Annotated in this window: 59 protein-coding genes, 1 tRNA gene and 1 pseudogene (2 of these 61 cut by a window edge); 34 read left to right on the forward strand and 27 right to left on the reverse strand. The window is 59.7% G+C overall.

What is annotated here, in order from left to right; genetic code table 11:
* The 6 genes in view from LC298_RS16215 to LC298_RS16240 are tightly spaced (at most 2 nt apart) and all read left to right on the forward strand, a layout consistent with a single transcriptional unit that may run on beyond the window.
* Positions 1-593 carry the 3' portion of a branched-chain amino acid ABC transporter permease gene (locus LC298_RS16215; protein WP_131570859.1) on the forward strand. Its footprint begins 325 nt before the window's first position, so the window shows 593 of its 918 coding nt (coding positions 326-918); the start codon falls outside the window, past its left edge; its stop codon occupies positions 591-593.
* Positions 593-1,576, forward strand: coding sequence for a branched-chain amino acid ABC transporter permease (locus LC298_RS16220; protein ID WP_131570857.1), 984 nt, complete (start codon positions 593-595; stop codon positions 1,574-1,576). Before LC298_RS16215 ends, LC298_RS16220 begins: the two co-directional genes overlap by 1 nt.
* Positions 1,569-2,324: an ABC transporter ATP-binding protein gene (locus tag LC298_RS16225; protein WP_131570855.1), complete on the forward strand. Its 756-nt coding sequence runs from the start codon at positions 1,569-1,571 to the stop codon at positions 2,322-2,324. Before LC298_RS16220 ends, LC298_RS16225 begins: the two co-directional genes overlap by 8 nt.
* Positions 2,321-3,010 carry an ABC transporter ATP-binding protein gene (locus LC298_RS16230; RefSeq protein ID WP_131570853.1) on the forward strand — a complete coding sequence of 230 codons (690 nt, stop codon included), beginning with the start codon at positions 2,321-2,323 and terminating at the stop codon, positions 3,008-3,010. The genes LC298_RS16225 and LC298_RS16230 overlap by 4 nt, the downstream gene beginning before the upstream one ends.
* Positions 3,011-3,012: 2 nt before the next feature.
* Positions 3,013-3,417: an acyl-CoA thioesterase gene (locus LC298_RS16235; RefSeq protein WP_131570850.1), complete on the forward strand. Its 405-nt coding sequence runs from the start codon at positions 3,013-3,015 to the stop codon at positions 3,415-3,417.
* A complete protein-coding gene (locus tag LC298_RS16240) occupies positions 3,417-3,824 on the forward strand; it encodes a RidA family protein (protein ID WP_131570848.1) in 408 nt (135 codons plus the stop codon). Before LC298_RS16235 ends, LC298_RS16240 begins: the two co-directional genes overlap by 1 nt.
* Positions 3,825-3,946: 122 nt before the next feature.
* Here LC298_RS16240 and LC298_RS16245 read toward each other — a convergent pair whose 3' ends face one another.
* Genes LC298_RS16245 through iolD form a run of 4 tightly spaced genes read right to left on the reverse strand, consistent with a single transcriptional unit; the run spans position 3,947 to position 8,524 of the window.
* Positions 3,947-4,786 (reverse strand): class II fructose-bisphosphate aldolase, encoded by an 840-nt coding sequence (locus tag LC298_RS16245; protein ID WP_131570846.1) that lies wholly within the window; start codon positions 4,784-4,786, stop codon positions 3,947-3,949.
* Complete coding sequence (locus LC298_RS16250) at positions 4,783-5,625, reverse strand: 5-deoxy-glucuronate isomerase (RefSeq protein ID WP_131570844.1); 843 nt, start codon at positions 5,623-5,625, stop codon at positions 4,783-4,785. The genes LC298_RS16245 and LC298_RS16250 overlap by 4 nt, the downstream gene beginning before the upstream one ends.
* A complete protein-coding gene (gene iolC, locus LC298_RS16255; RefSeq protein WP_131570842.1) occupies positions 5,606-6,628 on the reverse strand; it encodes a 5-dehydro-2-deoxygluconokinase in 1,023 nt (340 codons plus the stop codon). Before iolC ends, LC298_RS16250 begins: the two co-directional genes overlap by 20 nt.
* A gap of 24 nt (positions 6,629-6,652) precedes the next feature.
* A complete protein-coding gene (iolD, locus tag LC298_RS16260; RefSeq protein ID WP_131570840.1) occupies positions 6,653-8,524 on the reverse strand; it encodes a 3D-(3,5/4)-trihydroxycyclohexane-1,2-dione acylhydrolase (decyclizing) in 1,872 nt (623 codons plus the stop codon).
* Between the two features lie 117 nt (positions 8,525-8,641).
* Here iolD and LC298_RS16265 point away from each other — a divergent pair, with 117 nt between their 5' ends.
* Genes LC298_RS16265 through LC298_RS16275 form a run of 3 tightly spaced genes read left to right on the forward strand, consistent with a single transcriptional unit; the run spans position 8,642 to position 11,825 of the window.
* Positions 8,642-9,745, forward strand: coding sequence for a Gfo/Idh/MocA family protein (locus LC298_RS16265; protein ID WP_131570838.1), 1,104 nt, complete (start codon positions 8,642-8,644; stop codon positions 9,743-9,745).
* 18 nt (positions 9,746-9,763) lie between these two features.
* Positions 9,764-10,657 carry a sugar phosphate isomerase/epimerase family protein gene (locus tag LC298_RS16270; RefSeq protein WP_131570836.1) on the forward strand — a complete coding sequence of 298 codons (894 nt, stop codon included), beginning with the start codon at positions 9,764-9,766 and terminating at the stop codon, positions 10,655-10,657.
* A gap of 10 nt (positions 10,658-10,667) precedes the next feature.
* The gene (locus LC298_RS16275; RefSeq protein ID WP_131570834.1) at positions 10,668-11,825 is read left to right on the forward strand and encodes a Gfo/Idh/MocA family protein; all 1,158 of its coding nucleotides are present in this window, start codon (positions 10,668-10,670) and stop codon (positions 11,823-11,825) included.
* Here LC298_RS16275 and LC298_RS16280 read toward each other — a convergent pair.
* Positions 11,822-12,826: a LacI family DNA-binding transcriptional regulator gene (locus LC298_RS16280; protein ID WP_131570832.1), complete on the reverse strand. Its 1,005-nt coding sequence runs from the start codon at positions 12,824-12,826 to the stop codon at positions 11,822-11,824. The genes LC298_RS16275 and LC298_RS16280 overlap by 4 nt on opposite strands.
* A gap of 172 nt (positions 12,827-12,998) precedes the next feature.
* On the opposite strand from LC298_RS16280, the gene LC298_RS16285 reads away from it, so the two are divergent.
* The 10 genes from LC298_RS16285 (at position 12,999) to LC298_RS16330 (ending at position 24,159) form a co-directional block, all read left to right on the forward strand.
* Positions 12,999-13,940: a sugar ABC transporter substrate-binding protein gene (locus tag LC298_RS16285; protein ID WP_131570830.1), complete on the forward strand. Its 942-nt coding sequence runs from the start codon at positions 12,999-13,001 to the stop codon at positions 13,938-13,940.
* A 76-nt stretch (positions 13,941-14,016) separates the two neighbouring features.
* Positions 14,017-15,141 carry an ABC transporter permease gene (locus LC298_RS16290; RefSeq protein ID WP_131570828.1) on the forward strand — a complete coding sequence of 375 codons (1,125 nt, stop codon included), beginning with the start codon at positions 14,017-14,019 and terminating at the stop codon, positions 15,139-15,141.
* A 1-nt stretch (position 15,142) separates the two neighbouring features.
* On the forward strand, positions 15,143-15,937 hold the full coding sequence (locus tag LC298_RS16295; RefSeq protein WP_131570826.1) for an ATP-binding cassette domain-containing protein: 795 nt from the start codon (positions 15,143-15,145) through the stop codon (positions 15,935-15,937).
* Positions 15,938-16,100: 163 nt separating this feature from the next.
* On the forward strand, positions 16,101-17,255 hold the full coding sequence (locus LC298_RS16300; protein ID WP_131570824.1) for an MHYT domain-containing protein: 1,155 nt from the start codon (positions 16,101-16,103) through the stop codon (positions 17,253-17,255).
* A 152-nt stretch (positions 17,256-17,407) separates the two neighbouring features.
* Complete coding sequence (locus LC298_RS16305; protein ID WP_131570822.1) at positions 17,408-18,262, forward strand: FAD binding domain-containing protein; 855 nt, start codon at positions 17,408-17,410, stop codon at positions 18,260-18,262.
* Between the two features lie 12 nt (positions 18,263-18,274).
* Positions 18,275-18,766 (forward strand): (2Fe-2S)-binding protein, encoded by a 492-nt coding sequence (locus LC298_RS16310; RefSeq protein WP_131570820.1) that lies wholly within the window; start codon positions 18,275-18,277, stop codon positions 18,764-18,766.
* Positions 18,763-21,183, forward strand: a complete 2,421-nt coding sequence (locus LC298_RS16315; protein WP_131570818.1) for an aerobic carbon-monoxide dehydrogenase large subunit — start codon at positions 18,763-18,765, stop codon at positions 21,181-21,183. The genes LC298_RS16310 and LC298_RS16315 overlap by 4 nt, the downstream gene beginning before the upstream one ends.
* 58 nt (positions 21,184-21,241) lie before the next feature.
* Positions 21,242-22,117: an AAA family ATPase gene (locus tag LC298_RS16320; protein ID WP_131570816.1), complete on the forward strand. Its 876-nt coding sequence runs from the start codon at positions 21,242-21,244 to the stop codon at positions 22,115-22,117.
* On the forward strand, positions 22,117-23,301 hold the full coding sequence (locus tag LC298_RS16325; protein ID WP_131570814.1) for a vWA domain-containing protein: 1,185 nt from the start codon (positions 22,117-22,119) through the stop codon (positions 23,299-23,301). The genes LC298_RS16320 and LC298_RS16325 overlap by 1 nt, the downstream gene beginning before the upstream one ends.
* Before the next feature lie 12 nt (positions 23,302-23,313).
* Positions 23,314-24,159, forward strand: a complete 846-nt coding sequence (locus LC298_RS16330) for an XdhC family protein (RefSeq protein ID WP_131570812.1) — start codon at positions 23,314-23,316, stop codon at positions 24,157-24,159.
* A 149-nt stretch (positions 24,160-24,308) separates the two neighbouring features.
* On the opposite strand, the gene LC298_RS16335 is transcribed toward LC298_RS16330, so the two are convergent.
* Positions 24,309-24,974, reverse strand: a complete 666-nt coding sequence (locus tag LC298_RS16335) for an ArsR/SmtB family transcription factor (RefSeq protein WP_131570810.1) — start codon at positions 24,972-24,974, stop codon at positions 24,309-24,311.
* A 213-nt stretch (positions 24,975-25,187) separates the two neighbouring features.
* Between LC298_RS16335 and LC298_RS16340 the strand changes: the two genes are divergently transcribed.
* From LC298_RS16340 to LC298_RS16350, 3 genes and pseudogenes are all read left to right on the forward strand, one after another.
* Entirely contained in the window at positions 25,188-26,489 is a 1,302-nt protein-coding gene (locus tag LC298_RS16340; RefSeq protein WP_131570808.1) for an MFS transporter, read from the forward strand.
* Positions 26,490-26,824: 335 nt separating this feature from the next.
* A complete protein-coding gene (gene dusA / locus LC298_RS16345; protein WP_244596603.1) occupies positions 26,825-27,784 on the forward strand; it encodes a tRNA dihydrouridine(20/20a) synthase DusA in 960 nt (319 codons plus the stop codon).
* A gap of 141 nt (positions 27,785-27,925) precedes the next feature.
* Positions 27,926-28,018: pseudogene (locus tag LC298_RS16350) on the forward strand (sulfite exporter TauE/SafE family protein); the annotation flags it as partial.
* 38 nt (positions 28,019-28,056) lie between these two features.
* Here the strand turns inward: LC298_RS16350 and LC298_RS16355 are convergent.
* From LC298_RS16355 to LC298_RS16365, 3 genes are read right to left on the reverse strand one after another with little or no spacing between them, the layout of a single operon-like run.
* Positions 28,057-28,758, reverse strand: a complete 702-nt coding sequence (locus LC298_RS16355; RefSeq protein WP_131570803.1) for a TIGR02281 family clan AA aspartic protease — start codon at positions 28,756-28,758, stop codon at positions 28,057-28,059.
* 6 nt (positions 28,759-28,764) lie between these two features.
* Positions 28,765-29,001 (reverse strand): DUF1289 domain-containing protein, encoded by a 237-nt coding sequence (locus LC298_RS16360; protein WP_131571162.1) that lies wholly within the window; start codon positions 28,999-29,001, stop codon positions 28,765-28,767.
* A 26-nt stretch (positions 29,002-29,027) separates the two neighbouring features.
* Positions 29,028-29,834, reverse strand: a complete 807-nt coding sequence (locus LC298_RS16365; protein WP_131570801.1) for an adenosylcobinamide-GDP ribazoletransferase — start codon at positions 29,832-29,834, stop codon at positions 29,028-29,030.
* Positions 29,835-29,951: 117 nt separating this feature from the next.
* Between LC298_RS16365 and cobT the strand changes: the two genes are divergently transcribed.
* On the forward strand, positions 29,952-30,968 hold the full coding sequence (gene cobT / locus LC298_RS16370) for a nicotinate-nucleotide--dimethylbenzimidazole phosphoribosyltransferase (protein ID WP_131570799.1): 1,017 nt from the start codon (positions 29,952-29,954) through the stop codon (positions 30,966-30,968).
* Between the two features lie 14 nt (positions 30,969-30,982).
* Here cobT and LC298_RS16375 read toward each other — a convergent pair whose 3' ends face one another.
* Entirely contained in the window at positions 30,983-32,539 is a 1,557-nt protein-coding gene (locus LC298_RS16375) for a sensor histidine kinase (RefSeq protein WP_131570796.1), read from the reverse strand.
* Between the two features lie 251 nt (positions 32,540-32,790).
* On the opposite strand from LC298_RS16375, the gene LC298_RS16380 reads away from it, so the two are divergent.
* The 4 genes from LC298_RS16380 (at position 32,791) to LC298_RS16395 (ending at position 35,142) form a co-directional block, all read left to right on the forward strand.
* Complete coding sequence (locus LC298_RS16380; RefSeq protein WP_131571159.1) at positions 32,791-33,402, forward strand: glutathione S-transferase; 612 nt, start codon at positions 32,791-32,793, stop codon at positions 33,400-33,402.
* A complete protein-coding gene (locus tag LC298_RS16385; RefSeq protein WP_131570794.1) occupies positions 33,399-34,034 on the forward strand; it encodes a uracil-DNA glycosylase family protein in 636 nt (211 codons plus the stop codon). The genes LC298_RS16380 and LC298_RS16385 overlap by 4 nt, the downstream gene beginning before the upstream one ends.
* 82 nt (positions 34,035-34,116) lie before the next feature.
* On the forward strand, positions 34,117-34,590 hold the full coding sequence (locus LC298_RS16390; RefSeq protein WP_131570791.1) for an Lrp/AsnC family transcriptional regulator: 474 nt from the start codon (positions 34,117-34,119) through the stop codon (positions 34,588-34,590).
* 96 nt (positions 34,591-34,686) lie between these two features.
* Positions 34,687-35,142, forward strand: a complete 456-nt coding sequence (locus tag LC298_RS16395) for a DUF302 domain-containing protein (protein ID WP_131570789.1) — start codon at positions 34,687-34,689, stop codon at positions 35,140-35,142.
* A gap of 111 nt (positions 35,143-35,253) precedes the next feature.
* Here the strand turns inward: LC298_RS16395 and LC298_RS16400 are convergent, their stop codons facing one another.
* Together LC298_RS16400 and LC298_RS16405 are read right to left on the reverse strand one after the other, a co-directional pair.
* Positions 35,254-36,144, reverse strand: coding sequence for an NAD(P)-dependent oxidoreductase (locus LC298_RS16400; RefSeq protein ID WP_131570787.1), 891 nt, complete (start codon positions 36,142-36,144; stop codon positions 35,254-35,256).
* A 100-nt stretch (positions 36,145-36,244) separates the two neighbouring features.
* The gene (locus tag LC298_RS16405) at positions 36,245-36,487 is read right to left on the reverse strand and encodes a hypothetical protein (protein ID WP_131570785.1); all 243 of its coding nucleotides are present in this window, start codon (positions 36,485-36,487) and stop codon (positions 36,245-36,247) included.
* 98 nt (positions 36,488-36,585) lie between these two features.
* Between LC298_RS16405 and LC298_RS16410 the strand changes: the two genes are divergently transcribed.
* The gene (locus LC298_RS16410) at positions 36,586-37,467 is read left to right on the forward strand and encodes a LysR family transcriptional regulator (RefSeq protein ID WP_131570783.1); all 882 of its coding nucleotides are present in this window, start codon (positions 36,586-36,588) and stop codon (positions 37,465-37,467) included.
* Between the two features lie 6 nt (positions 37,468-37,473).
* Here the strand turns inward: LC298_RS16410 and LC298_RS16415 are convergent, their stop codons facing one another.
* The 12 genes from LC298_RS16415 to moaA form a co-directional block, all read right to left on the reverse strand.
* Positions 37,474-38,307: an ABC transporter permease gene (locus LC298_RS16415; protein WP_131570781.1), complete on the reverse strand. Its 834-nt coding sequence runs from the start codon at positions 38,305-38,307 to the stop codon at positions 37,474-37,476.
* Positions 38,304-39,017, reverse strand: a complete 714-nt coding sequence (locus LC298_RS16420) for an ABC transporter permease (RefSeq protein WP_131570779.1) — start codon at positions 39,015-39,017, stop codon at positions 38,304-38,306. Before LC298_RS16420 ends, LC298_RS16415 begins: the two co-directional genes overlap by 4 nt.
* A gap of 92 nt (positions 39,018-39,109) precedes the next feature.
* On the reverse strand, positions 39,110-39,892 hold the full coding sequence (locus LC298_RS16425; protein ID WP_131570777.1) for an ABC transporter substrate-binding protein: 783 nt from the start codon (positions 39,890-39,892) through the stop codon (positions 39,110-39,112).
* Positions 39,893-40,048: 156 nt separating this feature from the next.
* Complete coding sequence (locus LC298_RS16430; RefSeq protein WP_131570775.1) at positions 40,049-40,585, reverse strand: cytochrome b; 537 nt, start codon at positions 40,583-40,585, stop codon at positions 40,049-40,051.
* A 3-nt stretch (positions 40,586-40,588) separates the two neighbouring features.
* On the reverse strand, positions 40,589-41,869 hold the full coding sequence (locus LC298_RS16435; RefSeq protein ID WP_131570773.1) for a molybdopterin molybdotransferase MoeA: 1,281 nt from the start codon (positions 41,867-41,869) through the stop codon (positions 40,589-40,591).
* Positions 41,866-42,396, reverse strand: a complete 531-nt coding sequence (mobB, locus tag LC298_RS16440) for a molybdopterin-guanine dinucleotide biosynthesis protein B (protein WP_131570771.1) — start codon at positions 42,394-42,396, stop codon at positions 41,866-41,868. The genes LC298_RS16435 and mobB overlap by 4 nt, the downstream gene beginning before the upstream one ends.
* The gene (mobA, locus tag LC298_RS16445) at positions 42,396-43,028 is read right to left on the reverse strand and encodes a molybdenum cofactor guanylyltransferase MobA (protein ID WP_131570768.1); all 633 of its coding nucleotides are present in this window, start codon (positions 43,026-43,028) and stop codon (positions 42,396-42,398) included. Before mobA ends, mobB begins: the two co-directional genes overlap by 1 nt.
* Positions 43,021-43,884: a formate dehydrogenase accessory sulfurtransferase FdhD gene (locus LC298_RS16450; RefSeq protein WP_131570766.1), complete on the reverse strand. Its 864-nt coding sequence runs from the start codon at positions 43,882-43,884 to the stop codon at positions 43,021-43,023. The genes mobA and LC298_RS16450 overlap by 8 nt, the downstream gene beginning before the upstream one ends.
* Positions 43,885-43,974: 90 nt before the next feature.
* Positions 43,975-45,123, reverse strand: a complete 1,149-nt coding sequence (locus LC298_RS16455; protein ID WP_263289238.1) for a multidrug effflux MFS transporter — start codon at positions 45,121-45,123, stop codon at positions 43,975-43,977.
* A 642-nt stretch (positions 45,124-45,765) separates the two neighbouring features.
* Positions 45,766-46,692: a DMT family transporter gene (locus LC298_RS16460; RefSeq protein ID WP_131570762.1), complete on the reverse strand. Its 927-nt coding sequence runs from the start codon at positions 46,690-46,692 to the stop codon at positions 45,766-45,768.
* Positions 46,693-46,941: 249 nt separating this feature from the next.
* Positions 46,942-47,415, reverse strand: a complete 474-nt coding sequence (locus tag LC298_RS16465; protein ID WP_223385706.1) for a hypothetical protein — start codon at positions 47,413-47,415, stop codon at positions 46,942-46,944.
* A gap of 4 nt (positions 47,416-47,419) precedes the next feature.
* Positions 47,420-48,445 (reverse strand): GTP 3',8-cyclase MoaA, encoded by a 1,026-nt coding sequence (gene moaA, locus LC298_RS16470; RefSeq protein WP_223385707.1) that lies wholly within the window; start codon positions 48,443-48,445, stop codon positions 47,420-47,422.
* A gap of 104 nt (positions 48,446-48,549) precedes the next feature.
* Here moaA and LC298_RS16475 point away from each other — a divergent pair, with 104 nt between their 5' ends.
* On the forward strand, positions 48,550-48,909 hold the full coding sequence (locus LC298_RS16475; RefSeq protein ID WP_131570758.1) for a gamma-butyrobetaine hydroxylase family protein: 360 nt from the start codon (positions 48,550-48,552) through the stop codon (positions 48,907-48,909).
* Positions 48,906-49,526 carry a pyridoxamine 5'-phosphate oxidase family protein gene (locus LC298_RS16480; protein ID WP_131570756.1) on the forward strand — a complete coding sequence of 207 codons (621 nt, stop codon included), beginning with the start codon at positions 48,906-48,908 and terminating at the stop codon, positions 49,524-49,526. The genes LC298_RS16475 and LC298_RS16480 overlap by 4 nt, the downstream gene beginning before the upstream one ends.
* A 4-nt stretch (positions 49,527-49,530) precedes the next feature.
* On the opposite strand, the gene LC298_RS16485 is transcribed toward LC298_RS16480, so the two are convergent.
* A complete protein-coding gene (locus tag LC298_RS16485) occupies positions 49,531-51,147 on the reverse strand; it encodes a fumarate hydratase (protein ID WP_131570754.1) in 1,617 nt (538 codons plus the stop codon).
* 479 nt (positions 51,148-51,626) lie between these two features.
* Here LC298_RS16485 and LC298_RS16490 point away from each other — a divergent pair, with 479 nt between their 5' ends.
* Positions 51,627-52,514 carry a CBS domain-containing protein gene (locus LC298_RS16490; protein ID WP_158284801.1) on the forward strand — a complete coding sequence of 296 codons (888 nt, stop codon included), beginning with the start codon at positions 51,627-51,629 and terminating at the stop codon, positions 52,512-52,514.
* Between the two features lie 22 nt (positions 52,515-52,536).
* Here the strand turns inward: LC298_RS16490 and LC298_RS16495 are convergent.
* Together LC298_RS16495 and LC298_RS16500 are read right to left on the reverse strand one after the other, a co-directional pair.
* A tRNA-Val gene (locus tag LC298_RS16495) sits at positions 52,537-52,611 on the reverse strand.
* Positions 52,612-52,658: 47 nt separating this feature from the next.
* A complete protein-coding gene (locus tag LC298_RS16500; RefSeq protein WP_131570749.1) occupies positions 52,659-53,348 on the reverse strand; it encodes a phosphoglycolate phosphatase in 690 nt (229 codons plus the stop codon).
* 140 nt (positions 53,349-53,488) lie between these two features.
* Between LC298_RS16500 and rpiA the strand changes: the two genes are divergently transcribed.
* The 3 genes from rpiA to gor all read left to right on the forward strand — a co-directional run.
* On the forward strand, positions 53,489-54,190 hold the full coding sequence (gene rpiA / locus LC298_RS16505; protein WP_131570747.1) for a ribose-5-phosphate isomerase RpiA: 702 nt from the start codon (positions 53,489-53,491) through the stop codon (positions 54,188-54,190).
* Between the two features lie 57 nt (positions 54,191-54,247).
* Positions 54,248-54,823: a DUF2059 domain-containing protein gene (locus LC298_RS16510; protein ID WP_158284800.1), complete on the forward strand. Its 576-nt coding sequence runs from the start codon at positions 54,248-54,250 to the stop codon at positions 54,821-54,823.
* A gap of 115 nt (positions 54,824-54,938) precedes the next feature.
* Positions 54,939-55,694, forward strand: partial view of a glutathione-disulfide reductase gene (gene gor / locus LC298_RS16515; protein WP_131570743.1) — the 5' portion only. The gene runs 636 nt beyond the window's last position; 756 of the gene's 1,392 nt are visible here — the first part of the coding sequence; its start codon is at positions 54,939-54,941; its stop codon lies off the right edge, out of view.

Here is a 55,694-nt window from a genome sequence, read left to right on the forward strand (position 1 = left end):
AAGGAACGCGGTGGATCTTCGGTTCCTTTCCGCTCTATCTGAACATTCCACCCTACCTGAGTGGACCGATCACGCTGCCAGGTGACATCCAGTACCCGTTGTACAGATTGGTGATTATCGGTGTCGGCTTGCTGGTCGCGGCCGGCCTCTTCCTGCTGATTTCCCGAACGCGGCTTGGAATCCGCATCCGGGCCGGCGAGAGCGACAGGGAGATGATCGCCGCGCTGGGTGTCAATATCTCCGTGCTTTACACGATCGTCTTCGCGCTCGGCGCGGCGCTGGCAGGGCTCGCAGGAGCGCTCGTAGGGGCGATCCAGTCGGTACAGGTCGGCATGGGTGAACCGGTGCTCATCCTCGCCTTTGTCGTCATCGTCATCGGCGGCATCGGCTCCATCACAGGTGCGCTCGTCGGCTCTCTACTGGTTGGTTTGACCGACACGCTGGGCCGCACGCTTTTGCCAGTTCTGTTCGGAACATTCATGGAGGCATCTGCGGCGACGACCGTCGGCGCGGCCATCGCATCGATGCTGATCTATATCCTCATGGCGGTTGTTCTCATCTTCCGTCCCACCGGACTTTATGGCGCGAGATGATGAGGCGTGAACAAATCCTCAACGGCGCCGTACTTCTCGGGCTCATAGCCGTGCCGCTGTGGGCATGGTCAAGTGGCGAACCGTTCATCATCACGCTGGCAACGAAGGTGGCCGTCCTGGGGCTGGCCGGCGTCGGTCTGAACATCGCGCTTGGCACAGGAGGACTCGTCAGCCTGGGACATGCCGCGTTTTTCGGGATCGGCGGTTATGCGATGGGCATACTTGCCAGCCACGCGCAGCAATATGTTCCGCTATTTGAGTGGCCGCTGCTGGTGGAAGGCACGAAGTCGATGCCGGTCATCTGGCTTGTTGCGATCGTCTTCTCAGGGCTTGCCGCGCTCCTGATCGGTGCGCTCAGCCTGCGTACGTCGGGTGTCTACTTTATCATGATCACCCTGGCCTTTGCGCAGATGCTCTATTATTTCGCGATCAGTTGGCCCGCTTATGGCGGTGAGGACGGGATGGCGATTTACGTGCGCAACTCGTTTCCAGGTCTCAACACGCTCGACCCGATCCAGTTTTTCGCGATCACCTTCGTCATCTTGTGCATGACACTGTGGTTCAATGCCCGGTTGGTGCGCTCCCCCTTTGGCACCGCGCTTGCCGCAGCGCGCCAAAATGCGGAGCGCGTCGAAGCGGTTGGCATCGATCCCTACAAGCTGAGGCTCGCGGCCTTCGTGATTTCCGGCATGATCACCGGACTTGCGGGTGCGCTGTTTGCGGACCTCAACCGTTTCGTCAGTCCAACCATGTTTGGTTGGCATTTGAGCGGTGAACTGATCGTTTTCGTAATTCTTGGCGGCACCGGGCGTTTGCTTGGTCCTGTCGTCGGCGCCGCGATCTTCATCACTCTGGAGCATGTGCTCGGGGGAATCAGCGAGTATTGGCAGATCTTCCTCGGCGTGTTGCTGCTGGGGGTGGTGCTGGTCGCGCGGGGCGGGGTCATTGCCGTTATTGCCGGAAAAGGGGTCGCCCATGACTGATGTGGTCCTCTCCTGTACGAAGATCAGCAAGGCGTTTGGCGCGCTTCAGGCGAGCAAGGACGTGTCGCTGGATCTTCAGGCGGGCGAGATCCATGCCCTGATCGGACCAAACGGCGCCGGAAAATCGACGCTCATCCGCCAGATAAGCGGGGCGATGAAGCCGGATCGTGGGACAGTTCACTTTCTCGGCCACGATGTCACCAGGCTCTCGGCCATCGAGAGGGCCCGGCTGGGACTTGGCCGAAGCTTTCAAATATCATCGGTCATTCCCGACTTCACAGTGCTGCAAAATGTTGCGCTCGCTGTTCTCGGCGATGAGGGGAACTCGTTTCACTTCTTTCGTGATCTCCTGAAGGGCCGACCGACGGTCGAGCGGGCCGAAACCTGCATTGCTCGCGTCGGACTTGAGGATCGCCGGGCCGTCCGCGCTGCCGATCTCGCCCATGGCGAGCGGCGCCGACTGGAAATCGCCACGGCGCTGGCGCTCGAACCGAGGGCGTTTCTGCTGGACGAACCGATGGCCGGGATGGGCGCGGAAGGTGCGTCGGAAATGACCAGACTACTGGACACGTTGCGCCACGAGGCGCCGATACTTCTCATCGAGCACGACATGGATGCGGTCTTCGCGCTGGCCAACCGGATTAGCGTCCTCGTCTACGGCGAAATTATCGCGACGGGCACGTCGGACGAGATTCGGAGCAACGCGGAGGTGCGCCGCGCCTATTTGGGCGAGGAGGAAACCGCATGACGCTTCTTTCGCTGAGCGACGTGACCGCATCCTACGGTGCGGCCCAGGCACTCTTCGGAGTCAGCCTGACCGTGGACGAAGGGGATGTCGTCGCCCTCATGGGGCGCAACGGCATGGGCAAGACGACGACCATCCGCACAATCTGCCGGATGATGCCGGTCAAGTCGGGCGAGGTTCGTTTCCGTGGCCGGTCGATCAACCGTGTTCCTTCGCACCGCGTAGCGCGAATGGGAATCGGCCTTGTGCCGGAGGGACGGCGCTGCTTCGCGAACCTCACTGTGGAAGAGAACCTTGTTGCCGCCGCGCGCCCGGGAGACTGGAACTTTGCCTCGGTCTCCCAACTCTTTCCCCGGCTGGCAGAGCGTCATGACCAGATCGCGGCATCGCTGTCCGGTGGCGAACAGCAGATGCTGGCAATCGGCCGTGCGCTGATGACCAATCCTACGCTGCTTATCCTTGACGAGGCGACCGAGGGCCTCGCGCCGATCGTTCGCCAGGAAATCTGGAACGCCGTCCGAACCCTGAAGGCAACCAGCGCGCTCGCTATCCTGGTCGTAGACAAGTCGATCAAAGAACTGGCGAGTGTTGCGGATCACGCGGTGATTATCGAGCGCGGCAAGGATGTCTGGACGGGACCCATATCCGGTATCTCGAAAGATGTGACAGACCGGTTCCTCGGAGTTTAACGATGGCATTTACGGTCAGGCAGAAGGTGCTTTTCAGGCATTGCGATCCGGCGGGCATCGTCTTCTTTCCGCGTTATTTCGAGATGATCAACGACATTGCCGAGGCCTGGTTCAGTGAAAGTCTCAATGCACCCTGGCAGGAAATGCACCGGAACAACGGCGTTCCGACAGCTCAAATCGAGGTGGCTTTCAAGGCACCCAGCCGCCACGGCGACATGCTGGAGATCACGCTGACGCCGCAGAAGATCGGTGCAACCAGCGTTTCGCTGGAGTTCGTCGCGGCCGGCGCGGACGGCGTGCGGTTCATCGCCCGCTCAACGCTTGTCTACATCAACGCGCATGGGCGGCCGGAGCGCTGGCCCGATGAATTGCGCGAAAGAATTACCAGGGAAATCGGAGAAAGTTGATGCCGAACCGGATCATACATCCCGAGGGATGGCGTCCCGCGAAAGGCTACGCAAATGGCGTCCTTACGGAAGATGGACGGCTGTTCATAGGTGGGCAGATCGGCTGGAATGCCAACCAGGTCTTCGAGAGCCACGACTTCATCGGCCAGATGGAGCAGACGCTTCGAAATATCGTGGCGGTTGTCGAGGCAGCGTCTGGCAAGATCGAGGACATTGTGCGGCTGACCTGGTATGTTACCGACAAGAGGGAATATGTCGCGCGTCAGAAAGAGGTCGGCGCGGCTTATCGCCGGGTTCTGGGCAAGCACTTTCCGGCGATGACCATGATCGTAGTTGCGGCGCTCGTCGAGGACGAGGCGCTGGTCGAAATCGAAGCGACAGCGGTCTTGCCGAAGCCCAAGATTTGAGTTGGTGAGCGTTGCGGCTGGATGACAGCGTGACCCATCTCAAGCCATTCGCGGCTTGGGCGGCGCAAAGCGCTTCATGGGTCAAACCGCCTCGTTAAACACATTGCGCCGGAGAGCGATGGTCAGGTCTGGGGCAGTGCACCGAACGCCCGGATGACGGACCGTGCCGCGGCGAAGACCGGATCGTGGGTTTCATTCAGGATTGTCACGCGGTCAAAGCGGCTCGCATCGCGGTTGACGGCCTCGCGCAGCGCGGCGCCGAACGCCATGCGCAATTCCGTCCCGATGTTGAACTTGCAGATCTTCGTCGTTGTCGCTAGGCGCGTGCGCTGTTCGACCGGGATCCCCGATCCACCGTGGATCACAAGCGGGACATCGGTCACCGCTTCGATCGCGCGAATGCGCCCCTCGTCGAGCCCGCCCTGCTTGTCTTGCTGCAGATGCACGTTCCCGACGGATATCGCCATCGCGTCCACGCCCGTTTCCCTGGCGAATACGGCCGCTTCACCCGGATGGGTGCCGTCGGAATTCTCGCCGCCTGCGTAACCGACAAAGCCGATCTCGCCTTCGCAGGAGATGCCGGCCGCGTGCGCCATTTCGGCAATCTTCGCAGTCTCGTCGATGTTCTGACGCAGCGGCTTGCGCGATCCATCGTACATCAGCGACGTGAAACCGCTGTCGAGCGCTTCGCGGCACTCCTCCAGCGTGTAGCCGTGATCGAGATGCGCGACGACCGGAACGGAAACGCTTTCGGCAAGGTGACGAAACATTTTTCCGAGAACGGGGAGGGGCGTATGCACCCTGCAGGACGGGCCGGCCTGGAGAATGACGGGAGCGTTTTCGGCCTCGGCCGCCAGGACGAAGGCGCGCATGTCCTCCCAGCCGAGACAGACGAGCCCGCCCACCGCATATCCGCCCTTCAGCGCCGGTTGCAGCACGTCCGAAAGCGTCGCGAGAGTCATTTGAACTTGGCGACCATGTCTAGGATGCCCGGGATCGTGTGCAACTGATCTGCATGTGTCGGCTGGAAGTACTGTACCAACGAGCGCTGAGACAGCCCGCCGAGGATGGTGAAGTAGTACATCTCGTAACCGGGAAGAACGGCGCAGGGGTGATAACCCTTGTCGATGCAGATCGTCGAGCCGTCGACGATGTGATAAGCGTCGCCCGGCTCGTTGTCCTGGCGCTGCAGCATCTGCAGGCCGGAACCGTAATTGGGTCGGAAACGGAAATTGTAGGTTTCGTCGTGGCGTGTTTCGTCGGGCAGGCGGTCCGTATCGTGCTTGTGCGACGGGAACCCCGACCACCCGCCTTGGCCAACCGTGTAGAGCTCGCTGACGAGAAGTCGACCCACCTTGCCGTGTTGCTTCTGGCCAAGAATGTGCTTGATCTTGCGATGCGTCTTGGTGTCGTCCGACCCGTACTGGACGAGATCCAACTCGTCCTTGCGGACCGCGAAGGCCTCCAGCACGCAGTCAAATTTCGCGCCCGCGATGAAGATTTCAGCCGTATCGGATCTGCAAACCATTTCGGCCTTCGCGCCGGTCGGAACGTAGACGCCTTCCGGGTCGCCGTCCCAGACGTCGACGCCACGGCCTCCCAACGCTTCGGCCCGGAAGCGTTCGACGTTCACGTCGACCGTTCCCGTCGCCGGTACGATACAGGTCTCGTAGCCCGGCACCGTGTACTCGAATGCCTCGTCCTTCTTCAGCTTGACGATATTGAAGTAGTTGAGCGGCACGCGATCATGATCGACGTCGACGATCGGAGTGTTGTTGTTTTCATAGGGTGGAATGTGCATCGGGCTTCCTTTCACGTTCCCGCGGGCCCGCGTGATCCGCGAGAAAAGTGTCGAGTTCGGATCTGTCCGGCATCGCCGGGGCGCAGCCCGGTTTTCCGACGACAATCGCCGCGCAAGCTGAGCCGCGCAGGACCGATTCATGCAAAGCGAACCCGTCGGCAAGGGAAGCCATCAGCCCGGCCATGAAGCTGTCGCCCGCGCCGGTCGGCTTGAGCGCGGTAACGGGAAAAATTCCGGTGCGTGTCTCCTCGCCGCCGGCGAAGGTGATCGCGCCCTTGTCTCCCATCTTGTAGACGACGATGGTTGCCGCGGTTTCGGCAAGCTTTCGCGCATGGGCGAGGCCCTTGTCGATGCCGCCGGCCATGAAGCCGAATTCCTCGTCGTTGCCGACGATCACGTCACTCAATGCGCCGGCGCGCGACAGAACGTCGGCTGCCTCCTGCGGCGAGGGCCAGGAATAGGGTCGGTAGTCCACATCAAAGATGATCGGCAGCCCGGCCTTTCTCGCGAGATCGAAGGCGTGAAAGGCGGCGTCGCGCGAGGGCTCGGCGGCAAACACCGTTCCCGCCGTGATCAGCGCGCCGTAGGCCGGGTAATCGACGGCCTCGACATCGGCGCGCGACATCTGAAAATCGGCCGCGCCGTTGCGATAAATGACGCTTTGATGATCGTCGACGCGCGTTTCATAAACCGCCAGTGAATTGCGGAATTCCCCGCCGACGGAACGCACGGATTTGCGGTCAATGCCATAAGCGTCGAGCTGGTTCAGACAATAGCGGCCTATGGAATCGTCCGACACGCAGGTCACCAGCGCTGCCTTGCCGCCGAGCTTGACGATGCCGGCGGCGATGTTTGCGGACGAGCCGCCCATCGCGACGGTCATTTCGGCGGCGTCTTCGGTTCTCACACCGGCCGGTTGCGGCGACAGATCCATTCCGACGCGGCCGATGACGAGAAAGTCGTTCCGTGCGATACCGTCGATCACATGCGCAGATGCGGTCATGCCCGGCCCTCGGCGATCTTCATCCTACACTCCCCTGCGCTGGCGAGCGCGGGCGCTCTCAATGTCCTCGTGAGCGGCGGTCACGCTGGTACTCTCGGACACATGCGGCGTGCCGACTTCCCACCACGCGTGCCCTTCGGCGGTCCAGCCCTCATACGGATCGACCTTCATCACGATAACGAAAGTCCGGTCGCTTGCCTTGGCGCGTTTGAAGGCGTCGCCCAGTTCGGACGGATTTGACACCGTCTCGGCAATGGCGCCCATGGATGCCGCATGGGCCTCGAAGTCGACGGCGAAGGACGAGGGGACGGTCGGGCAGTCCTCGATCAGATTGTTGAAGCTCTCGTTTCCGGTGTTGTTCTGCAGCTTGTTGATCACCGCGAAGCCCCCATTGTCGAGCACGAGGACGATCAATTTTTTCTCTGTTAAAACAGATGAGTAGAGATCGGAGTTCATCAACAGGTAAGAGCCGTCACCGACCAGCACGATCGTATCCCGCTCGGGCTCGCGCTCCGACTGCGCGATGCGCGCGCCCCAGCCGCCGGCGATTTCGTAGCCCATGCACGAGAAGCCGAACTCCACATCGACCGTGCCGATGTCGAGGGTCCGCCAATTTGCGGTGACCTCTGCCGGGAGGCCGCCCGCCGCCGTGACAATACGATCACGCGGATCGCAGAGTTCGTTCACGACGCCGATCGCCTGTGCGTAGGAATTGGGGCGATTGCCCGGCGAGACGTTTCCCGCGACATACTCGTCCCATTTTTTCCGTTCGCCGCGGGCCGACGCGGTCCATTTTCCGGGCGCAACGTAACCGTCAAGCGCCTTGTTCAGTGACGCGAGGCCCAGTTTCGCGTCGCCGACCACCGTCGCGGACATATGCTTGGCGGCATCGTGCCGGGCGGCGTTCAGACCGATGATCCGGGCCGACTTGTCGAACGCCGTCCACGATCCCGTTGTGAAATCCTGCAGGCGGGTGCCGACGGCCAGAACGACATCCGCCTTTTCGGCAATCGAATTGGCGCTGTTCGATCCCGTGACGCCGATCGGGCCGATGTTGAGATCGTGGGTGGCGACCATGTTGGCGCGTCCGGCGATGGTCTCCACGACAGGGATCCCGCGGGCTTCAGCAAATGTCGTCAGTTCCTCCACCGCGCCGGAATACTGGACGCCGCCGCCGGCGATAATCATCGGCCGCTCGGCGGATTTCAGGATCGCAGCGGCTCGTGCGATTTCTTCCGTGTCGGGATGTTGACGGCGGATCCGGTGAACGCGCTCCTCGAAAAAAGCCAATGGGTAATCGAAGGTCCAGCCCTGCACGTCCTGCGGAAGGCCGATGAATGCCGGACCGCAATCGGCGGGATCAAGCATGGTGGCTATGGCCGAGGGAAGGGACTGGATGATCTGCGCCGGGTGCGTGATGCGGTCCCAAAAGCGGCTGACGGCCTTGAAGGCGTCGTTCAATCCAAGCGCCGGGTTGCCGTAATGCTCAAGTTGCTGAAGCACCGGGTCGGGCAGGCGGGTGATGAATGTGTCGCCGCACAACATCAGCATCGGCAGGCGATTGGCATGTGCGAGCGCTGCGGCCGTTAGCAGGTTGGCGGTTCCCGGGCCAGCGGATGCCGTGCAGAACATGAAGCGGCGGCGAAGGTGATACTTGGCGTAAGCGGCGGCCGCGAACCCCATGCCCTGTTCGTTCTGTCCGCGGTAAAGCGGGAAAATGTCGCGGTGCGCATAAAGCGCCTCACCGAGACATGTTACATTGCCGTGCCCGAAAATGCCGAAGCCGCCGCCGCAAAGGCGAGTCTTTTCGCCGTCGATCTCGATGTACTGGGCAGCCAGATAGCGAACGATGGCTTGCGCAACGGTCAATCTGACGGTCTCGGGTTTCGATGTCATCGGAGGCGATCCATTGTCGTTGGGGCTCGGCGTAACAATACGGCTTGACCGTTATCCAACAACAAGGATACAAATTTTGCAACCGGTTGCAAAGCGATATTCGGGAGGATTGGAAATTTGTCCGAGATTGGTGTCGGCATTGTGGGCGGCGGGTATATGGGAAAGGCGCATGCCGTCGCCATGTCGGCGGTGGGCGCCGTTTTCGGGACCGGTTTGAGGCCGCGTCTCGAGATGGTTTGCGCCAGCAGCGAGGCATCCGCGGCCCGTTACAGGGATGCGTTCGGGTTTGCGCGTTCGACCGGGGACTGGCGAACGCTGGTCGGCGACGACCGCGTCGAAGCCGTAGTGATCGCGTCGCCTCAGGAAACGCATCGTGCTATCGCGGAAGCCGCATTTGCACAGGGAAAACCGGTGTTCTGCGAGAAGCCGCTGGGCGCGTCGGTCGAGGACAGCCGCGCAATGGTCTCCAGCGCAGAGAAGGCTGGCTCGGCCAACATGGTCGGCTTCAACTACATCCGGACACCCGCCTCACAGCATGCCCGCAAGCTTGTTGCGGATGGTGCAATCGGCGACGTGACCTGGTTTCGCGGCGAACATACCGAAGACTTTTACGCCGATCCGGACATGCCTGCCTCCTGGAGGACGCGAGACGCTGCCAACGGGACGATGGGCGATCTGGCGCCGCACATGATCAATGCCGCCCTTGCCCTTCTCGGGCCGATCGAAGCGTTGGTAGCCGAGGTTGAGACGGTTCACGGGACGCGCGGCGGCGAGATGGTTACCAATGACGATCAGGGCCAATTCATGTGCCGGTTCGCCAATGGCGCGATGGGCCATCTGTTCTTCAGCCGCATCGCGACCGGACGCAAGATGGGCTACGCCTACGAAATCAACGGTACGCAAGGAGCGATCAGGTTCGATCAGGAGGATCAGAACACCCTCTGGCTGTATCAGGCGAGCGACGCCGAGCCCGAGCGCGGTTTCCGCAAGATTCTCACCGGACCGGCCCACGCAGATTACGGCGCATTTTGCGAGGGGCCGGGCCACGGTACCGGATATCAGGACCAGATCATCATCGAGGCGCGCGATTTTCTGAAGGCAATCGAAACCGGTGAGCCGGTCTGGCCGACCTTTCGGGATGGCCTTGCGGTGAATCAGGTGGTTGCCGCATCGCAAGAATCCAGCCGCTCAAAAAGCTGGGTTTCCGTCAATGATTTTTGAGTTTTCGCGAGGCACGAAGTGAGTATCCGAATTGGCAATGCACCCTGCTCGTGGGGGGTCGAATTCGCTAACGATCCGCGTAATCCGTCCTGGCGCACCGTGCTGAGCGAATGCGCGGCGGCGGGCTACAAGGGCATCGAACTGGGACCCGTCGGTTTCATGCCGGAGGATCCGGCGATCCTGGGCGAAGCGCTGGCGGACCACGATCTCGAATTGATCGGGGGTGTGGTCTTTCGGGCGTTTCATGATCCGGGAATGTGGGACGACGTCATGGATGGCGCGGTACGCACCTGCAAGGCACTGATTGCGCATGGAGCGCGTCACCTGGTGCTGATCGACTCCATCTCGCCGCGCCGCGCGCCCACGGCGGGCCGGGCGAGCCAAGCCGAGCAGATGGATGCCGACGAGTGGGCGGCATTTCGCGACCGTATCGAAACGGTCGCAAAGATGGGCGCCGAGGAATATGGTCTCACCGTCGGGATGCACGCGCATGCCGCCGGTTTCATCGACTTCGAGCCGGAACTCGAACGGCTGCTCGACGAGGTCGACGAGAAGGTTCTGAAGATCTGCTTCGATACCGGTCACCACGCCTATGCGGGGTTCGATCCCGTGGCGTTCATGAAGCGGCATATGAATCGAATTTCCTACATGCATTTCAAAGATATAGACCCGGCCGTCAAAGCTGACGTGATCGCAAGTCAGACGGGCTTCTACGAAGCTTGCGGCCAAGGCATCTTCTGCAATCTCGGACAGGGCGAAGTCGATTTTCCGGCCGTGCGGCAGGTGCTGGTCGAAGCCGGCTTCGAAGGCTGGTGCACTGTCGAACAGGATTGCGATCCAACGCTGGACGTTGATCCGCTCGGGGATGCGCGGGCCAACCGCGAACATCTTGAAACAATCGGATTCAAGTAGGAACACTCCGATGCCAAGACTAAAGTGGGGAATGATTGGTGGCGGCGAGGGCAGCCAGATTGGACCGGCCCACCGCCTCGGATCGGGCCTGGACGGCCTTTTCGAGTTCACGGCAGGCGCGCTTGACCATAGGCCGGATGCTGGCCGTGAATATGGACGCCGGATCGGATTGCCGCCCGACCGCGCTTATGGCGATTGGCATGAAATGCTTGAGGGCGAGAGCAAGCGTGCGGACAAGGTCGACCTTGTGACGGTCGCCACACCCAATGCGACACATTTCGAGATCACCAAGGGGTTTCTGCAGGCGGGCTTTAACGTGCTGTGCGAGAAACCGATGACGATGACGGTGGAAGAGGGCGAGGAGATCGTGCGCCTGGCACAGGAAACCGGGAATATATGCGCGGTCAATTATGGCTACTCCGGATATTCGCTTGTACGTCACATGAGGGCGATGGTCGCGCGCGGTGATCTCGGCAAGATCCGCCTCGTCAAGGCTGAATTCGCCCATGGACACCACGCCGATGCAGCGGATGCCGACAATCCACGCGTGCGCTGGCGCTACGATCCGAAACAGGCCGGGGTCTCCGCGCAGTTTGCCGATTGCGGCATTCACGCTCTGCACATGGCAAGCTTTGTCACCGGTCAGGAGGTCGAATCGCTGTCTGCCGACTGCGTCTCGTGTATTTCCAGCCGTGAGTTGGAAGATGATGCCATGGTGAATTTCCGGATGTCCGATGGGGCCGTCGGGCGGTTGTGGACATCATCCATAGCTATCGGACGTCAGCACGGACTGACGCTGCAGGTGTTCGGCGAAAAGGGCGGGTTGCGCTGGACGCAGGAGCAGCCAAACCAACTCTATTTCATGCCGCTCAATGAACGTCTTCAGGTGATCGAGCGTGGCGAAGCGAACCTGTCACCCGAGGCCGACAGGGCGACGCGGGTGACCATCGGGCATGCGGAGGGCATGCCGCTTGCTTTCGCCAACATCTATACCGATCTGGCTGAGGCGATCCGGGCGCGCAAGGAGCGCCGTTCCGTGGATCCGGCTGCGAACCTCTATCCGAAGGCGGAAGACGGGTTGCGATCCATGGCAGCAGTTTTCGCTGTCGCTAAATCGGGGAAGGAAGAGGGCGTGTGGGTGGATGCGCGCCCCCCGATGTTTCGCTAATTCTCAAGCCGGGGGCGGAGCGTCCCCCTCTCTACGACACGGCACGGAAACAGCCGCGCTTCGGGGTATCGATCGTGGTCGGTCAGGGATGCGTGCATTAGTTCGATCGCCGACTTTATGATCTGGCGGATCGGCTGGTGGATGGTGGTCAGGTTGATGTTCTGCCAGCCCGCCATTTCCATGTCGTTCAGGCCAATGACGCCAATGTCACCGGGAACCGAAAGGCCCGCGTCGGCAATGGCGCTGAGGGCGCCGATTGACAGAACGTCGTCACCGCAAAAATATGCTTCGCCGGACGTTTCCTGGAGCAGACGCTCCATTTCTGCGCGGCCGGCTTCGAACGAGTATTCGCGAGCATAACTGTAAGTCATTTCCATCCCGCCGATGCGGCGGACTTCTTTAGCGAATCCGTTCAAACGATCCTGGGTTGAAGTCGCCAGTTCAGGGCCGCCCATAAAGCCAACTTTCCGATACCCCCGGGCATGCAATTCGCGCGCAGCCATGCGGCCGCATTCGACATTGTCGATCCCCACAACGTGCACCTGGGGAGAGCTTGAATTCCGTCCGAAGCAGTGAACAACGGGAATGCCGGCGTCCGAAAAAGCTTTCGCAAAGCTCGGCGCCAGAGTCGATGAAGCCACGACCACGCCATCGACCGAGTATTGCCGCATCATGTGGACCGAGTTTTCAGGATTGGTTTCATCCGACAGATTCACGATCAGCGGACGGAGACCGATGTCCTGCAACCCTCTGGTGAAGAGATCGAACACCTCGAGGAAGATGGGGTTGTGGAAGTTGTTGGACACCAGTCCGATCAGCTTCGTGCGTCCCGTGGTGAGGCTGGAGGCCAAGGCATTTGGACGGTAACCCAACTCGTCGGCGGCCTTCTTCACGCGGCGCCTCGTCTTCTCGGAAACGGAGGCGCCGTCGGTGAACGTCCGCGACACCGCGGAGCGTGAGACCCCGGCGCGCTCCGCGACCTCCTTGAGTGTGACGCTCATATGATGCTCCGGTATACTCCTGCCGTCCCCATTAAACGCTGTGCTCTCGAGAATTCCAAATTGTTTTTGCAACCGGTTGCAAAAACTTGATATTCGTGTTCTTCTGCCACTTAGAGACGCGCGCGAGAGAGCTCCCGACGTCTCTAAAGGGAATCTGTTCAGGGAGGAATTTATGAAAAAGGCGCTTATCGCTGCATTTGCCGCAGCTGTTGCACTAACCGGTTTTGTGTCGGCGTCGTGGGCCGAGGGAGAACGCTACGTTCTGGTCAGCCACGCACCGGATTCCGATAGCTGGTGGAACACAATCAAAAACGGCATCGCACTCGCCGGCGAACATGTGAATGTGGAAGTGGAATATCGTAATCCGCCGACCGGAGATATCGCCGATATGGCGCGCATCATCGAGCAGGCGGCTGCTTCGGCTCCTGATGGAATCATCACGACGCTGGCGGATTTCGACGTTCTGAAGGGGCCGATTTCCGATGCGGTTGACCAAGGAATTGACGTCATCATCATGAACACGGGAACGCCCGAGCAGGCACGCGAAGTCGGCGCGCTGATGTATGTCGGCCAGCCAGAATACGATGCGGGTCTGGCCGCAGGCCGGCGGGCCAAGGACGAAGGGGTGACCAAGTTCCTCTGCGTGAACCATGCCATCCAGCAGCCAACTGTAGGAGAGCGCTGCCGCGGCTACGCCGACGGGCTGGGCATCGATCTCGGCGACGCCATGATGGACAGCGGCACCGACCCGGCTGAGATCAAGAACAAGGTCCTTGCCTATCTGTCTGCTAACCCGGATGTCGATGGCATTCTCACCCTCGGCCCGGTTTCGGCGGACCCGACGATTGCCGCGCTCAAGGAAAACGGCATGGCAGGGGATATTCATTTCGGCACATTCGACCTCGGTGCTGAAATCGTTCAGGCGATCAAGGACGGCATCATCAATTGGGGTATCGACCAGCAGCCGTTTCTGCAGGCGTACCTGCCGGTCGTCGTTCTCGCCAATTACGACCGTTACGGTGTTCTTCCCGGCAACAACATCAATTCGGGTCCTGGTTTCGTAACCGCCGACGGGCTCGAAAAGGTCGAACAGTTCGCCGGCGAGTACCGGTAACCATCCGGCGGGCGGCCTTCGAGGGGCCGCCCGTCCTTCTTGCAGACAACCGATAGCGAAAGGCCGGAGGCGGGCGATGTCCGAGACAGCGCAAGTCACAGATTTATCCGACGAACGCATCAAGGAGATGTCGGCGCTGCGGCGGGCGCTGATCCGTCCGGAGCTGGGAGGCATGGTCGGCACAGTGGCCGTCTTCACCTTCTTCCTGCTATTTGCCTATGACAGCGGCATGTTCAATGCCCAAGGCGTGCTCAACTGGTCCATTGTCTCAGCACAGTTCATGATCATCGCCGTTGGCGCCTGCCTTCTGATGATCGCCGGCGAGTTCGACCTCTCGGTCGGCTCGATGATCGGCTTTGCGGGGATGATGATTGCGATCTTCTCGGTCACTCTTGGCTGGCCGACCTGGCTGGCAATCATCCTGTCCTTCGCCATGTGCATAACCATCGGCGCCATCAACGGCTTCATTGTGATCCGGACAGGGCTGCCGAGTTTCATCGTGACGCTTGCCTCGCTGTTCATCCTTCGGGGCTTCACCATCTATTTCCCTCAGACGATCGAGCGGAAAACGATTATCGGCGGAATTCGCGATGTCGCCGAGGGCGACTGGCTTGCTCCGATTTTCGGCGGCAAGATTGGCCAGCCCGTTTTTCAATGGCTCGGGGACGTCGGGGTCATCGACACATTCGAGCGGGGGACGCGTCAGGGGCAGCCGGTGGTGGACGGCATTCCGATGTTGATTGTCTGGGCGATCGTTCTCGTGATCTTCGGGCACGTCCTGCTAACCAAGACGCGCTTCGGCAACTGGATTTTCGCGGCCGGCGGCGATGCACAGGCCGCCCGCTACGTCGGCGTGCCGGTGAATCGCGTGAAGATTCTGATGTTCATGTTCACGGCTTTCTGCGCGACCGTTTTTGCGACATGCCAGGTGATGGAGTTCGGTTCCGCTGGCGCGGATCGCGGACTGCTGAAGGAGTTCGAGGCGATCATCGCGGTGGTGATCGGCGGCGCATTGCTTACGGGCGGCTACGGCTCGGTCATTGGCGCGGCACTTGGGGCTCTCATCTTCGGTGTCGTTCAGCAGGGGCTCTTCTTTGCCGGCGTGGAAAGTTCTCTCTTCCGGGTCTTCCTGGGGGTCATCCTGCTCTTTGCGGTGATCCTCAACACATATATTCGGCGAATGATCACGGGGGAGCGCTGACATGAACACCCGCTCAACCCACGAACCGATCATCCAGATGCGGGATATCGAGAAGCATTTCGGGAGCGTCATTGCGCTTGCCGGTGTCTCGGTGGACGTTTTTCCCGGCGAATGCCACTGCCTCCTCGGCGACAACGGGGCCGGAAAGTCAACGTTTATCAAGACGATGTCGGGTGTGCACAAGCCGACCCATGGTGAGATTGTCTTTGAAGGCAAGCCGATGCATTTCGATGATCCGCGCGATGCGATCTCGGCGGGTATAGCGACGGTCTATCAGGATCTGGCGATGATCCCGCTCATGAGCGTCGCGCGGAATTTCTTCATGGGCAATGAACCCATCAAAAGAATCGCCGGGATTCCGTTCTACGACAAGGATCACGCCGATCGGGTAACGATGGATGAAATGCGCGAGATGGGAATCAACCTTCGCGGTCCCGATCAGGCTGTCGGAACGCTCTCGGGTGGTGAACGTCAAACCGTGGCGATTGCCCGGGCCGTCCATTTCGGGGCGAAGGTCTTGATCCTCGATGAGCCGACTTCGGCGCTTGGCGTGCGGCAGACCTCAAACGTGCTTGCGACGATCGACAAGGTGAGGAAGCAAAACATCGCGGTGGTGTTCATTACCCATAATGTCCGCCATGCGCTGGCTGTGGGGGACCGCTTTACGGTGCTAAACCGCGGCAAGACGCTCGGCACGGCACAGCGTGGCCAGATCACGCCGGACGAACTTCAGGACCTCATGGCCGGCGGGCAGGAACTTGCCGAACTTGAAGGTTCCTTGGGCGGAACTGTCTGACTCGTCGTCCAGCCTTAGCGCGCTCGGCTCGTCGAGCAGAATGACCAGTTGCGCATTCGAATCCCTCTGCAGCGTCTGTTGAAAGTTGCCGCGAAGGTATTTTCTGCAATAAATGAATCGGGTCTGAGAGCCGTATGAATCTCAAGGGGCCGATCGCACTCGCATGACAATGCCAACACATGACCACCTGCTGGTCATCGCATCCATTCTCGTTTCGCTGATGGCGTCCTTCACTGGATTGTCGATCACAAGCGGCATTTCCGCGCTGCCTGCGGCGCAGCGCAAGGTGCGGATCGTGATGGCGGCGACGGCTCTGGGAGGCGGGATCTGGTCGATGCATTTCGTCGCCATGCTGGCCATGCGCTTCGACCAGCCAATCAGCTACGATTCACTCTACACACTCGGTTCGGCATTGATTGCCATACTTATGGCGGGTGTGGCGCTGCTGATCATGCACTTCGCGCCCAGAACCCGGCCAAGCACGGTTATAGCTGGCGCGATTCTCGGGAACGGGATCGTCGTCATGCACTATGTCGGCATGTCCGCGATTCGCGGCGTTCTTCCGGTTTTCCATCCGATGGGCGTGGCGCTGGTGGTAGCCGGTTCAACCGCGATGGGCATCGCTGCGATCGGTGTGGCCTATTCCCACAGGGATTCCGCACACATCCTGACAAGCACCGTCATTTTTGGACTGTCGGTCGTTGTGGTGCATTTCACCGCCATGGCATGGACCGGGTTCGATCTGTCGGCGACGCAGAAGGGCTTTACCCCGATGATCGAGAACGGGACCTTGGCGCTCATCGTAATGTCGTCGGCGTTCGTGATCTGCGGGATGTTTCTGCTGTCCACTACGAGCTTCGTTTTCATGGAGCACGGTCGGTCCGGTTCGGTTGCGGCCGGCGCAGGGGGGCTCGGCGCCGCACCGCCCCCCGTCGTCGGCGCGAATCCAATTGAAACGCCATACCCTCAGCTAGCCAGCGCGCAGTCACTTCGTTTGCCGTATGAACGGGACAAGCGCAGTCATTTCATCTCCGCCGACGAGATCATCGCGCTTCGCGCCGAAGGGCACTACACCATACTTTACACCCAGCGCGACAAACTGTTTTGTCCATGGTCGATCTCCGAGGCCGAAAAACGCTTGCCCCCGTCAGTTTTCCTGCGAACGCACCGAAGTTATCTCGTCAATCTCAATCAGGTCACGGCTTTCGAGCGGCACAAGGACAAGGGCTCGTGTCATTTCGAGGGAGCTCAGTCGCTCAAGATCGCGCCTGTCAGCCGTGGCAATGTCGCGGGTGTTCGCGAGGCGCTCGGTTTATAGGCCGGGTCCAGGCTTTCGCATCTGGTGCCGCCAATTCGCATTTCGTGAAATCCACTGGATGCTCGTGCGGTGCCGCTCGCGCGGCTATCCGGCCTGTCTATGATCAATGAAACCGACATCAGCACGAGCAGGTCCGCTCTGGGAGGAGATGCATGATACCGGGTTCATTTGAATACCACCGTCCGGATTCGGTTGCGAGCGCACTCGAAATCCTCGCCGAATACGGTGATGAAGCGAGAGCGATCGCCGGCGGGCACAGCCTCATTCCGATGATGAAGCTGAGAATGGCCGATGTCGGTCATCTGGTCGACCTGCAAGCGATCGCCGATCTAAAGGGGATTACGGTTCAAGGTGACACCATCATCATCGGTGCAATGACGACACAGCAGGAACTGATCAGCAGCGCGGAACTTGCCAGTGCCGCGCCAATCCTCCGCGAGGCGTCCCTGCAAATTGCCGACCCGCAGGTCCGCTATGTCGGCACGATCGGTGGCAACGTCGCCAATGGTGATCCAGGCAATGATTTGCCAGGGCTGATGCAATGCCTTGATGCGCAATACACCCTTGCGGGGCGGGACGGGACACGGGAGGTCGCGGCGCGCGATTTCTACGAGGCGGCTTATTTCACCGCGCGCGAAGACGATGAAATTCTTGTTTCGATCAAGTTCAGGGCTACCACGGGCGGCTACGCTTACGAGAAGCAGAAGCGCAAGATTGGAGATTACGCGACAGCCGCCGCCGCCGTGTTGATCGCAAAGGACGGCGCGACCTGCTCCTTCGCTTCCATTGCGATGACTAATCTGTCCGATACGCCGGTTTGGTGCGAGGCGGCCGCCGACGCGCTGGTTGGCTCTTCCTTGGACCAGGCAGCGATTGATGCAGCCGTTGCAGCGATGCTGGAGACCATCGATCCGCAGGAGGACAATCGCGGGCCCGTCGAATTCAAGAACCATGTCGCTGGCGTGATTTTGCGCCGGGCGATCGAACGCGCCGCCTCGCGCGCCTGAGGAGGGCATTCCATGAGCAAGATGCAGATCAACATCACCGTCAACGGCAAGAAGCAGGAACTTCTGGCCGAGCCCCGCGAACTGCTGATCCACGTCCTTCGCGAGCGGCTGGGAGTCACTGGCCCACATGTCGGCTGCGATACCTCGCATTGCGGTGCCTGCACCGTCGATATGGACGGCAAGTCAGTGAAAGCCTGTACGGTGTTTGCCGCGCAGGCGAACGGCGCCGACATCACCACGATCGAGGGGCTTGGAGGTCCCGATGGACTGCACGTGCTGCAGCAGATGTTCAAGGAGCATCACGGCCTGCAATGCGGCTTCTGCACGCCGGGCATGATCACGCGGGCCTACCGGTTGCTGCAGGAAATTCCGAACCCGAGCGAGGAAGAGGTGCGGTTCGGCATGGCGGGCAATCTGTGTCGCTGCACCGGATACCAGAACATCGTCAAGGCAATACTCGCCGCCGCAGCGGAATTAAATGCCGCCAAGGAGGCCGCACAATGAACGAGATGACACCCCCGAAAACCGAACGCGCCGCCGCCCTCAAGGGGCTCGGCAGCGCACGCAAGCGCGTCGAGGATGCGCGGTTCACGCAAGGAAAAGGAAATTATGTCGACGATCTGAAGATGCCGGGCATGTTGTTCGGCGACTTCGTCCGCTCGCCATACGCCCATGCGCGGATCAAATCGATCAACGCGGACAAGGCCAAGGCCATACCCGGTGTCGTCGCTGTTCTGACTGCCGACGACCTCCGTCCGCTCAACTTGCACTGGATGCCGACGCTTGCCGGCGACAAGCAGATGGTTCTGGCCGACGGCAAGGTGTTGTTCCAAGGCCAGGAGGTCGCCTTCGTCGTTGCGGAAGACCGCTACGTCGCCGCAGATGCGGTCGAGCTCGTGGAAGTCGATTATGAGGAACTTCCGGTCGTCGTGGATCCGTTCAAGGCGCAGGCCTCCGACGCGCCTGTGTTACGCGAGGATCTGGAAGGCAATATGGAAGGTGCGCACGGTCCGCGCCGCCACCACAACCACATCTTCACCTGGGAGCAGGGCGACAAGGATGCCACCGAAGCGGTTGTCGGCTCCGCCGACGTGGTTGCCGAGGAGATGGTGTATTATCATCGCACACACCCCTGTCCGCTGGAAACCTGCGGGTGCGTCGCCTCCATGGACAAGGTCAACGGCAAGCTAACGGTATGGGGAACCTTCCAGGCGCCGCACGCGGTGCGCACTGTGGCATCGCTCATCTCCGGCATCGCAGAGCATAACATCCGCATCATTTCGCCCGATATCGGCGGTGGATTCGGCAACAAGGTCGGTGTTTATCCGGGCTATATCTGCTCGATCGTCGCATCCATCGTCACCGGGGTCCCGGTGAAGTGGGTCGAGGATCGGATGGAAAACCTGATGGCAACGGCGTTCGCGCGCGATTACTGGATGCAGGGCAAGATCGCGGCGACCAAGGACGGTCGGATTACCGGCCTCTGGTGCCATGTCACCGCCGATCACGGCGCGTTTGATGCCTGCGCCGATCCGACCAAATTTCCGGCCGGGTTCTTCAACATCTGCACGGGTTCCTATGACATCCCAACGGCCTATCTTGCGGTCGATGGTGTCTACACCAACAAGGCGCCTGGCGGGGTAGCCTACCGCTGCTCGTTCCGGGTGACGGAAGCGGCCTATTTCATCGAGCGGATGATCGAGATTCTGGCACTCAAGCTCGACATGGATCCGGCGGAATTGCGTGCGAAGAACTTTATCAGGAAGGAGCAGTTTCCCTACCAGTCCGCACTCGGCTGGGAGTATGATTCCGGCGACTACCAAACCGCGTGGGACAAGGCGCTGAAGGCGGTCGACTATGAGGGGTTGCGCAGGGAGCAGGCCGAGCGGGTAGATGCGTTCAAGCGTGGGGAAACAAGGAAGCTCATCGGCATCGGCCTGACGCATTTCACCGAGATTGTTGGCGCGGGTCCGGTGAAAAACTGCGATATTCTAGGCCTCGGCATGTTCGACAGCTGCGAAATCCGCATTCACCCGACCGGATCGGCTATCGCGCGTCTGGGAACCATCAGCCAAGGCCAGGGGCATGCGACGACGTTCGCTCAGATACTGGCGTCCGAGATCGGTATTCCTGCCGACGACATCACGGTGGAGGAGGGCGACACCGACACCGCGCCCTATGGTCTCGGCACCTACGGCTCGCGGTCCACACCTGTTGCCGGGGCGGCGACGGCAATGGCCGGCCGCAAGATCCGCGCCAAGGCGCAGATGATCGCCGCCTATCTGCTCGAAGTGCACGACGACGACGTGGAGTGGGACGTTGACCGCTTCGTGGTCAAAGGCGCCCCTCAGCGCTTCAAGACCATGAAGGAAATCGCATTCGCCTCCTACAATCAGGCGATACCCGGCGTGGAGCCGGGGCTGGAAGCGGTAAGCTACTACGACCCGCCGAATATGACCTATCCTTTCGGCGCTTATGTCTGCGTGATGGAAGTTGACGTCGACACAGGGGAGGCTGACATCCGCAAATTTTACGCGCTGGACGATTGCGGAACGCGCATCAACCCGATGATCATCGAAGGGCAGGTCCATGGCGGGCTCACCGAGGCCCTGGCGATCGCCATGGGCCAGGAGATCGCATATGATGAACTGGGCAATGTGAAGACTGGCACGCTGATGGACTTCTTCGTGCCCACGTCGTGGGAGACGCCGTACTACACGACGGATCACACGGTAACCCCAAGCCCGCACCACCCGATCGGCGCAAAGGGCGTGGGTGAAAGTCCGAATGTCGGCGGCGTTCCGGCATTCTCCAACGCGGTGCACGACGCGTTCCGGACTTTCGGCCTGACGCATACGCATATGCCGCACGATCACTGGCGGATCTGGAAGATCGCGCACGACCTTGGGCTGCACGGCTGAGCGTGTTGCAAACTCACCGGCATCCGGGAAGAAATCCCGAGTGCCGCCGGAGATGTCCATGACCTGGCAATCCCTGCAGGACGATCTGTCCGAAACCGGCTATGTCGCCTCCGACGATCTGGCGATGGCGCTCTTCCTGGCGGTGACGTTGGGCAAGCCTCTGCTGCTCGAGGGGCCGGCGGGCGTCGGCAAGACGCAAATCGCCAAGACATTGGCGGAACTGCAAGAAACCAAGCTCATTCGCCTGCAATGCTACGAAGGCCTCGACGCGTCCCACGCGATCTATGAGTGGAACTACCAGCGGCAGTTGCTTTCGATCCGGGCATCCGCCGAGGACCACAAGCCGTCGGAGGAGGTCGAGGAGCACATATTCTCCGAGAAGTTCCTTCTCGCCCGACCGCTTCTGGAGGCAATCCGGCAGGAAAAGCCCGCCGTCTTGCTGATCGACGAGGTCGACAGGGCCGACGAGGAGTTCGAAGCCTATCTGCTGGAAATCCTGTCGGATTTCCAGATTACCATTCCAGAGATCGGAACTATCACCGCTACATCGCGGCCCTATGTGGTCCTGACCTCGAACGGTGCGCGCGATCTGTCTGACGCGCTACGCCGCCGCTGCCTCTATAACCATGTCGATTATCCCGACCGGCATACCGAAATGGCGATCATCGCAAAGCGATGCCCGGCACTGGAGGACCGGCTGGCGGAGCAAATCGTCGGCTTTGTGCAAGCGTTGCGCAGGGAAGATCTCGAAAAGAGACCGGGCATCGCCGAAACGCTCGACTGGGCCGCTGCACTGGCCGGCCTAGGGGTCAACGATCTGGCAGACGATCCCGAACAGACCCAGGCGACCTTGGTCTGCCTCCTGAAAACCGAGCGCGACCGCGCTGCAGTGCCGAAGGAGGTACAGCAGCGTCTTGTCGGGAGAGCTGCCTAATGCAGGTCACACGGTTTCGCGAAGGCGCGAAGGGCCCCGCCGACCGGCTGGCTGGTTTCATGGCTCATTTGCGATACAACGGAATCCCGGCCGGTTTGAGCGAGACGGAGACGGCTCTGGAGGCGCTCGCGGCAGTGGATGCGGGGCAACCTGGTGAAGTCCGGTCCGCGCTGCGGGCAATCTGCGTCGGCGATGCCGATCAGGAGCGCCGTTTTGATGATCTGTTCGATGCCTACTGGCTGAGCCGGGGCCGCAAGCGCGTCGGCTCATCCGCTACTTCCGCCGCGCACAACATGCAGGCGCGAAGCGGCAGCACGAGCCGGCTTGTTTCGGGTGTGAGCGACGAGACCGGCGAGGCAGACATGCCGGATGACGGAGATGAGGGGGCGACGGGTCGTTCGGGTATCGGGCGGCTCGTCGCCTCCAAGGTCACCAATATTGAGAAGACCGACCTGCGCAAGCTGATGACACAGGAGGATCTGAAGCGGGCGGAACGTGTCGCCCAGCAGATTGCCCGCAGCATCAGCGACGGTCGTTCGCGTCGCCGCAAGGCGGCAATGCGTGGCGCCGTTTTCGACATGCGGAAGATTATGCGCCGAAGCGTCAGCCGGGGTGGTGAGCCGATAGAGCTTTTCCGCCGAAAAAAGCCGGACCGCCCGGTCAACGTGGTGGCGCTGCTTGATGTTTCGGGTTCGATGACCGTCTATGCGCGGGTCTTCCTGGCCTTCCTCAAAGGACTAGTATCTGCAGACCAGACGACTGACGCCTATCTTTTCCATACGCAGCTGGTCCGCATCTCCGATGCGTTGCGCGACACCGATACCCTGCGCGCCGTCAATCGGCTCTCGATCATGGCGCAGGGTTTTGGCGGGGGCACGAAAATCGGCGCGAACCTCAAATTGTTCAACGCGCAATACGCGGCGCAGTCGGTCAACCGACGTAGCGTCGTCATCATCATGTCGGACGGCTACGACACTGATCCGCCGGAACTGCTTGCAGCCGAGCTGGCGCGGTTGAGACGGCGCGGCGCTCGAATTGTCTGGCTCAACCCGCTAAAGGGCTGGGCCGGTTATGGGCCGGTTGCGCGAGGCATGGCCGCAGCGCTGCCATATCTCGATCACTTCGCGGCGGCAAACACACTTGGCGACCTTGCTGCGCTCGAACCCTGGCTGAACCGGATCTGATTGGAAACCGCGATGGGACAGAAGTCGGACATTCTCAAACAGGTGGCGGATCTGACCAGTGCAGGCGAATCCTTCGCGCTGGCAACGGTGGTGCGCACGGTTGCGGCGACGGCGGCGAAGGCTGGTGCCAAGGCGATCATCCGCGCCGACGGGACGGTGCTCGAGGGGTGGATCGGCGGCGGCTGTGCGCGCGGTGCCGTGCTTAAGGCCGCCCGGGACGCCATCGCCGACGGCCAGCCGCGCTTCGTTTCCGTGCAACCGGAGGACCTGCTGGCAGAGCAGGGCGTTTTGGCGGGAAGCGAGAAGGAAGGAGTCCGCTTTGCGCGCAACATGTGTCCGAGCAAGGGTGCGATGGATGTCTTTATCGAGCCGGTGCTTCCGGCGCCTGGGATAGTCATCATGGGGGCAAGTCCCGTCGCGATCGCCTTGGCCGAGTTCGCCCCGCGCTTCGGTTTTCATGTGACGGTCTGCGCGCCGGAACCCGAGCAGGCGGCTTTTGCATCGGCAGACATGCGCATCGACGGATACATGCTCGACACCGCGCAACCGCGTGAGATGAATGTCGTCGTGTCAACTCAGGGACGAGGCGACGAAGCCGCGCTGCGCGCAGCTCTGGCGGTGCGTTCGGATTACGTCTCCTTTGTCGGCAGCAAGGCAAAAGCCGCCGCGCTGTCGGACAGTTTTCGCGAGAGAGGTGTCTGCAAGGATCGTCTCGCGGCGCTGGTTTCGCCCGCGGGCCTGGACATCGGCGCCATCACTCCGGAGGAGATTGCACTCTCCATCCTCGCCGAAATCGTCCAGCAGCGCCGGAGACGGCAGCGAAAAATGGCGGCGTCCGCCGAACGTGCTGGCCGGTGAGAGCCGACTTCGCCAAGCATTCGCAATTGAGATGATCCTGATGGAGATCTTGCATTGCACAATTTGTTCGCATGCGCAAAAACATGGCCATGTGAGCCGCGATCTGTCTGTTCTGGTTGTCAAAGTGGGATCGGTGCCCTGTCCGAAGTTTAGCGCGCAACTGCAAGCACGGGGCGCCCGTCTGCGCGCCACTCTGGCAGGCCGCCCTCCAGTCGCCGCGCATCAAGGCCGTGTTCGCGCAGGATGGCGACCGCCTGATGTGCGTAGATGCAATACGGTCCTCGGCAATAGGCAACGATCTGCGAGCCAGTGTCGAGTTCGGGGATTGTACGCCCGATATCGGCCAAGGTCGCATTCACTGCGCCCGGGATGTGGCCGGCGGCGAACTCGTCGGCGGGGCGGACATCCAAGACAGTGACTGTACCGTCTGCGAGCCGTTCCGCCAGAGCGTCACGGCTCAGTGGCTCGGGCGCATCTTCTCCACCTGAGAGCCCCCTCAGAATGCGCTCAACCTGCGCTAGGTTTCGTTCCGCTACCACACTCAGGAGGTTCATCAGCGCCAGCGTCTTTACGTCGGTCAGTCTGTAGATCACCCCTTTGCCATCCCGGCGGCTGGTGACAAGCCCGGAGCGGCGCAACTGCTGGAGGTGCTGGGAGCAGTTGGCTATGGCGAGGCCGGTTTTCCCAGCCAGCGCTTCCACCCCGCGCTCGCCCTGCGCCAGTTGCTCGAGGATCAGGAGCCGCGCCGGCGCAGAAAGCGCGCGCGCAACCATCGCATATTCTTCAAGGAGGGTTGACTTGGCACTGCTTGACACGCGGGATGATCCGACACTAAATCATTCAAGTGATCAATTGAATGATACCACTTGTTACCTATTTGACAATCCCGGAGCCCGCCCGTTGCCCCCTGCCAACCTCGCAGTCAAATCTGCGCTGCGCCTCGTCGCCCTTCATGGCAGGTTCCAGGCTGTGCTCGTGACGTCGGTACCGTCAATCGATCTCATCTTCGGCGCCCGAGTGGCCCGCTCATGACCTATGCTCTTGGCATCCGAGAGAACCTGCGCCCCTTCCTGGAGCAACTCGTGCAAGTCTTCTTCGTGGGCCTGACGATCGGCCTGCAGCGAACAGTTCTCCCGGCGCTCGCAGAGACGGAATTTGGAGTAATACAGGGTTCGATGACCGCGATATTCGCATTCGTCGTCTCCTTCGGGCTGGTGAAGGGTGCAATGAACTTCGTCTCGGGCCGCGTCTCGGAGCGGGTGGGGCGGCGGAAGGTGCTGATCTGGGGGTGGCTCGCGGCGCTGCCGATCCCGTTCATGATCCTTTATGCACCAAGCTGGGGCTGGATCGTCGCTGCCAATGTGCTTCTGGGCGTGAATCAGGGATTCTGCTGGTCGATGACCGTGACCGCGAAGATGGACATCGTGAAAGGTACGGAACGAGGACTTGCCACCGGATTCAACGAGTTTTCAGGCTATGGAGGCGTGGCTCTGGCAGGTCTCGTCACTGGCTATCTGGCCAGCTATTTCGACCCGCGCTTGAGCCTGTTCGCCTTCGGCCTCGTAGTCGTCCTTGTGGCTCTGGTGGCCGGCCTCGTCGCGTTTACCGAGACGCTGCCTTATGCGCGGGCAGAGGCCGACCGGCACAAGTCCGGCGAGACTTCCGGGCCGCGTCCGCGCTACGTGGAGGGCCCAGATAAACCCGCGCCCGGTGAGATCTTCGCTCTCGTCACATGGCGCAATCGCACCTTCATGGCGCTGGCGCAGGCGGGTAGTGTGGAGAAATTCGTCGACGCGTTGATGTGGGCGCTCGTGCCGGTGTTCATGGTCGGGAAGGGCGCCAGTCTGATCGAGATCGGATGGGTCACTGGCACATATGGTTTCGTCTGGGGCGGGAGCCAGCTCTGGACGGGCCCTTTGTCAGATACTTTTGGGCGAAAATGGCCGATCGTTACGGGCTTCGCTCTCTGCGCGAGCGGTGTGCTCGTCTTTCCTTTTCTCGCCTCGGTTACGTCATGGGCCGTTACGGCTGCCGTGATCGGCATCGGCATGGCGCTTCTCTATCCGACTCTCATTGCTGCAATGGGGGATATCGCGTACCCCTCTTGGCGGGGCTCGGCGCTTGGCGTCTATCGCTTTTGGCGCGATCTTGGATACGCCGTAGGTGCACTTGCGATGGGGCTAATCGCCGACGCGACCGGCGTACTCGAGGCCGGGTTCCTGTTCACCGGCCTTGCCATGGGGGCCTCAGCTCTCTGGCTGATCGTTGGAATGGAGGAAACTCACCCGCAACTAAACCCTGCACCCGAATGCAAGACAACCCGTGCGTGACGCGATAGCTGTGGCGGTTGGATTGTCCGCAGCTCACTATTCGCGCCAGAAAACGTAGAAACAGTCTTTCTATTTCAGCGAAAACAGCAAACAGAACTCTGCTGAATGGGATCATGCGATGCACGCTTATTTTCAATGTTATCGACCGAAAGCGAGTTCGGCGCCATTGGTTCTCCGATTTGCTTGCGCTATTTGGCCTGAACAAACTGGCCGGCGAAGGGTGTCGCTGATATATCCGGTGCAACCAGCTGGATGCTCCATTCGGTAAAAGAGAGATCAGGACGAATATGCCCGCGGATTTGAACTACTCCGGGCCACAATTGGCCATCGCCCCTATGATGGACTGGACAGATCGTCATTGCCGCTTCTTCCATCGGCAGCTGACGCGCCGGGCGTCGCTGTATACGGAGATGGTTGTCGCCGACGCGGTGATCCATGGCGATCGTGCAAGGCTTTTGGGGTTAAACGAGATCGAACATCCCGTAGCGCTGCAACTTGGCGGCAGCGACCCGGCAAAACTCGCCGAGGCCACCAGGATTGCTGCAGATTTCGGTTATGACGAAGTCAACCTGAATGTCGGCTGCCCTTCCGACCGTGTCCAGTCCGGCGCATTCGGCGCGTGCTTGATGCGGGAGCCAATGTTGGTTGCCCGCTGTATCGAGGCGATGGCCGCTGCGGCTCCGGCCGGTCCGCCGGTGACCGTGAAGTGTCGTATTGGAGTCGACGAACAGGATCCCGAAATCGCGCTCTTTGATCTTGCCCGTCAGGTAATCGAGGGTGGGGCGGAGGCCATCTGGGTTCATGCGCGCAAGGCATGGCTCGATGGTCTGAGCCCGAAGGAAAATCGGCACATTCCGCCGCTGGACTACAAGGTGGTTTACCGGCTGAAGACGGCGCACCCGGACGTCTTCATCGGGATCAACGGCGGAATAAAGTCGCTTGAAGAGGCGGCAACTCACCTTTCCAAGGTCGACGGCGTGATGCTGGGACGTTCGGCCTATCATACACCGCGAATTCTGACAGACGCCGACATGGCGCTCTGCGGGGTCGGCGATGTGGCGCCTGATATCGAGACAGTCGTGGAAACCATGGCCCGCTACACCGATGAGCACGTCGCCGACGGAGGCAAGGCAAGCCAGGTAACCCGCCACATGGTCGGCCTGTTCCACGGCGTTGCCGGCGCCCGTTCCTGGCGTCAGATCCTTTCGCGCGATGCGGTGCTGCCCGGCGCGAACGGAGATGTGCTGCGCCGCGCCTTTGCGTCCGTCGAGAACGGACTCCGAGCGGCGGCCTGAGTTTTCCCGTTGCTTGCCACCCTACTGTCATCCATTGGACGGCCAGCGAGCGGATGCCGCAGCATTATTGATGTTCAACTGACCGAATTTGTCGCCTTGGCGGCTGCTTCGGCCACCGCGGGCGCTCCCCAATTCGGAGCAGGTGTACTGATCGGTTTCCTTTCAACGCGGATGGGCATCGGCGGCGGTGTTTTGAACGACACCTTTATGACGCTCTTCAGCCGCCCGATTTATCTGTAGCGGGACACAAGAGCTCCTGCACGCGCGATCCGTCAGTTACGTAGGGTCATTCGCTCGCGGCTGACCTCGAACGAAGACAAAGTGTCGAGAAAATTCATCCCAAGAAGATTGGTCTCGAGCGCGTTGTCACCAACTACGAGCACGACCATATTTCGCCGTTCGATATCGCCGATCGCGATATCGACTCCGTTCAAGCGCGCTGCCATGGCCATTCCGTTTGCGGTCGCCACGGGAATGTTGAAATCGAGCTCGGCGGGATCGAAGCCTGCAAGACGGGCATTGTCTTGGGTCAGAACCACAGTGGAAGCGCCGGTGTCGACAATGAACGACTGGCGCGAGCCGTTCACTCGTCCGACAGTTTCAAAGTGGCGGCCGCGGCGGTTGAGGATGACTGATAATTCGCCCTCGGCGCTTTGCGAGGAAAGCGGCTGCCCGGGAAGTAATCCCGCAGTCACGCGGCTGGCGCTCTCCTGTAGTTCAAAACGATATTCATAGCCAGTCACGAAGACGATCAGCAGGACGAGCCATACGCCGGCCTGGCGCGCCAACGTGCCAAACCGTTGTCCGGATGCAAAAAGGCCGGCAGCAAGAACTATGCCGAGAAGGCCGAGATAGATGGTGCTCGCGAACTGTTCGTCAGTGATGGGCCCGATCATGCCGGTGTTTCCATCGAACAGGAGAATCAGCAGACCTGCCCCGAGAATTCCGAATACGATGAGCGCTAGTCCGTTCATGGCTTGCTACGTTTTGCTCGGCGATGTTTTGGCGATTTTTTGCGCCACTCGCCGGCGACGGGTTTCGCGGCGCGGCCTTCGCTCGACGGTCTCAAGCCTTTCTGGCAATTTTTCCATGATCCGTTCGCGCTCCTCGGCGGAGTAGAGCGTCCAGGCGCCAATTTCGTCGCTCGTACGCCCGCATCCAAAACAATACCCTGAATTCCGGTCGATCGAGCACACGAGGGTGCAGGGCGATTCGATCATGTTCATCACGATCCTTTCATTCCTCAGGTGGGGATTGTGATGCGCGAAGCAAGCCCGGCGAGAGAAGCGATCTCAACGAGTTGCTGGCAAGCGCCGAGCGTATCCCCGGTTTGTCCCCCGATCATCTGACGGCAAAGATACTCGAACCCCCGGAAAACTGCGAATGCAAGCACCAAGGCGGTCGCCATGGCTAAAAAGCCGTTCGCAGTCGTCGCAAGGATAGCAAAGATCGAGAGGCCGACGATGCCGGCGCGACGGACCGCATCCGTGCTGGGGGTTTCCAGACTGCCCGCCAATCCATCCGGCCGTGCTGACGGCAGGTTTGCCCAAAACCAAACGATCGCGGCGCGGGAACCGGCCGCGACGGCGATCATGGTGAGGGACGCGGCGACTGCGCCGCGGTATTCCAAGATGGAGCCGACAGCTCCGACGCGCAGCAGGAGGCCACCGGTAAGGGCGAGGGCGCCGAAAGCACCAATGCGCGAATCCTTCATGATCTCCAGCCGGCGCTGCGTCGTTGACCCGCCGCCGAACCCATCGGCGACGTCTGCCAACCCATCTTCGTGAAACGCACCAGATACGGCCACCAAGGTGAGCACTGCGAAACTAGCCGAAAGATAGGGCGGCAAGCCGATCAGCGAGAGCGCCATAAGGAGAAACGCCGGCAGTAACGCGATGGCAATGCCGGCCAAGGGAAACGCAGCCGAATCTTGATGCATCGAATGCGGTTCTTCACCTTCGAGAAAGTAGCGTTGGGGCACCGGCAAGCGGCTGAGAAAGGAAATCGAGCGCATTGTCTGCCCGAAAAGGACTTTAAAGGCGTTGTTCATATCGGCCTTGGACAGAAAAAGTGGTTGTGAGCGCGTGTGCAAGGCTCGTCTTCGGCTTTGGACGTGTATAGGGCAGGGGTCAGCAAGAGGCCATAGCGTTCAGGAACGGAGCATAGAGTGACGAGCGGTCTTCCCTTTGACGATTTTCGTAACCTGCTGAGGGACTTGCCGGGTCCCGACGAAGACGCAGTCGCGGCCGTTCGGGCGCGCGATATCCAGTTGACCAAGCCCCCCGGCGCCTTGGGGCGTCTTGAGAGCATCGCCGAATGGCTCGCTGCATGGACTGGACGGCCGCCAGCTGTAACGCGCCCGCTGGTCGCCGTTTTTGCCGGGAACCACGGCGTGGTGCAACACGGCGTTGCGCCTTTTCCAGCGAGCGTCACCGCGCAGATGGTCGAGAATTTCGCTGCTGGGGGCGCTGCAATCAACCAGATATGCGTGGCGCACGATCTCGGATTGAAGGTTTTCGATCTCGCCTTGGAATATCCGACTGGCGATATCACGCAGGATTCGGCAATGGACGAGAAGACCTGCGCTGCAACGATGGCGTTTGGGATGGAGGCAATCGCCGGCGGGACCGATCTTCTTTGTCTCGGTGAGATGGGAATTGGCAATACGACGGTCGCCGCGGCTATCTTCCATGCTCTTTTCGGCGGTGAACCCGCCGACTGGGTGGGACCGGGTACGGGTTCGGCCGGCCCGGTGCTGGAGCGGAAGATCGAAGCCGTCGGTCAGGCGGTTCAATTTCATCGTGATCATATCGGCGATCCACTGGAAGTTCTGCGCCGGCTGGGAGGGCGAGAGATTGCCGCCGTAGCTGGCGCCATTCTTGCGGCTCGGATGGAGCGAATTCCGGTGATTATCGACGGGTTCGTCGTAACGGCGGCTGCCGCGGTGCTGCATGTCGCCAATCCATCGGCGCTGGACCATTGTCTGGTGGGCCACGTATCCGCCGAGCCTGCGCACGCGCGGGCGCTAAATGAACTCGGCAAGGAGCCGCTTTTGTCGCTGGGCATGCGACTCGGCGAGGGAACGGGGGCCGCTCTCGCTGCCGGCATCGTCAAGGCGGCCGCGCTTTGCCATCGCGGCATGGCGACCTTCGAACAGGCGGGCGTAAGCGAAAAAGAAAGCTGAACGGCGCGGGCCGCTCAAGAGGCCGCAACGACCGAAGAGTCACTCTTGACCGGCTTTGCCATCCTTGGCTGGCGTACGGGCTCGGCCGGAAGTTCATCCATCACGCGCGCGGCCGGGAAGATCACAATTGCTTCCGTTCCCTCGCGCAGCTTGGATTTAAGCGTGAAGGTTCCTTCGTGCATGGCCATAAGGGCCTGAACAATTGGAAGGCCCAAACCCGTCCCCTGTTCGGCGTTCTTGATCGCGATTGCACCCTGTCCGAACGCTGAGAGAACAATGGGAATTTCCTCCTCGGAGATGCCCGGACCGTTGTCTCGGACGGAGACATACTGCCCGCCTGACGAAGTCCATCCGGACTTCACGAGGATCGAGCCGCCCGCCGGCGTGAATTTCACGGCATTCGAAAGGATGTTCAGTGCCACTTGGCGGAGGGACCGCTCGTCGGCGAAAAGGCGGGGCATTTCCTCTTCGAAGACATGTTCGATTCCGATGCGCTTCTGGTCGGCTTTCATTTGCACAAGACCAATACAATCGTCGATCACCCGGACCAGATGCAAAGGCTCTTCCTGGAGTTCCTGTTTTCCCGCTTCGATCCGGCTCAGATCCAGGATCTCATTTATAAGCTTGAGAAGATGCGTACCCGATTGATTGATGTCGTGGGCATAGGAGCGGTAGCTCTCGTTCTCGATTGGCCCGAGAACCTCGTTCGCCATGACTTCGGAAAACCCGAGGATGGCATTGAGGGGCGTGCGCAGTTCGTGGCTCATCGAAGCCAGAAAACGTGATTTCGCGAGATTGGAATCTTCGGCGCGCCTTCGCGCCTCTTCAGAGATGGATCGTGCCATCTCGAGTTCGGCAATCAGCGAGTTGTTTTCGTTTCTGAAACTGAGCGAGGAGAGGCTCGCTCGTTGCAGCCGCACTGCAATGAATGCGAAAAAGAGCATGGCCAGAAGGAGCGCAGCGGCCGCAGCGGCTGAGCGTCCTGAGACAAGCGCTTCTTGCGAGATTGCGAAAACCAATACCGGGACGGAAAATTCCGCAAACACGGCTCCCCGCAGGTTGTGACTGATTGTCACCGTCGCAGCCATGGCGATGACGAGGGCCATCGCCTTAAAAAACAGGAGGTCGATCTCGTTGCAGCTGGCACAGTCGGTATAGGCGAACCACCCCCAGCCAAGTCCCAAAGCGAAATGGATGCCGCGAAACATATTTGCCCAGCGTTTCGGAGTCCGTTTTCTCACTGAAATGGAAAGGTATTTACGTGCTGCGAAACTCATGGCGACATAAACAAATGCCATCATGGCGGCCCAAAGGAAAATTGTAGCGCCGATCCCGACCGGCAGCGCGGCGGTCGCGATCATCGTCGTCAGGGCGAGCGTGGCAATCGTGCTCGCCTTGACCGCTCGGGCATTTATGGCCAGAAGTTCGCCGTCGAAGTCAGAGTCTGAAATGCCTTGTTCGGCAAGCCGGTCGCGGGTGCGCCGTACGGCCTTTCGAACATCACTGTTGCGATAAGACTTGCGCCGATCAACGATCGTCTTGTCGGGCGCGTTCGACGGTAAATGACTCATGATTCCAACAGCTTACACAACGAACGGCCGACGCAGACTGAACGAATTGGTGAACAAACAGTATTGCCGGAACGTTAAGAACTCCCTTCCAGACGATGACTGAGGCCCAAGGGCGCGTCCTGAAATAGTCGCTGACGGCGGTAGACATCGGTCTTAGCGATGTGGTCATTCGCATTTGGGGCTGCGGAGAATGTTTGCGCGGCGTACAGGAAAAGAGAGCGCATCTGATGACGACCCGCAAATTTGCAGACATTAAGCTTTATGATGGTGGGCGTGCGCCCAATCCGCGACGGGTACGGATGTTCCTGGCGGAAAAGGATATCGAGGTCGAGATCGTGCCTGTCGACATGGGGGCTCTCGGCCACAAAGAAGAAGCAGTGACCACCCGCAACCCGATGCGCAGGCTTCCTGTGATCGAACTGGGTGACGGGCGGGTGCTGAGCGAATCAATGGCGATCTGCCGGTACTTCGAGTCGCTGTCCCCCGAGCCCCCGTTGCTCGGAACGGATCCTTTCGACCAGGCGTTTGTCGAAATGTGGCAGCGGCGCATCGAACTCCATCTTCTCTTTCCGGTTGCGCAGGCTTTCCGCCATATTCATCCGGCCATGAAGGAATGGGAAGTTCCGCAGGTCGGCGAGTGGGGTGAAGCCAACAAGCCGAAGGCGCTCGACTTCATGAGCTTTCTTGACGGAGAACTCGCTGACCGGCCCTTTGCGGCCGGCAATGCTTTCACCGTCGCCGATATCACGGCAGTCATCGCCATGGATTTCTGCAAGCCGGCGCGGATCGAGATTCCCGGAAAGCTTGAAAACCTCCACCGCTGGTATGCCGCGATTCGCGAGCGGCCAAGCTATTCCGCATGAACGAGACGATCAGCCAGTTGTCGCGCAGTATCGGCGGATGTCGCATCTGCCGCGACACGCCGAGATACGGGGCGGCGCTGCCGCACGAACCCAACCCGGTTTGCGTTCCGTCGACCACGGCGAGGATTTGCATCAGCGGTCAGGCGCCGGGCACACGCGTGCACCAGTCGGGCAGACCGTTCACCGATCCCTCGGGAAACCGGCTTCGCGACTGGATGGGTATCGATGAGGACGTGTTCTACGATCCGGGTCGCGTGGCGATCGTGCCGATGGGCTTCTGTTTCCCCGGTCACGACAAGAAGGGCGGCGATCTTCCGCCGCGGCGCGAGTGCCGTGAGCACTGGCATGACGCCGTGTTTGCCGCCATGCCTCAACTCGAACTGATCCTTGCCGTTGGACGCTACGCGCAGACCTATCACATGGGCGACCAGGTAAGGCCGACGCTCACCGAGACAGTCAACAATTGGCGCGCGGTGTTCGAGGCTGCAAAATCTGACGTCATGACTCGTCCGCGCATCTTGCCCCTGCCGCATCCCTCGTGGCGCAACAACACCTGGCTCAAGAGAAACCCGTGGTTCGATACGGAGATTCTGCCAGTGTTGCGAGCGGAGGTCGCACGGCTCGCGGCGTAATTTTTGCGCATTGCAGGAATTGTTTTTTACATGTTAGGTGATATTTGGAGGAAAACGAAAAAATTTTCCAAGAGGTTGCCAAATGGACAAGCTCGATCGACGAATCCTGCGGCTGCTGCAGGAGGATTCCACTATCGCGGTCGCTGACCTGGCAAAGAAGGTCGGACTTTCCACCACGCCCTGCTGGCGGCGCATCCAGAAGCTCGAGGAAGAGGGCGTTATCCGGAAGCGGGTGGCACTGCTCGACGCGGAAAAGATCAATGCCCGGGTCACCGTATTTGTTTCGATCCGCACCAATTCGCACTCGACGGAATGGTTGAGGCGGTTTTCCGAGGTCATTGTGGAGTTTCCGGAAGTAGCCGAGTTCTACCGAATGAGCGGCGACGTTGATTACTTGCTGCGGGTCGTCGTTCCTGACATCGCTGCATATGACGCCTTCTACAAGCGGCTAATCTCGAAGATCGAAATTCGCGATGTTTCGTCTGCTTTCGCCATGGAGCAGATCAAGTACACGACCGAGTTGCCCCTTGACTACATGGTGCTCGGCAAGGCCTGATCCTTCAGCCGGAGACCGTTCCAGTTTTGATGGCGATCAATTTGCCAGGCGCCTTCGGCTGCTATGTTTGCTCCGTCTCAAACAGGGAGAAGTTCAATGACATTGAAATTTCTTGGAGCCGCCTTGGCTGGTGCGCTTTTTTGCGGCGCGGCGATCGCTGCCGAAGATGTGGAGACGAACGTCAGTACAAGTTCGTTTGAAGATGTCTCACAAGCTGTCGAGGACGCGATCGTCAATCGCGGCTACAAGATCGACTACCACGGCTTTATTGGCGACATGCTCAAGCGGACAGCCGAGGATGTGGGCGCGGAAAAGCAGATCTATACCGATGCGGAGTTTTTCACGTTTTGCTCTGCCGTGATTTCGCGCAAGGTGATGGAGGTCGAGCCTGAAGACATCGCCTACTGTCCCTACGTGGTTTTCGTTTACGAAAGAGCGGACGAGCCGGGGCAGGTGAAAGTCGGCTTTCGCCGTTTGCCCGAAGGCGGGCCGCGCGATGAGGTCAATGCGATGCTGAGCGAAATCGTCAAAGAGGGTGCCGAGGGGTTCTAGCCTTTCCTTTCCATTTGGCATTTAGCGATATCGGGCGGTCAGGTCTGATTAAGAGAGTTTCTCGCCATCACCCGTGCGGACCGCTGCCGCCCTCCGGGCTTTCGAGGTGGTTCAGGGCTTTCGGTCTCCGTCGAATTTCTGCAGGCGCGCCAGCAGGGAGGAGGTGTCCCACCGGTTGCCACCCATCGATTGGACCTCCTTGTAGAACTGGTCGATAAGGGCTGTTGCAGGAACGGCCGCGCCGATATTGTCGGCTTCCGACAGGATGATTCCCAAGTCCTTGCGCATCCAGTCGACAGCGAAGCCGTGATCGTATTTGCCGTCAATCATGGTCTTGTGACGGTTTTCCATTTGCCATGAGCCGGCCGCCCCCTTGGAAATGACGTCGATCACCTTTGCCATGTCCAAGCCCGCCTTGAGGCCAAAATTGATGCCTTCGGAAAGGCCCTGAACGAGGCCGGCAATGCAGATCTGATTGACCATCTTGGTCAATTGGCCTGCGCCGGTCGGGCCCATCAGGCCAACCATGCGCGCGAAGCTCTCGATCACCGGTTTGGCGCGCTCGAAGACTTTATCATCACCACCGCACATTACGGTGAGAACCCCGTTCACTGCGCCGGCCTCACCTCCTGAAACCGGCGCGTCTATGAAGCCGAAACCGCTATCATCAGCAGCTGCGCGCAATTCGCGTGCGACATCGGCCGAAGCCGTCGTGTTGTCGATGAAAATCGAGCCATCTTTCATTCCGGAAAAGGCGCCGTCTTCGCCAAGCGTAACCGACCTGAGGTCGTCGTCATTGCCGACGCAACAGAATACGAAATCGCAGTCTCGGGCAGCCTCCCTGGGAGTCGCCGCCATCGCTCCACCGAACTGATCGACCCATTTCTGTGCCTTGGCTTGGGTGCGGTTGTAGACAGTGACGTCGTGCCCGCCTTTTGCGGCCAAATGACCGGCCATATGATAGCCCATTACACCAAGGCCGATGAACGTTACTTTTGCCATGCCTTCGATCCTCTCCAAGAACTGTCCTTTGACATAGACGATCGCTGGAGAGGGTCAAAGACCGATCAGGCCGATTTACGAACTGCCCGGATGTGAACGCTCAAAAACTGAAAAATCGAGGTCTATGGCGTGGCAGGGCATGCCGTGGCGCCGAGGTCGCGATCTTGTAGCTCTTGCCCGCGCAGGTGAATGAGGTCGCTCTCATTTCGTTCGGTAATTTTCTGACGATTGGGCCCGAACGCCGCGCCGACCACGCAAAGCCGCGGGATTTCACGCCGCTTTCATAAGCGCCGCGATCTGCAAGCACTGCAGTTTTCAGCGTGTCGGCAAAAATGTTCAGCATCGTACCGCTCCTGGTCAGTTCTGGTGGTTCCCAATGTTGACCTTTGGCATCGGAAATGCCAGTCAGGAATAATTCAGATATGTTAGATGAGCTTTCATATGGACTGGCGGGGAATTCCATCGCTGAACAGTTTGAGGGCCTTTTCGGCAGTTGCTGACGCGCTGAGTTTTTCGCATGCTGGCCGTGCGCTCAATGTGAGTCATGCTGCCGTCAGCCAGCAAGTCAGGGCGCTCGAAAAGCATCTGGGCGCAACGTTGGTTACGCGGGACGGGCGCGGCTTGGCGTTGACCGCCGAAGGTGCGCTTCTCGCCACCCATCTGGAAGACGCCTTTCAATCCATACGTCGAGCGGTCGATCTCTTTGCCGAGGAAGAACAATCACGTCCACTCAAGGTGACGATGACGCCGACCTTTGCCGTCAGTTGGTTGATGCCGCGCATTTCGGACTTCCGGCTCGATCATCCGGATATCGAACTAATGCTGAATCCCACAGCGGAAGTTGTTGACCTGAGACCCGGCGACACTGATGTCGCGATACGCTTTGGACGCGGTGAATGGGCGGGTGTAGAAGCCGAGCAGTTGCTCGCGACGAATTTCGTCGTCGTGGCCGCGCGTTCGCTCGTGGGAGACAACGAATTCCAGGATCCTGAGTCGTTACTCCAATTTCCCTGGTTGCAGGAACTTGGCACGAACGAGGTGTCGATGTGGATGCAGAGGCAGGGCGTGATTGCAGCGCGCAAGCTGAATGTCACTCACTTGCCGGGCTACATGGTCCTGGATGGGCTGCGGCGTGGTGACGGAATTTCAGCGACCGCCCGAGCATTTGTTGAGACCGATATCCAGACGGGCCATCTGCGAGTGTTATTTGAAGATGAAAGACCCGGGTCGGGTTACTATATCGTGACCCGTCCCGGGATGATGCGGCCTCCGCTCAAGGCGTTTGTCTCATGGCTCAAGCGCCACGCGCGATTCCACGGCTAGCATCCGCTAACGGACCAGATGACGAGTAAGCCTTGCTTCCAGCGCATTCCAGATGTTGCGAAGCGCTTCAACGATGACGAAATAAAATACGGCCGCCCAGATATAGACCTGAAAATCGTATGTGCGAGAGAAGGCACGCCGCGTTTCTCCCATCAGGTCCAACACCGTCACCAGAGCGACGATAGCAGATCCCTTGATCATGAGGATGAGTTCGTTTCCGTAAGGCCGCAGCGCCACGATCAAAGCCTGCGGCAGAATGATCTTCCGGAATGTCTGCAGCCGGGATAACCCGAGCGCTTTCGCAGCCTCCCATTGACCCGTTGGAACGCTTTCTATCGCACCGCGAAGAATTTCGGCTTGGTAAGCCGCTGTGTTCAACGAAAATGCGAAAACGGCGCAGTTCCATGCATCGCGAAAGAAGACCCAGAGACCGACTGCTTCGAGTTGCGGCCGGAACGAGCCGAGGCCGTAATAGATCAGGAAAAGTTGGGCGATCAGTGGCGTGCCGCGGAACAGGTAGACATAGCCGAAAGCAAGGCGGCTGAAGACCGGGTTTTTGGACAGGCGACCGAGCGCAACCGGTACGGAAAGAATGGCGCCTGCGACGACGGAAATGCCCACCAGTGCAAGTGTCGTTTGGAGACCGGAGAAAAGTCGCGGGCCGTATCGCGCGACCTTGTCGGAATCCCAGGCAGCCGCGAGATAGAAAATCAAGCCCGCTCCAGCGGCAATCCAGAAAGCCATAATGAGGACCCCGGCGATGCGGCTGCGTGTCCATGGCCTTGGCGGGACGGGCGGTGCCGGTTCCGAGGGCGCATACGCGTCGATTACCGAAGTCATCGGGCCTGCTCGCTTCGTTTGCCATACGCCTCGATGCGGGTCAGCGCCACTGACGACAGCAAAGCAAGCGCCAGAAAAAGCAGAAATGCGAGACCGAAGAACAGAAATGCCTCCTTGGTAACGCGGGCCGCCACGCCGGTCTGGCGCAGGATGTCAGTGAGTCCGATGGCGGACACGAGAGCCGTGTCTTTGAGAAGAATCATCCAGAGATTGCCCAGGCCGGGGAGTGCGATGCGGACCAGTTGCGGAAGGATGATCAGGCGCATGACCTTGCGCGGCCGAATTCCGAGCGCATATCCGCCCTCGTATTGTCCCTTCGGGATTGCCCGGAAGGCCGACAGGAACACCTCGCTGGCGTATGAGGAAAAAACGAGGGCAAGTGCCACAACTCCCGCCGCAAACGAGTTGATTTCCACACTGGTCTGCGCGCCGATTGCGTTGAGCCCCTGCTGAAGTCCGATCTGCAGGCCGTAATAGACCAGAAACAGAGTCAGGAGCTCCGGAAGTCCACGAAAGATGGTTGTGTAGACATCGGCTGCCGTTCGCAGCGACCATTCGCTGCTCTGCTTTGCAAGCGCGATTAGAAAACCGATGAAAAGTCCGAGCGGCAGCGTCACAAGGGCTAGGGAAATGGTGATGACCACGCCCCACAAGATCTCGTCGCCCCAGCCCTCATTGCCGAAGCTGAGCAACGTCAGATATTTATCCATCCAACTCGCTTACCGTTCATTCCACCCGCAAACAACGTTTTGCCGGAGGAAGTGCCGGGCGGGCAAGTGCCGCCCGGCAAACAGACAGTCAATTAGCCGCCGTACACGTCAACGTCAAAATACTTGTCGTTGATCTCCTTGTAGGTGCCGTTGGCTATGATTGCGTCAATGGCGGCATTGAACTTCTCGCGCAGTTCGTCCTCACCCTTGCGGATTGCGATGCCCGCACCTTCGCCGTTGATCACCGGATCGGGCGTCAGCGTCCCGAGAATCTTGCAGCAGGCTCCGTCTTCGGTCGCAAGCCATTCCGAGAGGACGATGACGTCGTCGATCACCGCGTCGATGCGGCCGTTGGCTATATCGAGCTTGTATTCGTCCGGCGTCGGATAAAGCTTGATTTCTGCCGACGACAACTTCTCTTCCGCGTAGTTCGAATGCGTCGTCGCCGACTGGGCTCCAATCGTCTTGCCGGAAAGCCCGGCATCGGTCGCCTCGGTGATGTCGCTGTCCTTCGGGACGGCGATTGCCGGCGGCGAGTTGTAATACTTGTTCGTGAAGTCGACCTTTTCCTTGCGTTCCTCGGTGATGGACATGGATGCGATAATTGCGTCGAACTTGCCTGCGAGGAGGGCCGGGATGATTCCGTCCCAATCCTGCGTGACGAATTCGCAATCGGCCTTCATTTCATCGCAGAGCGCTTTGGCAATATCGATATCAAATCCGACCAACGATCCATCAGCTTCCAGGTTGTTGAAGGGCGGATAAGCGCCTTCCGTGCCAATCTTGATCTTCATGGCATGATTGTCGGCTTGTGCGCCGCCAATCGTCAGCGCAATCGCCGCAGTTGCGGCAAGAAGTCCGCTCGTCAAACGCATGTTACTTTCCTCATTGTATCAATCTTTTCGTGCAAGGCATTGTCATGCCTCAATGAAAGCCCTTCAAAATCCTCCCGGGCTTGAGGGCTGATATTCCCATTGTTTCTTCAAGAATTGCAACCGTTAAATCGCCGTCCGGTCGCCTCAAACTCGGCGTTAATGTCCGCCGCGAACGGGTTTCAACATGCGCCATATCAACGCGTCCTTGTCGATAATGGCGTGTTTTGCGGCGAACAGGATATGGAGCGCGAGGAGCGGCACGAAGGCGTAACCTGCAACGGCGTGTACCTGTTTGAAAAAAACCAGCGCGGGCGGATAGTCGATGGATGGAATCCCGAGTTCTAGCAACCCGAAGAATGTCAGTGGTTCTCCGGCTAGCGGCGGAATTAGCAGACCCGCCGCAACCCCGGCGAGAATGCTCAGGAGGAAGCCGATTTGGACGAGCCGCGCCACCAGATTGAGGAGCGCGGGCTGATCCGGGACACGCGGAAACCCCCTCCGAAACCGCCACCAGGCGTGGAATAGAAGTACTGGCGCGGCAATCAGCCCGATCCCGACGTGAATCGGGCGAACGTCATCTTGACGAAGGAGGAGAAGGGCGGTCACCAGAATTGCTGTGGTCCAATGCGCTGCGATCGAGATCAGCGAATAACCGGCGTACCGATCGCGCCTGTTAAGGGCTTCAAGTTTCAACGCTCATACAACCCCGAATTCGGCGAAAGGAATGAAATCGACCATATCGCCACGGCGCACACTCGTAACTTCTTCCCCAAGCTCGATAAGGCCGTCGGCCGCACGCAGCCCCGAAATAAGCCCCGAGCCGTCCTGCGGGTACTTTGCCACGGTCAGCGCTCCGTCGGCGGTCTTTGGCACCAAGTGGCCGCGCAGGAACTCGCGGCGGTCGCGCTTCTTCTTCGGAATGTCGAAGGCCGCCGGCAGCGGATAACGCACCGGGTCTCTATGGTCGGCGCCAGCCAAAGCATCCATTGCGGTTCGGACGTAAAGCAGGAAACAGACGAAAGCCGCGACCGGATTGCCGGGCAGACTGAGTACCACGCAGTCGCCAATCTGACCGAACATCATCGGCCGGCCCGGCTTTATGGCGATCTGCCAGAGGTGGCGCTTCCCAAGCCTGTCCAGTGCGGCGAGCATGTGGTCTTCCTCGCCGCGTGAGGCGCCACCGCTGGTAATGACGAGATCATGGCTCTTGGCGGCTTCTGCCAAGGCGCTCTCTATGCGCTCCGCACGGTCTTCGACAATACCAATATCGGTCACGAGGCCACCGAGCGATTCGACGAGCGTTCGCAACATGATCGCGTTGGAATCGAACACTTGGCCATGTCTGATGGTACCGCCCGGCGCCACAAGCTCGTTTCCGGTAGACATGACGGCTACTCGCAAGCGCGATCTGACTTGAATCTCGGCGAGGCCCATCGAGGCAAGGGCGGCAATATCCTGGGCGCGGATGATCTGTCCAGCCGGAACCACCGTCTCGCCGGTGGCGAGATCCTCGCCGCTGTGGCGGCAATTGGCGCCTGCCTTTAGTCCTTCCGGGATCAGGATCATCTCGCCCTCGATCCGGCAATCCTCCTGCATCGCTACCGTGTCGGCTCCGTCCGGCATGACGGCTCCCGTGAAGATGCGCACGCATTCCCCCTGCTTGAGATCTCGGGCTTCCGTATCGCCCGCGGCAAGGCGCCCGCCCAGAGAGAGTTTACCGGCATTTTCGGCATAATCGGCATGGTTGAAAGCGTAGCCGTCAACAGCTGAATTTTCATGCATGGGTACAGGCCGGTTAGCTACCACGTCGCGTGCGGAAATTCGGCGGTGTGCCACGGCGAGAGGAACGATCTTGACTGAGGCGACACAAGCGAGGCGTTTGCGCAAAAGGGCCATAACGTCAGCGTGGCGCATCCGGTCGGTATCGTGCAGGAAGCAATCGTCCAGCAGTTTGCGACGGCCGCCCCGGTCCGTCATGCGGCGCTCTCTTTGTTCAGGCCGGTTCGCCGCTCGATGAAGCTCGCGATGGCTTCGATCTCGGAATGATCGAAAAACGGCAGACATTCGCCGCGGCTCTTTTTCTCGTCACTGACTACGGCGACGATGTGCGAATCCGTATCCGCAAGGCGGGCCTTGGTGGTGGATTCGCGTCTGCGCATCTCGATCTTCTCATGCGTCTCGCCCTTATACCCCTCGACGAGAACAAGATCGCAGGGCGAAAGGTGTGCAAGAATGTCAGCCAGCGGAGGCTCTGGCTCTCTCTTGGCATTTTCATGCATGATCGCCCAGCGCTTGCCCGAGACGATTGCCACCTCGCGTGCGCCGGCCTGCCGGTGGTTCCAGCTGTCGGTGTTTTCGCGGTCGATATCAAAGGCGTGATGGGCATGCTTGACGGTCGACACTTTCCAGCCGCGGGCCGTAAGTTCGCGCACAAGCGCGGCCGTCATGCGGGTCTTTCCCGAGTTTTTCCAGCCGGTTACACCGAATATGCGCGGAACTGTCATTACGCCGCCTTCTGCAATATCGCCTCAGCCCTTGCAAGTTCCTCGGGTGTATTGGCGTTGAAAAACGGATCGGTGCCATCGGAAAGTAGCGCAAAGTTGCACATAATCAGCGTGTGCCGCCGTGCCCAGGCCATGACCTTGTACGTGTCGGTCGCAGCCATCCACGCCTGCAAGTCGCTCGCGAGCGCAACCGGCCAGAGCGCAAAAACCGGGTGCCGATGTCCATCCGATTCGGCCATCGCGATCGTTGTTTGGCCGGTTGCTTCCTCCGTCAGGCGCGCAGCCAGATCAGGGGGAAGGAATGGCGTGTCCGCGGCCGCGGTAAGGACGTGGGTGACACCGGTATCCAATCGATGCGCCCACAGCATTCCGGAAAGTATTCCCGCGAGCGGTCCAGCGTGCCCCTCCACCGTATCCTCGACGACCGGTTTTCCGAATTCAGCAAAACGTTTCGGATCGCCATTGGCGTTGATGGCGATCGCCTCGACTTGGGGCTCCAGTCGCGCGATCACGTGCTGAAGCATCGGGCGGCCGCCGAGATCCATCAATGGTTTATCGCCGCCGCCCATCCGCCGCGAGAGCCCCCCGGCGAGGATCACCCCGACAACGCGAACACCATGCCGGTCAACCATTGCGCGCACCTTTTCGTACGGTGGTCCGGTCTTCGTCACCAATCGTGTCAGGGTCGAGATCGAAGTCGATCCGGTCGGCCCCGGCGAGAGCGATGAAACGCTTTCCCCGCGCTCGTCCGATCAGTGTAAGCCCAGCAGATTTGGCCAGGTCCACGCCCCAAGCCGTAAACCCCGAGCGTGACACTAGAATGGGAATGCGCATCATCACCGTCTTGATCACCATCTCGGAGGTCAGACGCCCGGTCGTGTAGAAAATCTTATCTTCCGGATCGACGTTATTGACGTGCATCCAGCCAGCAATCTTGTCGACAGCGTTGTGACGTCCGACATCCTCCATGTAGACCAGCGGGCGATCTTCGTGACACAAAACGCATCCGTGGATCGCCCCGGCTTCAAGATAGAGGCTTGGCGTCGTGTTGATCGCGCGGGTGAGTGCGTAAAGCCAGGATGTCTTGAGTCGCGCCGACCTGTCCAGCTTAATACCGTCGAAACCCTCCATGACATCGCCGAAAACCGTGCCCTGCGCGCAGCCGGAGGTGCGCACTTTCTTCTGCAGTTTGTTCTCGTAATTGGTCTCGCGTTGGGTTCGAACGACAACGACACCAAGATCCTCGTCGTAATCGACGCCGATGACCGGATTTTGGGGCTCCAGCATGTGCTGATTGAGAAGATATCCGATTGCAAGCAGGTCCGGATGATCGCCAATCGTCATCATTGTAACGATTTCCTGGCGGTTCAGGTAGAGCGTAAGGGGTTTCTCGGCGACGACCCGCGTGGAGACCGGCCGCCCAGTATGGTCGATTCCCTCTACCGCGCGCGAGAGACCTTCTGCCATCGGGTCAGGCGCCACAAGCATGCCCGAGCCTCGATCTTCGGGAATATGTGCATGTCTGTTCATAGTCAGATAGTGATCAATTCGCGCTCAGGCTGCAACGGGCGTTTGGTATTAGGCCTGTCGCGTCATCCGTACTGCCTGATGCGTAAAGCCGATCGCGATCAGGCCGCAGGCGGCGAGGAACAAGCAAAGCGGGATTGGGAGGCCCGTTTTTCCCACAATAACGCCGGCGGCGACCGATGCTAATGCACCCAAACCGATCTGCAGTGCGCCGAGGAGGCCGGAGGCGGCACCGGCCGCCTCAGGGCGCAGACCGATCGCGGCTGCCGTGACGTTAGGTAACGTCATGCCGTTGCCAACGCCGACAAGCGCGAGCGGCAGAAAGAAGGATAGCGGATGTTCGAGACCGGCGGAAAACAGGACAATCGTGAGAAGCGGACCGGTGACGGAGATGAGGGCGCCGTCAAGCATCATCCGCTCGAGCCCGCGTCGTTCGGAGAAACGGCCGGAAAGAAAATTCCCCACTGAATAGCCGAAAGCGCAAAAGGCGAAATACAAGCCATAGAAAAATGGTCCCAATCCAAGATAGACGCTGGAGACAGCCGGGCCACCGCCAAGGAAACCGAAGAAAATGCCGGAAGTGAATGCGGCAACGCCCGAATAGACCCAGAAAAGTGGAAGGCGCAGAAGTGCACGATAGCTGGCGATCTGGTCACGTAATGGCGCGCCGCGAAATCGGTTTGTCTCGGGTAGAGTGAGTAGCGCAGTGCAGATTGCGATCATTCCGAATGCGCCGAGGGCTACGAATGACATGCGCCAGTTTGATATCTGGTCGATGAAGCCCCCGATCGCAGGACCTACCATCGGTGCGATGGCCATCCCCATCACGACGTAACCAATCATGCTGGCGGATTTCTCGCGCGGATAAACGTCGCGCACTATGGCGCGGGACAAGACAAGACCGCTCGCACTCGCTGCCTGGAAAACGCGCCCGGCTAGAAACATCGCAGCGTTGCTGGCGAAAACGCACATTGCCGTTCCAATCAGGAAAAGCACCATGCCGGCGTAGATCACAGGCCGGCGTCCCAACTGATCGGACAATGGTCCGATTACCAACTGCAAGGCAGCCGTCATGAGCAGGTAAAGAGACAGGCCAAGTTGCACCGTTGCGTAAGGCGCGCCCAGATCTGCTGCGATGCTTGGCATCGAGGGAACGAAGAGGTTGATTGCCAGTGGACTTACAGCGGTCAACAGAACCAATGTCAAAATCGACGGCCGCGGTCCTGTCCACTCGACATTCTGACATGGATCCGCAACAGGGATTTCCCGGCTTGCCATAAAATTTGCCTCCCCCGATCGCCGATGAGGGGACCGAAAATACCGTCGATTTGAGCTGCCTGCGATAATCAGAAAGGAACCGACGTGTCCGGAGCGCCCCGGCGTCCTTCTCATCATTTCGGCCGACAATTATCGCGAGACGATTATCGCGAAAGGACACGGGTATAGCGAAGTGTATGTTGGAGCAATCTTCCTTAAACACGATGTTGAAGCGAGGAAGGTGCCCTTCTCGTTGCCAAGTCGCGCGACTGTAGCTGAGCTCGGATCAGCGTCCGAAGACTGAGCCGAAAATATTGCGGATGGCTGCCCGTCTCTGTCGGCGTGCTTCCGCGATCAAACGATCGCTTTCACGAGGGGCGAAGGTGTGACTGTTCCGATTTTGGCCGGACATTTTCGATTTTCCTTATTTCGACGGGAGTCCAGATCGGATCCCCCGTTCTTAGCTAGACCGAAAATGTGAGTTTTACGTGTGCGAATCAACGCGTCCGCCACGCTATTAAGCGACATCAGCCATGCAATATTGCCATGGTTGCAATTCAACCCGTCGGAGCGGGTCAATCAGCTTCAGGTGCCGCGCGCGGGAGGCACCGATGCCGCGGAAATATTGGCTGATGCGGCTCTCCGCGAGACAAGCCGCTCGCGGTAGAGCGTATACAAACCTGTTGCAATGATTATCGACGCCCCGAAAGCGGTCAGTGCGTCCGGGATTTCGCCGAACACGAGGGCGCCGAGCGTGATAGCCCACAGCAGGCTGGTGTAGCGAAAGGGCGCGACCACGTGAATGTCCTCTCCGACACGCATGGCAACAACGATACCTTGATAGCCGACAAACAGAAACATCGATGCGATCGCCAGAACGCCAAACGTTTTCAGATCCATCGGCGTCCACCCACCAAGAACCTCCATTAGAACCGCTCCGCAAGCTGCCACCGCAATCGTCGTGACAAGCGAGACGGCAACGGAAGGGACCTCGACCGGCAACCTCCGTGTGGCGAGGTCTCGCGTGGCGGCGAACACAACCGTCATCATGGCGGATAAAGCGAAGATGTTGAACCCTTCCAGACCCGGCCGGATAATAACGAGAACGCCGACGAAACCGACACCGATGGCTGAAATACGTCTTATGCCGACCGGCTCGCTCAAGAATAACGCGGCGCCGAGGGTTACGGCCAAAGGTAGCGCCTGCAGAATTGCCGACACGTTCGCGATCGGCATTTTGAACAAGGCAGTTAGGAAGAATATGGTGGCAAGGGCCTCTGCCGCGACGCGTATCATCATCGGCTTCGTTCGGACCGCTCTAATGGGCATGTTTGTTCGAGATGCACGGACGAAAGCAACCAGAAACACCATCATGATAAGGCCTCGGACTAACATGACCTGTCCGGCGTTGATCGTTTCTCCGAGCGATTTCACTAAGACATCGTTGATGGTGAAGCCCGCCATCGACCCAGCCATCAGCAATGATGCGCGCGTATTCGCAGACAGGGGCATAAAGAAATTCCCGAGAAAGTGTGAGAGACGAAAATTTGGCCTCAGTCCAGCGCGGAGTCCCACCCCGCTAATGGTCTGATTTCACCATCGAATGGATCGTTGATCTCACAAATCTTCGAGCAGACCGACCCTTCTCTCAGGGTGTGCCGTTGCCCGGATACGAGTCGCCTGATCGCCACCATTTTCAAAATTCGTGCTCTGTGCGACGGGGCGGCATCGAACTCGCCCCCGGTACGTGCGATGTCTAAATCACGGGCCGTCCAGCGAGCGCGCGATTGGCCCCACAAACGGATCGTACTTGTCGCGAAACCGCACAGGATACCGCATCGTCATTGTGTGGATTACGCCGTTGGAACCAAATTCGTGGCGCTCGTAATAAATGATATTGTCGTCATAGCCCGACACAACGAGCCAGTTCTTGCCGGATGCCTTGTAGGTTGCCGGAATGCCGTTCGCCGAAGCGACATCGACAAGTTGCTTCAGCAGTGATTGCACGGTAACGCCATCGGCCTTTCTGCGTGCAAACACAATGAGTTCCGCATCGTCAGATGAAACAAAGGTCCTGCCGTCTCCATTCGATGGTGCTGGATCGATCCTGTCGAACACGTCAGCGGGGAACGAGATGCTTGTGCCAAAGCGTTCGTTTTCGTAGGTGAGCGTGTCGGCGTCAGCCGCCACGGCTCCAAGAAAGAGCATCATTCCCGCTGAGACAAGCCGTTGCACTGTCTTAGCCGCCCGTTACGCTCATGTGTCTTGATACCGAAGGGCGCCGGGTTCTGCGGTCGATAATGAAATCGTGCCCCTTCGGCTTGCGTCCGATGGCTTCGTCAATTGCGTTGGAAAGGGCCTCGTTGCCCTCGGACGCGCGAAGCGGCTCCCGCAGATCGGCGGCGTCCTCCTGGCCGAGGCACATGTACAACGTGCCGGTGCAGGTCAGGCGAACGCGATTGCAAGTCTCGCAGAAATTGTGGGTCATCGGTGTGATAAAGCCGAGCTTGCCGCCTGTCTCCTCTACCTGCACGTAGCGCGCCGGACCGCCAGTCTTGTAGGGAGTGTCGTGAAGCGTGAAATGTTCCTCCAATTGCGCGCGAAGAAGCGACAACGGCATATACTGGTCGGTGCGGTCCTCGTCGATTTCACCCATCGGCATGGTCTCGATTACGGTCATGTCCATGCCTTGGCCGTGGGCCCACCGCATCATCTCCGGGATTTCCTCGTCATTGAAGCCCTTCAGGGCGACGGCATTGATCTTGACCTTCAGACCGGCGGCGCGGGCTGCCTCAAGTCCAGTCAACACGCGCGACAGGTCACCCCAGCGGGTGATCTGCCGAAACTTATCCGGGTCGAGTGTATCGATCGAAACGTTAATGCGGCGCACGCCATGGGCGAAAAGCTCGTCGGCATAGCGAGAAAGCTGCGATCCGTTGGTCGTCAGCGTGAGTTCCTCAAGAGCGCCGGAGCGCAAGTGGCGACCGAGCTGCTGGATGAGATGCATGATGTTCTTGCGAACGAGGGGCTCTCCACCGGTTAGCCGCAGCTTGCGGACCCCCTTCTCGACGAAGGCGGTGCATAGCCTATCCAGTTCTTCGAGGGTGAGCAGGTCCTTCTTCGGCAGGAAGGTCATGTGTTCCGACATGCAGTATGTGCAGCGGAAATCACAGCGGTCGGTCACGGACACGCGCAGATAGGTGATGTCACGGCCGTACGGGTCGGTCATCGTCGGCAGGTTCGGTAGTTTGATGTGGTCCTGCATGTGCAATTCGAAGCGATGTTGTCCTTATTCAGTGTTGATGTCATAGCCCAATCCGTCAAGGGATGGGAAGGCCGACATTCGTCCAGTCGGGAAGGAAAGCAATCATGGCGGAACAAAGTGTGTGGCCGAGGGAATTGCGTGTGTCCAAGGACCGCAGGCTGCTGACGGTGAAATTCAACACCGGCGAGAAACACGAACTGACTGCCGAGATGTTGCGCGTTCTGTCTCCTTCGGCGGAGGTCCAGGGCCACTCTCCCGATCAGCGCATTACGGTAGGCGGCAAGAAAAATGTCGAAATCATGCAGATGAAGCCGGTCGGAAATTACGCTGTCCGCATCGTTTTCGACGATCTGCACGATACCGGCATATACTCATGGTCCTATCTTCTGGAACTCGGCCGCGAGAAGGGCGAACGTTGGGCCGCGCATCTAAGGGAACTGGAGGAAAAGGGCCTCACCCGATGACATCCTTCAAGCCCGTGACCGGCCTTCAGGAGCTGGAATCGATTTACGGCGCTCCGGGCGAGGCGTCGCTGCTGAAGATCGCCGACCGGATCACGCCGGAATACCGGGCGTTGCTGGAAGCCTCGCCCTTTTTCGCGCTTGCGACCGTCGGGCCGGCACGGATCGACTGCTCGCCGCGCGGCGAGTTGGGCGGCGCGTTCCGGATCGCGGACGAAAAGACGCTGATCATCCCGGACTGGCGCGGCAACAACAGGATCGACAGCCTGCGCAACATCGTGCGCGATCCGCGGGTGGCGCTGCTGTTGCTTATCCCCGGATCGCAGACGACAATCCGAATGAACGGCACGGCCATTGTGACGGTGGACGAGGGCCTTCTGGCGAGTTTCGAGAGGGATGGCAAGAGGCCGCGTTCGGCGGTAATTGTCAGCGTCAACGAGGTTTACACGCAATGCGGCAGAGCGGTGCTGCGCGCCGAATTGTGGAATCCGGCGCATCATGTTTATCCGAAGGAGCTCCCGACGCCGGGCGACGTTCTCAGGGCGCAATCGCGTGGCGTCTTCGATTCCGAAACCTACGACAGGGAATGGGCGGGCCGCGCGGAAAAGACCATGTGGTGAGCGGTCATCCGAGGTTCAGTTCCCTGAAAAAGTCGTTGCCCTTGTCGTCGATCACGATGAAGGCGGGAAAGTTCTCGACCTCGATCCGCCAGATCGCCTCCATGCCGAGTTCGGGATACTCGACGACTTCGACGTTCCTGATGCACTCTTGGGCGAGACGGGCGGCCGGCCCGCCGATCGAGCCCAGATAGAAACCGCCGTGCCGGGCGCAGGCCTCGCGCACGGCGCGCGACCGGTTGCCCTTGGCGAGCATCACCATTGATCCGCCGAAGGACTGGAACTGGTCGACATAGGAATCCATGCGGCCGGCTGTGGTCGGCCCGAACGAGCCGGACGCGTAGCCTCCCGGCGTCTTTGCCGGCCCGGCATAGTAGATCGGGTGGTTTTTGAAATAGTCCGGCATCGGTTCGCCAGCCTCGAGCCGGGCGCGGATCTTCGAGTGCGCCAGATCGCGGGCAACGATGATAGAGCCGGAAAGAGAAAGGCGGGTTTTAACCGGGTGTCTTGTCAGGTCGGCGAGGATTTCTCCCATCGGCCGATTGAGATCGACCTTCACGACATTCGATGACAGTGTGTCCTCGTCGATATCCGGCATATACTTCGACGGATTGGTTTCCAATTGCTCGACGAGAATGCCGTCCTTCGTGATCTTGCCGAGCGCCTGGCGGTCGGCCGAGCACGAGACGCCGAGACCGATCGGCAGGGATGCGCCGTGGCGGGGCAGGCGGATCACGCGCACGTCGTGGCAGAAATACTTGCCGCCGAACTGGGCGCCAACCCCGGTCGCCTGTGTCGCCCTGTGGATCTCGGCTTCCATCTCCAGGTCGCGGAAGGCGTGGCCCGATTCCGAACCTTCTGTCGGCAGCGTGTCGAGATAACGCGTCGAGGCGAGCTTGACCGTCTTAAGGTTCATTTCGGCGGACGTGCCGCCGATGACGATGGCGAGGTGATAGGGCGGACAGGCGGCAGTACCGAGCGTCAGGATCTTCTCCTTGAGGAACCCGACCATCCGGTCATGCGTCAGCAACGACGGCGTGCCCTGGTAGAGGAAAGTCTTGTTGGCAGACCCGCCGCCCTTGGCGACAAACAGAAACTTGTACGCGTCCTCACCCTCCTCATAGATATCGATTTGGGCCGGCAGGTTGTTGCGGGTGTTCTTCTCCTCGAACATCGACAGCGGCGCGAGCTGCGAATAGCGCAGGTTCCGCTTGGTATAGGCGTCGAGAACGCCTGCGCCCAGGGCGTCCTCGTCACCGCCATCGGTCCAGACCTTTCGCCCCTTCTTGCCCATGATGATCGCCGTACCGGTGTCCTGGCACATCGGCAGCACCCCGCCGGCGGCGATATTGGCGTTCTTCAGTAGGTCGTAGGCGACGAAGCGATCATTGTCCGTTGCTTCCGGGTCGTCGAGGATTGCCGCAAGCTGCTTCAGATGGCCGGGACGGAGCAGGTGATTGATGTCGCCGAACGCCCTTTCCGACAGGAGCCGCAGGCCCTCCCTCTCGACTACGAGAACTTCCTCGCCGCGGAACGTGTCGACCGAAACGTGCTCGTCCGTCAGCTTGCGCCACCGTGTATCGGCCTCCCGGAGGGGAAAGAGTGTATTCAGCTCGGATGCCATTCGTTTGCTCCTTGAGCGTTATGGGCAGGTCGCTTCATACCGCAGCGGCGCCCGATGGCAATGGCGTGATCCGAGCCCGCATCCCTTGTCAATTGGGTGGCCGCGGCAAGACGGTCGTGCCGCAATCGGCTGCGCCACAACCCGTGCAAATGATGCGAAAGGCGATGCGGCGGAGCGCAACGCTCCCGCCAAAGCTGCTGCGCAAGCGCTGGAGATCGACGCTGGCCCGTGTGCCACATGTCCGGCAAATTGCAATGGCGCTTGTGCGCTCTTTCAGCAATTCATCGATCGAATAGGTATCGTTAAGGCGGTTCGTCACGAGATCCGACAAGTTGAAGGCGCACCGCAGAATGGCGCAAAATCAACCCGATATCAAACGAGCTGGTGCATAAAATATTAAGGTGCGACTGATACGATCGTCCAGTGTTAGGCGATTGGGGAGGCGGGGCCAGATGCGAATTCGAGAACTGTTCTCAGAGATGAGCCAGCCGGATCTCAAATCCGCTCGCTCGGACATGGAACTGGCTTCGGCTGCGCAAATATTATGCGCGAACAACATCGGCGCGCTTCCCGTCATCGGAGATCAAGGCGACGTTATTGGGATCGTCTCCGAGCGCGATATTGTTCGATCGATCGTAAATTGCCGGACGGAGTTTTTCTCGAAACGGGTGGACGAGGTCATGACCAGATCGGTGATCACCTGTGGTCCGGACGATCTTACCGAAGACGTTTATGAAGTGCTCAGTGTGAAGCAAATACGCCACATCCCCGTCGTAGAAGAGGGGCGGATGTACGGAATGCTCAGCATTCGTGACTTTGAGAATGCACACCGGCGTCTCCGTGCCCAGGCTCTGACGGACAGCCTCACCGGATTGCACAATCTGCGGCATTTTCTCGGCATCCTCGACAATGAATTCAATCGTTACAGGCGCTTCCAGTCCCCATTGGCGGTGGCGACGATCGAGGTTTTCCCAAGCGATGAATTCAATAGCCACGCGGCAAGCGACGGGCTACTGCGGAAGCTGGCCGGGCTGATTACCGAACAGACACGAGCATATGATTCTGTTGGTCGCACGGGGGATCATCGGTTCGGGCTGATTTTGCCCAATACCGACGCGCGGACGGCTAACCGGGCGTGCGAGCGCCTGCTCTGGGCATTGAGAACCTCTGCGTCCCGGGTGGCTGGGGACGCGCCGGACTATCGCGTCAGCATAGGTCTGGCGTTCGGAAACAGGCGTAACTGCGACGGCAGAAGCATCTTGGAACGTGCGGACAAACTCGCGGAAACCGCTGGCGCAAATGGTGGCGACTGCATTGAAGCGGATGAGCTCGCCCAGCCGACCGAGGACAGTGCAAGCGCGGCATAAACATTACATTTCGCGGAGAAAATGGTGGGCGATACTGGGATTGAACCAGTGACCCCTCCCGTGTGAAGGGAGTGCTCTCCCGCTGAGCTAATCGCCCTGCCTTTGGCGCAGGCGCGCGGGTATAGGCTTCGCGCTTTGCGGAAGTCAACAGGGCTGCACGGCAGCGTTGATCAACTCGTTGACAAGTTCGGTATCGAGCGCAGCATAGTGCGAAATGATTCTGTCGGGCTTGAATTCGCAGACGTCGCGCTCCGTGTAGCCGAAATCGACGGCGACAACAGGAATTCCGGCGGCTTTCGCCGTAACGATATCGGTTTCACTGTCTCCCAGCATCACTGCGCGGTTCCGGTCTCCGCCAGCCCTGTCGATCGTGCCCGTCAGATGAGCCGGGTCGGGTTTTCGCACAGTGAACGTATCCTGGCCACAGATCGCGGAAAAGATCTTGTCGATCTTGAGGGCCTGCAGCAGATCTACGGCGTTGTGTTCTGTCTTGTTCGTACAGACCGCGACAAGAAATCCGGCGGACTTCAGATCGTCTATCGCTGCCAGAACGCCATCGTAGGGGCGCGACTTGCCGGGCATATTTTGGCGATAGTGTACCAGAAACCGGTCGAGAAGAGCGTCGATTTCCTTGGTCGCGGCTTCCCTGCCGGTTGACGAATACGCCCGCTCGATCATCGCGCGGGCACCTTGACCGACATAGCGGTGGAAACCTTCCGCATTGACCGCTCCGACGCCAGCGGATGCGAGGGCATGATTGAGGCTGTCGATGAGATCGGGTGCCGTATGGACTAGCGTTCCATCAAGATCAAAAACCACGATCGGAGGGGGCATTGACATTTTCCGTTTGAATTCTCGGCGAAGCACTAGCTGTCGGACAATCTCTTTGCAACGGATGTGAGGCGCATTGCCGGTTGGCCTGTGCCAGGCGGCGTGTTAACCGAGGCGCCGAAATCGGGGAAATACAACTGTCCATGTCGTCAGACGAATTGAAACGCGCCGCTGCGCAGGCCGCTCTGTCATACGTGAGCGAAGGCATGAAGATCGGCATCGGCACGGGAAGCACGGCGGAAGCTTTCATCCACTTGCTTGCCGAAAGGGTCGGGGATGGGTTTCATGTAACCGGCATTCCAACCTCGGAGCGATCAGCGCGCCTTTGCATCGAACTTGGCGTGCCCCTTTCCAGCCTCGACGAATCCCCGAGTCTCGATTTGGCGATCGACGGCGCCGACGAGATCGATGCCTCTCTCAATCTGATCAAGGGGGGCGGCGGCGCTTTGCTTCGCGAGAAAATCGTCGCCCATGCGTCGTCGCGCTTCATCGTTATTGCTGACGAGAGCAAGCTGGTCCCGGCGCTGGGCTCATTTCCCCTGCCGATTGAGGTCAATCCGTTCGGACTGGAGGCAACCCGCGGCGCAGCTCAACGCGCATACGACTCCCTGGGATATTCCGGCGAATTGCGGCTCCGTGTTCGCGATGGTCAGCCGTACGAAACGGATGGCGGGCACTTCATACTCGACGCATCATTCGGCCACATTTCCGACCCAAAGGCACTGTCTGACGCGCTGCACCTCATTCCGGGTGTGGTGGAGCACGGGCTCTTCATCGGCATGACGACGGTAGCGATCGTTGCCGGCGCGGATGGGGTCAGAACACTTGTCGCGGCGGGCGCCTGATGTCAGGCCACTACGGAATCTGAGGAACTGGAGTTCAACAAGAAAATGATGTTATCGATGAAAGACCGAATTCGCAGGGCCGCATATGCGGCTGCGGTCGTTTCCGCCGTAATGCCGGGCGCCGCGCATGCGCAGGAGCCATCCGACGCGCATATCGCCGCGGCCAGAAACGCGATTTCGGCTCTTGGCGCAACCGATCCCTTTGATGACATACTGCCTGCCGCTGCGCTCGGCCTCAAAGGCCGTCTCATCGCGAACAACCCGGATCTCGAGGACCAAATATCCGATATCGTGGATTCCGAGACGTTAGCGATGGTCTCCCGCCGTTCAGCTCTCGAGGAAGAGGCGGCCCGCATTTATGCGTCAGCCTTCACGGAAGAGGATCTGAAGATGATCGCGGAGTTCTATGAGACCGAGGCCGGGCAGAAGCTTCTACAGAACGGTCCTATCGTATCACGCGAAGTCAACGGGGCCGTTTCGGTCTGGGCGCGGGGCATTGAGCGCGATCTGCTGCAAAACGTTGTTGCCAAGATGAACGAGGCCGGTTTGCGGGCAAATGTCGAAGGCGCTGCCCCGGGCGGAAGCACCGCGCCTTTGGAAGGCGCACCGGCACAGGGCGCGACCCAGAACTGATCACCACAGCTACGCGAATTTATGGGATGGCCCGGTGCTTGCGCCGGGCCTTTCGTTTTTTCGTTCCTTCCACTATGCGGGAATGGCTTACCGCCCCCGCAAGGAGATTGGATTTATGGCGACGCGAGACTACGACCTGTTCGTGATTGGCGGAGGATCGGGCGGCGTGCGCGCTGCGCGTCTTGCCGGGGGCATGGGTAAGCGGGTCGGCCTTGCCGAGGAATACCGCATGGGCGGAACGTGCGTGATACGCGGATGCGTTCCCAAGAAACTGTTCGTTTACGCGTCTCAATTTTCAGAACATTTCGAGGACGCACCCGGTTATGGCTGGACGGTTGCCGAAACTTCGTTCGACTGGCCAACCCTGATCGCCAATAAGGATCGCGAGGTGGCGCGGCTCGAGGGGCTTTACCGGGGCGGCCTAGAAAAGAACAAGGTAGAGATACACGACACCCGTGCCCGTCTGGTTTCGCCACACGAAATTTTGCTCGAGGCCTCCGGCAGGACGGTCACCGCCGACCAGATATTGATTGCGACTGGAGGGCGGCCGAATTTGCACGAAGCGCTTGACGGCCACGAGTTTTGCATCACCTCGAACGGTGCTTTCAGCTTGGACGCCTTGCCCAAGGCAATCATTGTTGCCGGCGGCGGCTATATTGCCGTCGAGTTCGCCAATATCTTTCATGGTCTCGGCGTAGAGACGACCCTAGTTTATCGCGGCCAGAAGATACTCGGCGGGTTTGATGACGACCTGCGCGATCATCTTCAGCAGACGATGATTGCCAAGGGCATCAACGTTATCTGCCACCAGATTTTCGACAAGGTCGAAAGGCGGGCCGACGGCCGTCTCGACGCGCATCTCCTCAACGGA

This window comes from Oricola cellulosilytica (genome assembly GCF_019966575.1).
Taxonomy (GTDB): Bacteria; Pseudomonadota; Alphaproteobacteria; order Rhizobiales; family Rhizobiaceae; genus Oricola; species Oricola cellulosilytica.

Bases quoted from the DNA above. Each gene is read 5' to 3' on its own strand.
- LC298_RS16385 (WP_131570794.1), top strand. From the start codon at position 33,399: ATGAACGAGACGATCAGCCAGTTGTCGCGCAGTATCGGCGGATGTCGC.
- LC298_RS16300 (WP_131570824.1), top strand. From the start codon at position 16,101: ATGACAATGCCAACACATGACCACCTGCTGGTCATCGCATCCATTCTC.
- LC298_RS16500 (WP_131570749.1), bottom strand. From the start codon at position 53,348: ATGCCCCCTCCGATCGTGGTTTTTGATCTTGATGGAACGCTAGTCCAT.
- mobA (WP_131570768.1), bottom strand. From the start codon at position 43,028: ATGGTTGACCGGCATGGTGTTCGCGTTGTCGGGGTGATCCTCGCCGGG.
- LC298_RS16225 (WP_131570855.1), top strand. From the start codon at position 1,569: ATGACTGATGTGGTCCTCTCCTGTACGAAGATCAGCAAGGCGTTTGGC.
- LC298_RS16290 (WP_131570828.1), top strand. From the start codon at position 14,017: ATGTCCGAGACAGCGCAAGTCACAGATTTATCCGACGAACGCATCAAG.
- LC298_RS16330 (WP_131570812.1), top strand. From the start codon at position 23,314: ATGGGACAGAAGTCGGACATTCTCAAACAGGTGGCGGATCTGACCAGT.
- mobB (WP_131570771.1), bottom strand. From the start codon at position 42,396: ATGACAGTTCCGCGCATATTCGGTGTAACCGGCTGGAAAAACTCGGGA.
- LC298_RS16250 (WP_131570844.1), bottom strand. From the start codon at position 5,625: ATGCACATTCCACCCTATGAAAACAACAACACTCCGATCGTCGACGTC.
- LC298_RS16375 (WP_131570796.1), bottom strand. From the start codon at position 32,539: ATGAGTCATTTACCGTCGAACGCGCCCGACAAGACGATCGTTGATCGG.
- moaA (WP_223385707.1), bottom strand. From the start codon at position 48,445: ATGCAGGACCACATCAAACTACCGAACCTGCCGACGATGACCGACCCG.
- LC298_RS16460 (WP_131570762.1), bottom strand. From the start codon at position 46,692: ATGCCCCTGTCTGCGAATACGCGCGCATCATTGCTGATGGCTGGGTCG.
- LC298_RS16490 (WP_158284801.1), top strand. From the start codon at position 51,627: ATGAGCCAGCCGGATCTCAAATCCGCTCGCTCGGACATGGAACTGGCT.
- iolD (WP_131570840.1), bottom strand. From the start codon at position 8,524: ATGACATCGAAACCCGAGACCGTCAGATTGACCGTTGCGCAAGCCATC.
- LC298_RS16240 (WP_131570848.1), top strand. From the start codon at position 3,417: ATGCCGAACCGGATCATACATCCCGAGGGATGGCGTCCCGCGAAAGGC.
- LC298_RS16325 (WP_131570814.1), top strand. From the start codon at position 22,117: ATGCAGGTCACACGGTTTCGCGAAGGCGCGAAGGGCCCCGCCGACCGG.
- LC298_RS16320 (WP_131570816.1), top strand. From the start codon at position 21,242: ATGACCTGGCAATCCCTGCAGGACGATCTGTCCGAAACCGGCTATGTC.
- LC298_RS16390 (WP_131570791.1), top strand. From the start codon at position 34,117: ATGGACAAGCTCGATCGACGAATCCTGCGGCTGCTGCAGGAGGATTCC.
- LC298_RS16450 (WP_131570766.1), bottom strand. From the start codon at position 43,884: ATGCTTGTGGCGCCTGACCCGATGGCAGAAGGTCTCTCGCGCGCGGTA.
- LC298_RS16400 (WP_131570787.1), bottom strand. From the start codon at position 36,144: ATGGCAAAAGTAACGTTCATCGGCCTTGGTGTAATGGGCTATCATATG.
- LC298_RS16245 (WP_131570846.1), bottom strand. From the start codon at position 4,786: ATGACTCTCGCGACGCTTTCGGACGTGCTGCAACCGGCGCTGAAGGGC.
- LC298_RS16410 (WP_131570783.1), top strand. From the start codon at position 36,586: ATGGACTGGCGGGGAATTCCATCGCTGAACAGTTTGAGGGCCTTTTCG.
- LC298_RS16230 (WP_131570853.1), top strand. From the start codon at position 2,321: ATGACGCTTCTTTCGCTGAGCGACGTGACCGCATCCTACGGTGCGGCC.
- LC298_RS16305 (WP_131570822.1), top strand. From the start codon at position 17,408: ATGATACCGGGTTCATTTGAATACCACCGTCCGGATTCGGTTGCGAGC.
- LC298_RS16275 (WP_131570834.1), top strand. From the start codon at position 10,668: ATGCCAAGACTAAAGTGGGGAATGATTGGTGGCGGCGAGGGCAGCCAG.
- LC298_RS16365 (WP_131570801.1), bottom strand. From the start codon at position 29,834: ATGAACAACGCCTTTAAAGTCCTTTTCGGGCAGACAATGCGCTCGATT.
- LC298_RS16435 (WP_131570773.1), bottom strand. From the start codon at position 41,869: ATGACGGACCGGGGCGGCCGTCGCAAACTGCTGGACGATTGCTTCCTG.
- LC298_RS16295 (WP_131570826.1), top strand. From the start codon at position 15,143: ATGAACACCCGCTCAACCCACGAACCGATCATCCAGATGCGGGATATC.
- LC298_RS16405 (WP_131570785.1), bottom strand. From the start codon at position 36,487: ATGCTGAACATTTTTGCCGACACGCTGAAAACTGCAGTGCTTGCAGAT.
- LC298_RS16415 (WP_131570781.1), bottom strand. From the start codon at position 38,307: ATGACTTCGGTAATCGACGCGTATGCGCCCTCGGAACCGGCACCGCCC.
- LC298_RS16280 (WP_131570832.1), bottom strand. From the start codon at position 12,826: ATGAGCGTCACACTCAAGGAGGTCGCGGAGCGCGCCGGGGTCTCACGC.
- LC298_RS16310 (WP_131570820.1), top strand. From the start codon at position 18,275: ATGAGCAAGATGCAGATCAACATCACCGTCAACGGCAAGAAGCAGGAA.
- LC298_RS16510 (WP_158284800.1), top strand. From the start codon at position 54,248: ATGAAAGACCGAATTCGCAGGGCCGCATATGCGGCTGCGGTCGTTTCC.
- LC298_RS16485 (WP_131570754.1), bottom strand. From the start codon at position 51,147: ATGGCATCCGAGCTGAATACACTCTTTCCCCTCCGGGAGGCCGATACA.
- LC298_RS16420 (WP_131570779.1), bottom strand. From the start codon at position 39,017: ATGGATAAATATCTGACGTTGCTCAGCTTCGGCAATGAGGGCTGGGGC.
- LC298_RS16315 (WP_131570818.1), top strand. From the start codon at position 18,763: ATGAACGAGATGACACCCCCGAAAACCGAACGCGCCGCCGCCCTCAAG.
- LC298_RS16235 (WP_131570850.1), top strand. From the start codon at position 3,013: ATGGCATTTACGGTCAGGCAGAAGGTGCTTTTCAGGCATTGCGATCCG.
- LC298_RS16395 (WP_131570789.1), top strand. From the start codon at position 34,687: ATGACATTGAAATTTCTTGGAGCCGCCTTGGCTGGTGCGCTTTTTTGC.
- LC298_RS16285 (WP_131570830.1), top strand. From the start codon at position 12,999: ATGAAAAAGGCGCTTATCGCTGCATTTGCCGCAGCTGTTGCACTAACC.
- LC298_RS16355 (WP_131570803.1), bottom strand. From the start codon at position 28,758: ATGAACGGACTAGCGCTCATCGTATTCGGAATTCTCGGGGCAGGTCTG.
- LC298_RS16340 (WP_131570808.1), top strand. From the start codon at position 25,188: ATGACCTATGCTCTTGGCATCCGAGAGAACCTGCGCCCCTTCCTGGAG.
- rpiA (WP_131570747.1), top strand. From the start codon at position 53,489: ATGTCGTCAGACGAATTGAAACGCGCCGCTGCGCAGGCCGCTCTGTCA.
- LC298_RS16220 (WP_131570857.1), top strand. From the start codon at position 593: ATGAGGCGTGAACAAATCCTCAACGGCGCCGTACTTCTCGGGCTCATA.
- dusA (WP_244596603.1), top strand. From the start codon at position 26,825: ATGATGGACTGGACAGATCGTCATTGCCGCTTCTTCCATCGGCAGCTG.
- LC298_RS16425 (WP_131570777.1), bottom strand. From the start codon at position 39,892: ATGCGTTTGACGAGCGGACTTCTTGCCGCAACTGCGGCGATTGCGCTG.
- LC298_RS16475 (WP_131570758.1), top strand. From the start codon at position 48,550: ATGGCGGAACAAAGTGTGTGGCCGAGGGAATTGCGTGTGTCCAAGGAC.
- LC298_RS16480 (WP_131570756.1), top strand. From the start codon at position 48,906: ATGACATCCTTCAAGCCCGTGACCGGCCTTCAGGAGCTGGAATCGATT.
- iolC (WP_131570842.1), bottom strand. From the start codon at position 6,628: ATGACCGCATCTGCGCATGTGATCGACGGTATCGCACGGAACGACTTT.